53 protein-coding genes (1 of these 53 cut by a window edge) are annotated in these 57,259 nt (G+C 61.0%); 32 read left to right on the top strand and 21 right to left on the bottom strand.

What is annotated here, in order from left to right; genetic code table 11:
• Positions 1-631: amidohydrolase family protein (locus JQM66_RS08785; RefSeq protein WP_235229502.1), on the bottom strand; the 631-nt coding region annotated here is incomplete at its 3' end.
• A 249-nt stretch (positions 632-880) separates the two neighbouring features.
• Here JQM66_RS08785 and JQM66_RS08790 point away from each other — a divergent pair.
• Together JQM66_RS08790 and JQM66_RS08795 are read left to right on the top strand one after the other, a co-directional pair.
• A complete protein-coding gene (locus tag JQM66_RS08790) occupies positions 881-3,061 on the top strand; it encodes a 5'-nucleotidase C-terminal domain-containing protein (RefSeq protein WP_235229503.1) in 2,181 nt (726 codons plus the stop codon).
• A 327-nt stretch (positions 3,062-3,388) separates the two neighbouring features.
• Positions 3,389-4,834 (top strand): sodium-dependent transporter, encoded by a 1,446-nt coding sequence (locus JQM66_RS08795; protein WP_235229504.1) that lies wholly within the window; start codon positions 3,389-3,391, stop codon positions 4,832-4,834.
• Positions 4,835-4,871: 37 nt separating this feature from the next.
• Here JQM66_RS08795 and JQM66_RS08800 read toward each other — a convergent pair whose 3' ends face one another.
• Positions 4,872-5,459 (bottom strand): helix-turn-helix domain-containing protein, encoded by a 588-nt coding sequence (locus JQM66_RS08800; protein WP_235229505.1) that lies wholly within the window; start codon positions 5,457-5,459, stop codon positions 4,872-4,874.
• 290 nt (positions 5,460-5,749) lie between these two features.
• Here JQM66_RS08800 and JQM66_RS08805 point away from each other — a divergent pair, with 290 nt between their 5' ends.
• Together JQM66_RS08805 and JQM66_RS08810 are read left to right on the top strand one after the other, a co-directional pair.
• Positions 5,750-7,987 (top strand): hydratase, encoded by a 2,238-nt coding sequence (locus JQM66_RS08805; RefSeq protein WP_235229506.1) that lies wholly within the window; start codon positions 5,750-5,752, stop codon positions 7,985-7,987.
• Positions 7,988-8,009: 22 nt separating this feature from the next.
• Positions 8,010-9,224, top strand: coding sequence for an NADP-dependent isocitrate dehydrogenase (locus tag JQM66_RS08810; protein ID WP_235229507.1), 1,215 nt, complete (start codon positions 8,010-8,012; stop codon positions 9,222-9,224).
• A 43-nt stretch (positions 9,225-9,267) separates the two neighbouring features.
• On the opposite strand, the gene JQM66_RS08815 is transcribed toward JQM66_RS08810, so the two are convergent.
• From JQM66_RS08815 to JQM66_RS08830, 4 genes are all read right to left on the bottom strand, one after another.
• The gene (locus JQM66_RS08815; protein WP_328284127.1) at positions 9,268-9,897 is read right to left on the bottom strand and encodes a class I SAM-dependent methyltransferase; all 630 of its coding nucleotides are present in this window, start codon (positions 9,895-9,897) and stop codon (positions 9,268-9,270) included.
• Positions 9,898-9,993: 96 nt separating this feature from the next.
• Complete coding sequence (locus JQM66_RS08820) at positions 9,994-10,176, bottom strand: hypothetical protein (RefSeq protein WP_235229508.1); 183 nt, start codon at positions 10,174-10,176, stop codon at positions 9,994-9,996.
• A gap of 179 nt (positions 10,177-10,355) precedes the next feature.
• Positions 10,356-11,480: a DUF2812 domain-containing protein gene (locus JQM66_RS08825; RefSeq protein WP_235229509.1), complete on the bottom strand. Its 1,125-nt coding sequence runs from the start codon at positions 11,478-11,480 to the stop codon at positions 10,356-10,358.
• Complete coding sequence (locus JQM66_RS08830) at positions 11,477-11,794, bottom strand: PadR family transcriptional regulator (RefSeq protein WP_235229510.1); 318 nt, start codon at positions 11,792-11,794, stop codon at positions 11,477-11,479. The genes JQM66_RS08825 and JQM66_RS08830 overlap by 4 nt, the downstream gene beginning before the upstream one ends.
• A gap of 177 nt (positions 11,795-11,971) precedes the next feature.
• Here JQM66_RS08830 and JQM66_RS08835 point away from each other — a divergent pair, with 177 nt between their 5' ends.
• The 3 genes from JQM66_RS08835 (at position 11,972) to gdhA (ending at position 15,211) form a co-directional block, all read left to right on the top strand.
• Positions 11,972-12,754 carry a cell wall hydrolase gene (locus JQM66_RS08835; RefSeq protein ID WP_235229511.1) on the top strand — a complete coding sequence of 261 codons (783 nt, stop codon included), beginning with the start codon at positions 11,972-11,974 and terminating at the stop codon, positions 12,752-12,754.
• 88 nt (positions 12,755-12,842) lie between these two features.
• Positions 12,843-13,637, top strand: coding sequence for a TIGR04255 family protein (locus tag JQM66_RS08840; RefSeq protein WP_235229512.1), 795 nt, complete (start codon positions 12,843-12,845; stop codon positions 13,635-13,637).
• A gap of 224 nt (positions 13,638-13,861) precedes the next feature.
• Positions 13,862-15,211: an NADP-specific glutamate dehydrogenase gene (gene gdhA / locus JQM66_RS08845; protein WP_235229513.1), complete on the top strand. Its 1,350-nt coding sequence runs from the start codon at positions 13,862-13,864 to the stop codon at positions 15,209-15,211.
• A 248-nt stretch (positions 15,212-15,459) separates the two neighbouring features.
• Here gdhA and JQM66_RS08850 read toward each other — a convergent pair whose 3' ends face one another.
• The 7 genes from JQM66_RS08850 to JQM66_RS08880 all read right to left on the bottom strand — a co-directional run bounded on the left by JQM66_RS08850 (position 15,460) and on the right by JQM66_RS08880 (position 22,258).
• The gene (locus tag JQM66_RS08850) at positions 15,460-16,296 is read right to left on the bottom strand and encodes a DUF3298 and DUF4163 domain-containing protein (protein ID WP_235229514.1); all 837 of its coding nucleotides are present in this window, start codon (positions 16,294-16,296) and stop codon (positions 15,460-15,462) included.
• Positions 16,296-16,757 (bottom strand): RNA polymerase sigma factor, encoded by a 462-nt coding sequence (locus JQM66_RS08855; protein WP_235229515.1) that lies wholly within the window; start codon positions 16,755-16,757, stop codon positions 16,296-16,298. Before JQM66_RS08855 ends, JQM66_RS08850 begins: the two co-directional genes overlap by 1 nt.
• A 162-nt stretch (positions 16,758-16,919) precedes the next feature.
• Positions 16,920-18,161 (bottom strand): ABC transporter permease, encoded by a 1,242-nt coding sequence (locus JQM66_RS08860; protein WP_235229516.1) that lies wholly within the window; start codon positions 18,159-18,161, stop codon positions 16,920-16,922.
• A complete protein-coding gene (locus tag JQM66_RS08865; protein ID WP_328284128.1) occupies positions 18,158-18,895 on the bottom strand; it encodes an ABC transporter ATP-binding protein in 738 nt (245 codons plus the stop codon). The genes JQM66_RS08860 and JQM66_RS08865 overlap by 4 nt, the downstream gene beginning before the upstream one ends.
• Positions 18,896-18,898: 3 nt before the next feature.
• Positions 18,899-20,482, bottom strand: a complete 1,584-nt coding sequence (locus JQM66_RS08870) for an efflux RND transporter periplasmic adaptor subunit (RefSeq protein ID WP_235229517.1) — start codon at positions 20,480-20,482, stop codon at positions 18,899-18,901.
• A 202-nt stretch (positions 20,483-20,684) separates the two neighbouring features.
• Positions 20,685-21,365 (bottom strand): 3'-5' exonuclease, encoded by a 681-nt coding sequence (locus JQM66_RS08875; protein WP_235229518.1) that lies wholly within the window; start codon positions 21,363-21,365, stop codon positions 20,685-20,687.
• A complete protein-coding gene (locus tag JQM66_RS08880) occupies positions 21,362-22,258 on the bottom strand; it encodes a DNA/RNA non-specific endonuclease (RefSeq protein ID WP_407946015.1) in 897 nt (298 codons plus the stop codon). The genes JQM66_RS08875 and JQM66_RS08880 overlap by 4 nt, the downstream gene beginning before the upstream one ends.
• Before the next feature lie 143 nt (positions 22,259-22,401).
• Between JQM66_RS08880 and pdaA the strand changes: the two genes are divergently transcribed.
• Positions 22,402-23,217, top strand: a complete 816-nt coding sequence (gene pdaA / locus JQM66_RS08885; protein ID WP_235229519.1) for a delta-lactam-biosynthetic de-N-acetylase — start codon at positions 22,402-22,404, stop codon at positions 23,215-23,217.
• A gap of 85 nt (positions 23,218-23,302) precedes the next feature.
• On the top strand, positions 23,303-24,043 hold the full coding sequence (locus JQM66_RS08890) for a TraX family protein (protein ID WP_235229520.1): 741 nt from the start codon (positions 23,303-23,305) through the stop codon (positions 24,041-24,043).
• 49 nt (positions 24,044-24,092) lie between these two features.
• Here the strand turns inward: JQM66_RS08890 and JQM66_RS08895 are convergent, their stop codons facing one another.
• Genes JQM66_RS08895 through JQM66_RS08905 form a run of 3 tightly spaced genes read right to left on the bottom strand, consistent with a single transcriptional unit; the run spans position 24,093 to position 27,622 of the window.
• A complete protein-coding gene (locus JQM66_RS08895; protein ID WP_407946016.1) occupies positions 24,093-26,396 on the bottom strand; it encodes a xanthine dehydrogenase family protein molybdopterin-binding subunit in 2,304 nt (767 codons plus the stop codon).
• Positions 26,393-26,848, bottom strand: a complete 456-nt coding sequence (locus tag JQM66_RS08900) for a (2Fe-2S)-binding protein (RefSeq protein ID WP_235229521.1) — start codon at positions 26,846-26,848, stop codon at positions 26,393-26,395. Before JQM66_RS08900 ends, JQM66_RS08895 begins: the two co-directional genes overlap by 4 nt.
• Positions 26,849-26,851: 3 nt before the next feature.
• Complete coding sequence (locus tag JQM66_RS08905; RefSeq protein WP_235229522.1) at positions 26,852-27,622, bottom strand: FAD binding domain-containing protein; 771 nt, start codon at positions 27,620-27,622, stop codon at positions 26,852-26,854.
• Between the two features lie 327 nt (positions 27,623-27,949).
• Between JQM66_RS08905 and JQM66_RS08910 the strand changes: the two genes are divergently transcribed.
• The 6 genes from JQM66_RS08910 (at position 27,950) to JQM66_RS08935 (ending at position 34,089) form a co-directional block, all read left to right on the top strand.
• Entirely contained in the window at positions 27,950-28,585 is a 636-nt protein-coding gene (locus JQM66_RS08910) for a TrkA C-terminal domain-containing protein (protein ID WP_235229523.1), read from the top strand.
• Entirely contained in the window at positions 28,582-29,694 is a 1,113-nt protein-coding gene (locus tag JQM66_RS08915; protein ID WP_235229524.1) for an ABC transporter ATP-binding protein, read from the top strand. The genes JQM66_RS08910 and JQM66_RS08915 overlap by 4 nt, the downstream gene beginning before the upstream one ends.
• Positions 29,691-30,335: an ABC transporter permease gene (locus JQM66_RS08920; protein ID WP_235229525.1), complete on the top strand. Its 645-nt coding sequence runs from the start codon at positions 29,691-29,693 to the stop codon at positions 30,333-30,335. Before JQM66_RS08915 ends, JQM66_RS08920 begins: the two co-directional genes overlap by 4 nt.
• Positions 30,332-31,852: a glycine betaine ABC transporter substrate-binding protein gene (locus tag JQM66_RS08925; RefSeq protein ID WP_235229526.1), complete on the top strand. Its 1,521-nt coding sequence runs from the start codon at positions 30,332-30,334 to the stop codon at positions 31,850-31,852. The genes JQM66_RS08920 and JQM66_RS08925 overlap by 4 nt, the downstream gene beginning before the upstream one ends.
• Before the next feature lie 114 nt (positions 31,853-31,966).
• Complete coding sequence (locus tag JQM66_RS08930) at positions 31,967-32,527, top strand: RNA polymerase sigma factor (protein ID WP_235229527.1); 561 nt, start codon at positions 31,967-31,969, stop codon at positions 32,525-32,527.
• Positions 32,524-34,089, top strand: a complete 1,566-nt coding sequence (locus JQM66_RS08935) for a hypothetical protein (RefSeq protein ID WP_235229528.1) — start codon at positions 32,524-32,526, stop codon at positions 34,087-34,089. Before JQM66_RS08930 ends, JQM66_RS08935 begins: the two co-directional genes overlap by 4 nt.
• A gap of 13 nt (positions 34,090-34,102) precedes the next feature.
• On the opposite strand, the gene JQM66_RS08940 is transcribed toward JQM66_RS08935, so the two are convergent.
• The gene (locus JQM66_RS08940; RefSeq protein WP_235229529.1) at positions 34,103-34,639 is read right to left on the bottom strand and encodes a phosphatase PAP2 family protein; all 537 of its coding nucleotides are present in this window, start codon (positions 34,637-34,639) and stop codon (positions 34,103-34,105) included.
• A 121-nt stretch (positions 34,640-34,760) separates the two neighbouring features.
• Positions 34,761-35,288, bottom strand: a complete 528-nt coding sequence (locus tag JQM66_RS08945; RefSeq protein WP_268824381.1) for a DUF6179 domain-containing protein — start codon at positions 35,286-35,288, stop codon at positions 34,761-34,763.
• On the opposite strand from JQM66_RS08945, the gene JQM66_RS08950 reads away from it, so the two are divergent.
• Positions 35,259-35,453: a hypothetical protein gene (locus JQM66_RS08950; RefSeq protein WP_235229531.1), complete on the top strand. Its 195-nt coding sequence runs from the start codon at positions 35,259-35,261 to the stop codon at positions 35,451-35,453. The genes JQM66_RS08945 and JQM66_RS08950 overlap by 30 nt on opposite strands.
• A 251-nt stretch (positions 35,454-35,704) precedes the next feature.
• Positions 35,705-36,367 carry a metal-dependent hydrolase gene (locus tag JQM66_RS08955; RefSeq protein ID WP_235229532.1) on the top strand — a complete coding sequence of 221 codons (663 nt, stop codon included), beginning with the start codon at positions 35,705-35,707 and terminating at the stop codon, positions 36,365-36,367.
• An 82-nt stretch (positions 36,368-36,449) separates the two neighbouring features.
• On the opposite strand, the gene JQM66_RS08960 is transcribed toward JQM66_RS08955, so the two are convergent.
• The gene (locus JQM66_RS08960; protein WP_235229533.1) at positions 36,450-37,274 is read right to left on the bottom strand and encodes a papain-like cysteine protease family protein; all 825 of its coding nucleotides are present in this window, start codon (positions 37,272-37,274) and stop codon (positions 36,450-36,452) included.
• A 186-nt stretch (positions 37,275-37,460) separates the two neighbouring features.
• Positions 37,461-37,973 (bottom strand): shikimate kinase, encoded by a 513-nt coding sequence (locus JQM66_RS08965; protein WP_235229534.1) that lies wholly within the window; start codon positions 37,971-37,973, stop codon positions 37,461-37,463.
• 253 nt (positions 37,974-38,226) lie between these two features.
• Here JQM66_RS08965 and JQM66_RS08970 point away from each other — a divergent pair, with 253 nt between their 5' ends.
• The 15 genes from JQM66_RS08970 (at position 38,227) to rbsK (ending at position 56,671) form a co-directional block, all read left to right on the top strand.
• Positions 38,227-38,952 (top strand): GntR family transcriptional regulator, encoded by a 726-nt coding sequence (locus tag JQM66_RS08970; protein ID WP_235229535.1) that lies wholly within the window; start codon positions 38,227-38,229, stop codon positions 38,950-38,952.
• 34 nt (positions 38,953-38,986) lie between these two features.
• The gene (gene purE, locus JQM66_RS08975; RefSeq protein WP_235229536.1) at positions 38,987-39,484 is read left to right on the top strand and encodes a 5-(carboxyamino)imidazole ribonucleotide mutase; all 498 of its coding nucleotides are present in this window, start codon (positions 38,987-38,989) and stop codon (positions 39,482-39,484) included.
• A gap of 55 nt (positions 39,485-39,539) precedes the next feature.
• Entirely contained in the window at positions 39,540-40,220 is a 681-nt protein-coding gene (locus JQM66_RS08980) for a phosphoribosylaminoimidazolesuccinocarboxamide synthase (protein WP_235229537.1), read from the top strand.
• Positions 40,220-41,641, top strand: a complete 1,422-nt coding sequence (locus JQM66_RS08985; protein WP_235229538.1) for an amidophosphoribosyltransferase — start codon at positions 40,220-40,222, stop codon at positions 41,639-41,641. The genes JQM66_RS08980 and JQM66_RS08985 overlap by 1 nt, the downstream gene beginning before the upstream one ends.
• A 44-nt stretch (positions 41,642-41,685) precedes the next feature.
• A complete protein-coding gene (purC, locus tag JQM66_RS08990; RefSeq protein ID WP_235229539.1) occupies positions 41,686-42,405 on the top strand; it encodes a phosphoribosylaminoimidazolesuccinocarboxamide synthase in 720 nt (239 codons plus the stop codon).
• A 34-nt stretch (positions 42,406-42,439) separates the two neighbouring features.
• Complete coding sequence (gene purF / locus JQM66_RS08995; RefSeq protein ID WP_235229564.1) at positions 42,440-43,891, top strand: amidophosphoribosyltransferase; 1,452 nt, start codon at positions 42,440-42,442, stop codon at positions 43,889-43,891.
• Between the two features lies 1 nt (position 43,892).
• On the top strand, positions 43,893-44,918 hold the full coding sequence (gene purM / locus JQM66_RS09000; protein ID WP_235229540.1) for a phosphoribosylformylglycinamidine cyclo-ligase: 1,026 nt from the start codon (positions 43,893-43,895) through the stop codon (positions 44,916-44,918).
• Entirely contained in the window at positions 44,912-45,517 is a 606-nt protein-coding gene (gene purN, locus JQM66_RS09005; protein WP_235229541.1) for a phosphoribosylglycinamide formyltransferase, read from the top strand. The genes purM and purN overlap by 7 nt, the downstream gene beginning before the upstream one ends.
• A gap of 11 nt (positions 45,518-45,528) precedes the next feature.
• The gene (locus JQM66_RS09010; protein ID WP_235229542.1) at positions 45,529-46,707 is read left to right on the top strand and encodes a phosphoribosylaminoimidazolecarboxamide formyltransferase; all 1,179 of its coding nucleotides are present in this window, start codon (positions 45,529-45,531) and stop codon (positions 46,705-46,707) included.
• Between the two features lie 263 nt (positions 46,708-46,970).
• Positions 46,971-48,254: a phosphoribosylamine--glycine ligase gene (gene purD, locus JQM66_RS09015; RefSeq protein WP_235229543.1), complete on the top strand. Its 1,284-nt coding sequence runs from the start codon at positions 46,971-46,973 to the stop codon at positions 48,252-48,254.
• Positions 48,255-51,944 carry a phosphoribosylformylglycinamidine synthase gene (locus JQM66_RS09020; protein WP_235229544.1) on the top strand — a complete coding sequence of 1,230 codons (3,690 nt, stop codon included), beginning with the start codon at positions 48,255-48,257 and terminating at the stop codon, positions 51,942-51,944.
• Positions 51,945-52,002: 58 nt separating this feature from the next.
• On the top strand, positions 52,003-53,514 hold the full coding sequence (locus tag JQM66_RS09025) for an IMP dehydrogenase (RefSeq protein ID WP_235229545.1): 1,512 nt from the start codon (positions 52,003-52,005) through the stop codon (positions 53,512-53,514).
• 330 nt (positions 53,515-53,844) lie between these two features.
• Positions 53,845-54,402, top strand: coding sequence for an RNA polymerase sigma factor (locus JQM66_RS09030; RefSeq protein ID WP_235229546.1), 558 nt, complete (start codon positions 53,845-53,847; stop codon positions 54,400-54,402).
• Positions 54,399-55,436, top strand: coding sequence for a hypothetical protein (locus JQM66_RS09035; protein ID WP_235229547.1), 1,038 nt, complete (start codon positions 54,399-54,401; stop codon positions 55,434-55,436). The genes JQM66_RS09030 and JQM66_RS09035 overlap by 4 nt, the downstream gene beginning before the upstream one ends.
• Before the next feature lie 236 nt (positions 55,437-55,672).
• Positions 55,673-56,671 (top strand): ribokinase, encoded by a 999-nt coding sequence (gene rbsK, locus JQM66_RS09040; protein WP_235229548.1) that lies wholly within the window; start codon positions 55,673-55,675, stop codon positions 56,669-56,671.
• Positions 56,672-56,719: 48 nt separating this feature from the next.
• On the opposite strand, the gene srtB is transcribed toward rbsK, so the two are convergent.
• Positions 56,720-57,259, bottom strand: partial view of a class B sortase gene (gene srtB / locus JQM66_RS09045; protein WP_235229549.1) — the 3' portion only. Its footprint extends 309 nt past the window's final position; the window shows 540 of its 849 coding nt (coding positions 310-849); its start codon lies beyond the right edge, outside the window — the gene reads right to left on this strand; the stop codon is at positions 56,720-56,722.

A 57,259-nucleotide genomic window follows, 5' to 3' on the forward strand; every position in this document is an offset into this window, starting at 1 on the left:
GGGTCAGGGGGTGGCTGGAGGGCGCCGTTTCCCCGGCGGCCTTTTTCTCCGCGATCATGCCGTCAATGACCCCGGCGTTCTCGCAGTGGACGCCGCAGAGACCGCCCAGGCTTTTCAGCTCCTTCAGCGCCCAGTACATGTCCCGGTCGCCGATCATCATAGCCGGATAGGTCATGTACATCTTGAAGGAGGAGACGCCCTGGGCAAATATGTCCTTCAGCTCACCCCGGATGGACTCATTCCAGTCGTCGATGGTCATGTGGAAGCCATAGTCGCAGAAGGTTTTGCCGTCGGCCTTCTGGTGCCACAGCTGCAGGCCATAGTGCAGGCTTTCTCCCTTGTTGGGGCAGGCAAAGTCAATGACGGTGGTGGTGCCGCCCCGGAGCGCCGCCCGGCTGCCGGTGTAAAAATCGTCCGCCGTGGTGGTGTTGCACACATCCAGGTCAAAGTGGGTGTGGGCGTCAATGAATCCGGGGAACAGCAGACAGCCGGTCACGTCCACCACCTGGGTATCCGGGTCCGCCTCCAGCTTCCGGCCAACGCGGACGATCTTCTCGTTTTCAATCAGCAGGTCGGCCCGCTTCATCCCGGTACCGGAGACCACCGTGCCGCCTTTCAGCAGTTTTTTCATCGTACACCCTCCATTTCTGCGGCCCGTGGCCGCCTGACTGCGATGTTTGGTTTTTATAAGTATATCACGATTGCCTTCGCATTTCCAGTGAAGACGGTGAAAAACCGGGACACTTGATCACAGAACTGCAAAATGTATAGAAAATATTTGTAAAATCCAGCAAAATGGGACTGCTCATTTCTGAAAGATGTGGTATAATGTCCACAACAGGCGGCTCCTGTGAGCCCGAATTTTGAAGGAGGTAGAAGAATGAAGATGAAGAAGCTGCTGTCTCTGCTGCTGGCCCTGGTCATGATGTTTTCCCTGACCGTCACCGCCGGTGCTGTGGAGACCGACGACAATGACCTGACAGGCGCCATCGTGATCCTGCACACCAATGACGTCCACGGTGCCATTTCGGAGTATGCCAAGGTGGCCGCTCTGAAAGACACCTATGAGAAGATGGGCGCCTATGTCCTGCTGATGGACGTCGGCGACTTCATCCAGGGCGACCCCGTGGTCAGCATCTCCCAGGGTGCCACCGCCGTGGAACTGATGAATCTGGCCGGGTATGACGTGGTCACCACCGGCAACCATGAGTTCGACTATGGCTATGCCAACCTGGCCAAGCTGGCCGGTGAGGCCAAGTTCCCCGTTGTGGCTGCCAATGTGCTGTACAAGGGCAAGACCGCCTTTGAGGACAATGTGACCTTCACCAGCCCCAGCGGCGTGAAGATCGGCGTCTTCGGCCTGGCCACCCCCGAGACTGCCACCAAAGCCAATCCCGCCAAGATCAAGGACGTGAAGTTCCTGGGCGGCCAGTCCATGTTCGACTGTGCTCAGGCGCAGGTGGATTCCCTGAAGGCCGACGGCTGCGATATCATCGTCTGTCTGGGCCACCTGGGCATCGATGCCGAGTCCACTGGAAACCGCTCCGTTGACCTACTGGAGGAAGTGGAGGGCATTGATATCTTCATCGACGGCCACTCCCACTCCGACCTGGATGCCATCATGAAAGCAACTGACGACACCGGCATGGTGGGCGATACCCTGCTGACCTCCACCGGCACCAAGCTGAACAACGTGGGCGTGGTGGTCATCGCCGATGACGGTGCCATGACCATGCAGTTCGCCACCAAGGACCTGATCGTCACCCCCGACAAGGCCATCGCTGACCGCGCCGCTGCCATCCAGAAGGAGATCGACGACGACTATGGCAATGTGTTTGCCAAGACCGAGGTGGATCTGAACGGCGCGAAGGCCCAGGTCCGCACCGACGAGACCAACCTGGGCGATCTGATCACCGACGCCCTGGTCTGGGGCGCTAAGGATGCCGGCATCAAGGTGGACGCGGCCGTCACCAACGGCGGCGGTATCCGTGCTTCCATCGCCAAGGGCGACATCACCAAGAAGGACATCAACACCGTTCTGCCCTTCGGCAACACCCTGAGCATCGTGAAGCTCACCGGCGCGGAGCTGCTGGAAGCCCTGGAGGCCTCCACCTACTGCACGCCTGAGAGCATTGGCGGCTTCCCCCATGTCTCCGGCATCGTGTTCACCCTGGACACCACCAAGGCCTTTGACGCCGGTGACCTCTATCCCGGTTCCACCTATCACGCTCCCAAGAGCGTGGGCCGCGTGACCATCCAGTCCATTGGCGGCCGGGCCTTTGACCCCAAGGCCACCTATACCATCGCCACCAATGACTTCATGGCCGCCGGCGGCGACACCTATTACGCTTTCAATGCGGCTGGTTTTGTGGATACCGGCGTCCCCATGGATGAGGTCGTCATGGACTACATCAAGGAGGAACTGAACGGTAAGGTCACGGCAGCGGATTACGGCACCCCCGCCGGCCGCATCACCATCATTGAGGGTCTGCCTTTCACCGATGTTCCCGCCGGTGCCTCTTATTACGACGCACTGAAATTCGTCTATGAAAACAACATCTTCAAGGGCTTTACCGAGACCACCTTCGGTCCCAACAACACCCTGACCCGGGGCCAGATGGTCACCGTCCTGTGGCGGATGAACGGCTCTCCCGAGCCCAAGGCCGATTGCCCCTTCGGCGATGTGGCCGCCAATTCTCCCTTCCGCAAGGCCATCGCCTGGGCCGCTGAAAACGGCCTGACCAACGGCTATACCCCCACCACCTTCGCACCCAACCAGGCCATCTCCCGTCAGCAGTTCCTGACCATTCTGTACCGCTATGCCAAGTTTATGGGCTACGACGTCTCTGTGGGTGAGAACACCAACATTCTCTCCTATGAGGACGTGGCCCAGGTGAGCGAGGTTTTCATCCCCGCCATGCAGTGGGCCTGCGGCTCCGGCGTGCTGGTGGCCGAGAAGACCCTGACCCCCACCGCTCCCGCCCTGCGCTATCAGGTGGCGGAGTTCCTGGCCAACTTCTGCCAGAAGGTGGTCCCCGCTGCGACCACCAAGGCTGCCTGAGCCTTCGCCGCAGCCCGAAGTGAAATGAAACCCATATGCAGCAGGAGACCCAGAGCTATGCTCCGGGTCTCCTGCTGCGCTGTGTGGTCTTTTCACTCTCATGGGATGCCAAAATGCAATTCAGGTCGTCACTTTCGGCAGTCTCTTGTCGCAGTATCAGTTTTTCTGATACTATTATCGGATATTACTGGATGGAAGTGTGTTTTTTCAAGGAAAACCCGTTGACTTTCTTATCTTTATCCAGTACCATAAAAAAGCCCGAAGCCGAGCGGGCATTGTTTCAGCCGCTTCGGCTTTATCTGTTTAAAGAGAAAAGGAGACCTTCCCATGAAACGCGAAAACTTCCAATCCCGGCTTGGCTTTATCCTGGTGAGCGCCGGCTGCGCCATCGGCATCGGCAATGTCTGGAAATTTCCCTACATCACCGGTGCCAACGGCGGCGGCGTGTTCGTGCTGTGCTATCTGCTGTCCCTGATCCTGATGGGTGTACCCATCCTGACCATGGAGCTGGCCGTGGGCCGGGCCAGCCGCCAGAGCGCCGTGCTGAGCTACAAGGCTCTGGAGCCCCAGGGCAGCAAATGGCACCTCCACGGCTGGTTCTGCGTCATTGGCTGCTACCTGCTGATGATGTACTACACCACTGTGGCCGGATGGATGCTGGGGTACTTCTTCAAGTATCTGGGCGGCTCCTTCTCCGGTCTGGCAGGGGACGCCATCGACGGCGTGTTCGGCGCCATGCTGGGCAATCCCGGCGAAATGACCCTCTGGATGGTACTGGTGGTGCTGGCGGGCTTCCTGGTGGTCAGCTTCGGCCTGCAGAAGGGCCTGGAGCGCATCTCCAAGGTCATGATGCTCTGCCTGCTGGTGCTGATGGTGGTGCTGGCGATCCACAGCCTGACTCTGGAGGGCGGTATGGAAGGTCTGAAGTTCTACCTGCTGCCTGACTTTGGTCGGGCTATGGAGGCGGGCCTTGGCAGTGTCATCACCGCCGCCATGAACCAGGCCTTCTTCACCCTGAGCCTGGGCATCGCCGCCATGGAGATCTTCGGCAGCTACATGACCCGGGACCACACCCTTACCGGAGAGTCCGTCCGCATCTGCTGTCTGGACACCTTCGTGGCCCTGATGAGCGGCCTGATCATCTTCCCCGCCTGCTTCAGCTTCAGCGTCCAGCCCGACGCCGGCCCCTCCCTGATCTTTATGACCCTGCCCAAGGTCTTCGCCAATATGCCCTTAGGCCGCCTGTGGGGTTCCCTGTTCTTCCTGTTCATGACCTTCGCCAGCTTCACCACCGTCATCGCCGTGTTCGAAAACCTGCTGGCCAACTGCATCGACAATTTTGGCTGGACCCGGAAAAAGGCAGCTCTGGTGAACTGCGTGTTCATCCTGATCGCCAGCCTGCCCTGTGTGCTGGGCTACAACCTGTGGAGCGGCTTCCACCCCTTCCTGGGCAAGGACGTGCTGGACAGCGAGGACTTCATCGTCAGCAATCTGCTGCTGCCCATCGGCTCTCTGGTGTATCTGCTGTTCTGCGTCACCAAATGGGGCTGGGGCTTCGACAAGTACCTGGCGGAGGCCAACACCGGCTCCGGCCTGAAGCTGCCGGAGAGCGGTACTGCCAAAAAGGCCCTGCAGGTCTATTTCTCCGTCATTCTGCCTCTCCTGATCCTGGTAATTCTGGTCCAGGGCCTGCCCTCTTTTGGCTGGAAGCTAGGCGTCTGCGCCGCCACGCTGGCATTGCTGGTATTGATGGCCCACCGCAAAAAAGCCTGATGGTTCAAAAAAACGACCGCCGATGGCGGTCGTTTTTTTAGATCTTCACCTCGAACAGCCCGTCCCGGCTGCAGCAGAGATACAGCTTTCCGCCGCCCCGCAGCTGGGGGATACGGAACTCACCGCCCTGCTCCGGGTACAGCCGCACCAGCAGCACCCGCTCCGTGGCCACGTAGGCGGCAAAGCGGAAGTAGTGGTCCTTCTCCATGGGATGGGAGAAGGTGACGTACCAGTCCTCCTCGATCTCCCGCACCGTGGCGGTGTGGGCCTCGTCGGCGGGCCGGGCCTGCAAGGGCTCCAGCTTCCGGCCGCAGCAGTGGATTTCCCCGCCGCCGGTGGCCGTGAGGATGTTGCCGCAGTCCGGGCACACATAAAATTTCAGTCTTCGCATATTTCCAACCTCTGTTTTCTCGGGGGCCAGGTCGCCCATCAGCAGGCGCCTCAGAGCCACACCAAAAATGGAGGAGAGCGCCGGCAGCAAGCTGATATCCGGGCATCCTTTGCCCCGCTCCCATTTGCTGACGGCCTGGGGGCTGACGTGCAGCGCCTCCGCCACCTGATTCTGGGTCATTCCCCGCTCCTTCCGCAGCCGCGCCAGCAGCTCTCCGATCTGTTTGCTGTCCATGTTCTCACCTCGCTTATCAGCATACCCCAAGATTTTCGCTTTGGCAAGCAACGCTCCGTTGAGCTGTTTTTCCGGTCGGTTTCTTATGCAGAACATGAGCATAAACTTGCAAATTCACCCCGTAAACCTGCCTTGCTTTCCCGGGAAAAACTACTTTGTTCTTGTTCACTCCGCCAAAATTGGAAGGCAATCGTTCTTTTCCTGCAAGATTTCTTTCCAATCTTTTGAAACTGTGGTATATTGATGGGCAAGAAAATTCCGGCCCGGCCGGGACCACAGGAGGACTCTCCATGATGACGTTACACGATGAAGGCATTTTTCTGGTGAACGGCGCTCTCAGCGCCCAGGCGCCCGTCTCCCCGGAGGAGGGCCGCCGGCAGACCATGGCCTGGAACATCTTACAGGCCCACAACACCAGCGGCGATCCTGACAATCTGAAGATTCGGTTCGACGCTATGCTGTCCCACGACATCACCTACGTGGGCATCATCCAGCAGGCCCGGGCCTCCGGCATGAAAGAATTCCCCATTCCCTACGCCCTGACCAACTGTCACAACAGTCTCTGCGCCGTGGGCGGTACCATCAATGAGGACGACCATGTGTTCGGCCTGTCCGCCGCCAAGAAGTACGGCGGCATTTACGTCCCCGCCAACCAGAGCGTCATCCACTCCTACGGCCGGGAGCAGATGGCAAAGTGCGGCGCCATGATCCTGGGCTCCGACTCCCACACCCGCTACGGCGCCCTAGGCACCATGGCCGTGGGCGAAGGCGGCCCGGAGCTGGCCAAGCAGCTGTTGAAAAACACCTGGGACGTAAAGTATCCCAAGGTGGTACTGGTGTACCTGACCGGCGCCCCCAGACACGGCATCGGCCCCCACGACGTGGCCATTGCCCTGGTGAAGGCCACCTTTGCCAGCGGCTTCGTCAACAACTGCGTGCTGGAATTCGCCGGCCCCGGCATTGCCAGCCTGCCCATCGACTTCCGCAACGGCATCGACGTGATGACCACCGAGACCACCTGTCTTTCCTCCATCTGGGAGACCGACGGGGTCACCCAGGGCTTCTATCAGGCCCACCAGCGTCCGGAGGATTACCGGGAGCTGCATCCCGGTCAGAACGCTTACTACGACAAGTGCATCGAGCTGGACCTCAGCAAGATTGAATCTATGATTGCCTTGCCCTTCCATCCCTCCAACGCCTGGACCATCCACGAGTTCCTGGAGAATGCGGAGGAGATTCTGGCAAACCTGGAGTCTGACGCGCAGAAGCGCTTCCCCAAGGCCAAGATCAGCCTGATGAACAAAATTCACGACGGCGGCGTCTGGGCAGACCAGGGCGTCATCGCCGGCTGCGCCGGCGGCCTGTTCGACAACATCGACGAGGCGGCGGACATCCTGCGGGGCGGAAGCTGCGGCAACGGCTACTTCACCCTGGACGTGTATCCCACCAGTGTGCCCGTCAGTCTGGAGCTGACGAAAACCGGTGCCACCGCCGCGCTGCTGGAGGCAGGCGCCGTCATCAAGCCCAGCTTCTGCGGCCCCTGCTTCGGTGCGGGAGACGTGCCCTCCCACAACGGTCTGAGCCTGCGGCACACCACCCGCAACTTCCCCAACCGGGAGGGCTCCAAGCCCGGCGAGGGCCAGTTCGCCGGCGTGTGCCTGATGGACGCCCGGTCCATCGCCGCCACGGCCCGGAACGGCGGCAGGATCACCGCCGCCACCGACGTGGACTACACCCCTGTTCACCACGAGTACCACTTCGACAAGGGCGTTTACGACCGCCGCCTGTATTACGGCTTCGGCAAGGCAGACCCCAGCGTGGAGCTGATCATGGGTCCCAACATTACCGACTGGCCCAAGATGCAGCCCTTGGCGGAAAACCTGCTGGTGGAGCTGGCAGCCGTGCTGCACGACCCCGTCACCACCACCGACGAGCTGATTCCCTCCGGTGAGACCTCTTCCTACCGCTCCAATCCCCTGCGGCTGGCGGAGTTCACCCTCTCCCGCCGGGAGCCCGCCTATGTGGGCCGGGCCAAAGCGGTGGCAGAGGTGGAAGCTGTCCGTCTGGCAGGTAAAAAGCCTTTACAGTTAAAATCCATTCTGGACAAGGTGGGCGACGGCGAAGCCCTCATGGAGACTACCCAGTTCGGTTCCTGTGTTTTCGCCAACAAGCCCGGCGACGGCTCTGCCCGGGAGCAGGCGGCCAGCTGCCAGAAGGTGTTGGGCGGCTTTGCCAACATCTGCTATGAATTTGCCACCAAGCGCTACCGCTCCAACTGCATCAACTGGGGTATCCTACCCTTTACCATTGACAAGGAAATTCCCTTTACATATGAGAATGGCGACTGCGTGTTTGTCCCCGGCATCCGCAAGGCCATCGAGGAGGGCATGGAGGATATCCCCGCCAAGGTCATCCGGACCAACGGCACCGTGGAGGACCTGCTGCTCCACGTCCGCGGCCTGACGGCGGACGAGAAGGAGATCATCCTGGACGGATGCCTGATGAATTACTACGCCAAGCGTTCTTAACGGGAAAACTTTGGAGGCTTCTATGGAAAAAATCAAAATGACCACTCCCCTGGTGGAGATGGACGGCGACGAGATGACCCGCATCCTGTGGGCCATGATCAAGGAGACACTGATCCTGCCCTTTGTGGATCTGAAAACAGAATACTACGACCTGGGGCTGCTGCACCGCAACGAAACAAAGGACCAGGTGACCGTGGACGCTGCCAATGCCACCAAGAAATACGGCGTTGCCGTCAAGTGCGCTACCATCACCCCCAACCGTCAACGCATGGAAGAATATCCCCAGCTGACGGAGATGTGGAAGTCCCCCAACGGCACCATCCGCTCTATCCTGGACGGCACCGTGTTCCGCACCCCCATCTGCATCGACGCCGTGAAGCCCGTGGTAAAGAACTGGAAGAAGCCCATCACCATTGCCCGTCACGCCTACGGCGACGTGTACAAGGCCGTGGACATGGAGACCACGGAACCCGGCACCGCCACCTTGACCTTCACCGGAAAGAGCGGCGAGACCAAGACCCTCACCGTCCAGAAAGTGGACGGCCCTGCCGTGTGGCAGGGTGCCCACAACAAGGAAAGCTCCATCCGTTCCTTTGCCAGGGCCTGCTTCCAGTACGCTGTGGACACCAAGCAGGATCTGTGGTTCTCCACCAAGGACACCATCGCCAAGGTCTACGACGGCGCTTTCAAGCGCATCTTTGAAGAGGAGTTTGAAGCCTACAAGGCCAAGTTCAACGAACTGGGCATCACCTACTTCTACACGTTGATCGACGACGCCGTGGCCCGGGTCATCCGCAGCGAGGGCGGCTACATCTGGGCCTGCAAGAACTACGACGGCGACGTCATGAGCGACATGGTGTCCACCGCCTTCGGCAGCCTTGCCATGATGACTTCCGTGCTGGTGGCCCCCGACGGCACCACCGAGTTTGAGGCCGCCCACGGCACCGTCACCCGCCACTACTACAAGTACCTGAAGGGGGAGGAGACCTCCACCAACCCCATGGCCACCATCTTCGCCTGGTCCGGTGCCCTGAAGAAGCGGGGTCAGCTGGACGGTCTGGAGGACCTTGTGAGCTTCGGTGAAAAGCTGGAGGAAGCCTGCTTCGATACCCTGAACGCAGGCATTATGACGAAGGACCTGGTGGGCCTGGTGGAGCCCGGCTTCCAGGCCACCGCTGTCAACAGTCAGGCATTCCTGGACGCTATCGCGAAACAGCTGCAGAAAAAGCTGGCATAAAAGTACCATTCCCCGCACATCAGATGATGTGCGGGGAATTTCTTTATGATCTGACATAATCCATCCGGACCAGCTTTTTCCCATTTGGCAGTGGACATTCTTCTCTATAATTCAGCATATACCCAATGGCAGCCAGATACTCCGTCAAGGCTTCCTCTTCCATTTGATGGTGGATACTACCCAGGCCGTCAAAGGCATGAATATAGGGAGAATCTGATACGAAGCCCTCGTCCGTGTTGATCTGAATGACGCAAGAAACGTACTCGGGAAACACTTTCTGAAGCACCCGTTGGAAGCAGGGATAGCCGATGTACTCCACCAGAAGGTTGGCAATCACCATCTCTGCCGGAGGAAGGTCCGGCTCTGCTGCCGTCAAATCAGCTTCCACCAGCCGCAGTGTCTCTGTCAAATGTGGATATCGGGCGGCACAGGCAGCCAGATACTCCTGATTCAGGTCTACACCATACACTGTCTCCAGTCGCTCCGGGTCCACATGCTCCAGGCCGTTTCCGCCCGCCACCCCCAGCACCATGGCGTTTCTGACGGGATAGCGGGTAAACTGGTCCGCTATGAGCTGGTTCATGGTTTGCAGCTGCCGGACCGAATCCAGCTTCATATGGTTTTCGTAGTCATCCAGTGAGACGGTCTCCCAGGGGTTTCCCATCTGCTTCATCTCCTTCATCCGTTTTCAACTGTCCGCTCTTCAAACTTCAGTATACCAAACCGGCCCCTGCCGCACAGCAAACGCTGCGTGGAGAGGCCGGTTTTCTCAGACGTTCAGTACTTCCGCCGGCCCGCCGCTGTTCAGTTCTTCCAAGCCCACAATGGTTTCCAGGGTGGTCCCCAGCTGGATCAACAGCAGGCCCAGCCGGGAGGCATCCTCCCGGCTCAGTTCCTTTGCCAGTGACAGTGCCAGGGCATGGATGGCTGTGGTCTGTTCCAATGCGTCCATGTGCCCACCTCCCGTTTTCAGTCTATGCGGTAACGGGCCGGGCTGACCATCAGCCGGAGCCAGGCCGGATCAACCCTTCCCCGAGGCCACCAGGACACTCTCCGCAAGCCGCTTCGCCTGGCTGGGCAGAGACATCAAAAACAAAAATAGGCACAATGTCTATCATACAGATTTCTCCTTTACTCCGCCAAACTGTCAGCCACAGCTTCGATGGCGCTGTCCAGGTCCGTCGGAAAATCCACCCACAGGGCGCAGACCACCTTTCCCGACCGGGCCAGGAACAGCTGACAGTCGCCCTCCGCCAATAAGACCGCCTGGTCGAAGGCGTCGTTTTCCACCGTTGTTTCCTCGGCGTCCGGGTGATCCTTTCGGAAGTCCGCTGCCCGCTCCCTGTACAGCGCCTTTGCCAGAGCCTCAAACCGCAGACGGTCAGCGACGTTCCGGACATGCTCGCCCTGTTCGCCCCGGTACTGGATGCTGAAGCGGTCAGGAGCCAGAGGAGTGCTCCGGTAGAGATAGTTGTCAACTTCAAATTCCCAGTAAGCCTTGTCCGTGCCCTCCATCAGCTCCACGGGAGCGGTATAGGGCAGGCTGCCGATATCCGGCTCCCCCTGCAAGAACGGAACCGCGCTGCTGAACCACCACAGGAACCAGAACAGCAACAGCAGCACGATCACCGCCTGCTGCCACCGGCGGTCCCGCTGCCAGCTGCCGGGGTCAGGCACCATGCCCGCCGCCAGCTCACGCCGCATCCGCCGCAGATCCCACAGTCGCCGGAGCATCACGATGCCAAGGAGGACAGCGACCACCAACCAGAGCAGCCAGAACAGGTTTTGACGCAGCAGGACTTCCAGCATCGACCTGCCGGGAGCCAGTACGCTCAGCACCAGGGGCAGCACCGCCAGCAACCCCAGCATCACCCAGGCCATCCGCCAGCTGTGGCGCAGGGGCTTTTCCCAGGCCCAACCATAAGCCACCGGATCCGTGTCCAGCTCCGGGACCGCCGGATCGCCGCAGTAAAACACTTCGCAGTCATAATCGTCATCACCCATGATGACAGCGGTGCAGTCCCAGCCCATTTCCCGCCAGGCCACTCCCCGCTCCCGGCGGGCCTCCGGCGTTTCGGGCCGCTGGGGCCGGAGACGCACCCGGTATGTCCCCGGCTTCACAGCCTTGAAGGTGGCCAGCACCCGGCCGCAGTCTGTCAGCTGCCAGCCATTGGCAGCTTCATCCTCCAACCACTTCTCAATAGCTCCGGGGTTCCACAGTTCCAGGGGCCGCAGGGTCCGCTTCTGCTTTTTCATCGTCCATCCTCCTCCCGGTCGCCGTCGGCGACGCACAGCTTCAATCTGGAAAGCTCCTGACGGAACAGGGCCCGGCCCCGGTCTGTGATGGCGTAGGTCCGCTTGCGGCCCTCCACCGCTGTCTCCCGGATGAGACCCTCTTCCTGGAATTTTCCCAGAATGGTATACAGCGTCCCCGGGCCCAGGGGCACCCGGCCCGCCGTGGTGTCGTCCACGAACTGCACGATCTCCGTGCCGCACCGCTCCTGCCGCAGCAGGCTCAGCAAGACATAAAACATGCTCTCTGTCAGTACCTTCAACGGTTCCTTTGCCATGGCTCGCCCTCCAATATCGTTTTACGATATCATCTATTGTCAGTATAATATCGTTTCACGATATTGTCAATAGGTCTGGTGAATGCTGGCACGGATACCAGGTTTTGAGGGTTGCTTCCTGCCCCTGGTTTTCGGTATGCTTTTCAGGTGAAAACTCCACAGAAAGGAAGAAATCAAATGAAAAAGGAAGCGCTGTGCGGATTATTGGCAGCTGCCGCCCTGGCCCTCCCGGCCCAGGCGGCCCGGACCGTGCCGGTGCAGGTGGACGGCACCCGTCTGGCCGGGTCCTCCTATCTGGAGGACGGCGTTACATACACGCCCCTGCGGTATCTCCTGGACGCCATGGGCGGCTGGACGGTCTCCTGGGACAGTCAGGCACAGGCGGCGGTGGCCGTCTCCGGCAAAACCCGTATCGCAGCGGACCCGGCAGAAAACACCGTCACCGTGAACGGCAGAAGCTATTCCGCCCAGGTGACGGTCCGGAACGGGCGGACCTACGTGCCCCTGCGGATGGTAAGCGAGGCCCTGGGCGGCAGCGCGGCGTGGGACCCCTGGATGTCCGGCGCTGCCGTCACCTCCGCCGGAGCGGAGCATGACGCGGCGGACCTGTACTGGCTTTCCCGCATCATCAGCGCCGAAAGTTGCGGCGAGTCTATGGAGGGCCAGATCGCTGTGGGCAATGTGGTGCTGAACCGGGTGGCCAGCCGGGAGTTCCCGGACACCGTCCCCGGTGTCATCTTCGACAAGGTGGACGGCGTCCAGTTTGAGCCGGTGTCCAACGGCACCGTCTACAAGACCCCCACCGCCCAATCGGTGGAGGCCGCCCGGCGGGTACTGGCGGGGGAACAGGTCATTGGGAAGGCCCTGTATTTTTACGCCCCCGCCCTCTCCCAAGGGACGTGGATCAACGCCAACCGGACGTACTACAAGACCATCGGCTGTCATCGGTTTTACCTGTGAGGACGCGGCGGGGCGCCCCTGCTATTTGACATTTTCAGGCCCGACGGCTACAATAGGGACATCAAATCGTTGCAAAGGAGCATGTCCTATGCTGTTTTCTGACCGTCCCAGGACCCATTATGGAAAGGCGCCGGCTCACGAGGTCATCTGTCAGTTGCGCTTCCCCACCATCCTCACCATCAACAACGTGGAGCCCGCCGATTTTCAGGAGGCCATCCGCGATGTCTTCCCCCAGTACGCCCGCCGTCAGGATGTGCCCGCGCCCAAAATCACCGGCGTGGGTGGTCCCAACATGCAGGTAGAACAGCAGGCCCCCATTACCAACTACCACTTTCTCTCCACCGATGGCCGCTGGAAGCTGAACCTCACCAAGGATTTCATTGCTCTTTCCACCTTGGGCTATCCCGGCTGGGAGGACTTTGCCCACCATCTGGACAAGGCCCTGGCGGCCTTTATCCAGATCTACAAGCCCGCCTATTTCCAAAGAGTGGGACTGCGGTATGTAAATTTCTTCTCCCGTGCCCGGCTGGGACTGGAGGAGGTGTCCTGGGCGGAGCTGTTCGCCCCCGCCTACGCCGGCGCTCTGGCGGAGCCGGACCTGCGGGAGGAGGACTGTCTGGCTCTGGGCACGGACCTGCAGCTGAAGCTGGACAACAGCTGCCGCGCCAAGATCCACGCGGGGCTGGCCCGGATCCAGAACAAGGCCCCCAACGCCCCCCAGGACAACGAGCTGAAGTTTGTCCTGGACATGGACCTCTCCATGGGCGGCAATATTCCCTGCACCATGGCGGCCGGGGCTTTGGAGACCCTCCACATTCACGGCGATCGCCTCTTCGAGGGCACCGTCACCGACCGGCTGCGGCAGGCCATGGAGCCCCGTTGAGCGCCCAGAGGTAGTACCTCGATGAAAAACAAAATTCGACACCTTTGTCCTCCCCGGAAAAAGGTGTCGAATTTTTTGTAAAATATGCAGGAAATCGTTTGTTTATTCTTTTTAGATTTTAGGAAATTTCTATCTTGTGGAGTGGTGTGGTTTTCTTATATTCTTAGTAATGCAAAGATGTGAGTTTACCACGTTAAACACCAAAAGAAGAAGGGACGATCAGCATGTTGAAGAGCGAATACCTGCAAAACGTCTATACCCAGGTCGTGACCCGTGACCCCGACCAGAAGGAGTTCCACCAGGCCGTTCTGGAGGTCCTGGAGAGCATCGACCTCATCATCGACCAGCATCCTGAGTATCAGGAGCACGGCATCATCGAGTCCTTCGTGGAGCCCGACCGTATGATCTGCTTCCGGGTGCCCTGGGTGGATGACAACGGCAAGGTCCACGTGAACCGCGGCTACCGTGTCCAGTTCAACTCCGCCATTGGCCCTTACAAAGGCGGCCTGCGGTTCCATCCCACTGTCAACCTGTCCATTCTGAAGTTCCTGGGCTTTGAGCAGATCCTGAAGAACAGCCTGACCGGCCTGCCCATCGGCGGTGCCAAGGGCGGCAGCGACTTTGATCCCAAGAGCAAGAGCGACGCGGAGGTCATGCGCTTCTGCCAGAGCTTTATGACCGAGCTCTATCGTCACATCGGCCAGTTCACCGACGTGCCTGCCGGCGACATCGGCGTGGGCGGCCGTGAGGTCGGCTATCTGTTCGGCCAGTACCGCCGCATCCGCGACCGCTATGAGGGCGGCGTGCTGACCGGCAAGGGCCTGACCTTCGGCGGCTCCCTGGCCCGTACCGAGGCTACCGGCTACGGCCTGTGCTACCTGACCCAGGAAATGCTCAAGTGCATGAAGAACGAGAGCTTTGAGGGCAAGACCGTGGTCATCTCCGGTTCCGGCAACGTGGCTATCTTCGCCACTGAAAAGGCCACCCAGTTGGGCGGCAAGGTCGTGGCTCTCAGCGACTCCAACGGCTATATCCACGATCCCAACGGCCTCAAGCTGGATATCGTGAAGGACATCAAGCTGGGGCACCGTGGCCGCATCAAGGAGTATGTGGACCGTGTCCCCGGCAGCACCTATACCGAGGGCTTCCGCGGTATCTGGAGCATTCCCTGTGACATCGCCCTGCCCTGCGCCACTCAGAACGAGATCGATGCAGAGGCTGCCAAGAGCATTGTCAAGGGCGGCGCCATTGCTGTGGCTGAGGGCGCCAACATGCCCTCCCGTCCCGAGGCCATCCGCATTTTCCAGGATGCGGGTCTGCTATTTGCTCCTGCCAAGGCTGCCAATGCCGGCGGCGTGGCTACCAGCGCTCTGGAGATGAGCCAGAACAGCATGCGCTATGGCTGGACCTTCGAGGAGGTCGACAGCAAGCTGCAGGAGATCATGGTCAACATCTTCCACAATATCTACAACGCCGCTGAAGAGTGCGGCGCTCCCGGTGACCTGGTGGTCGGCGCCAACATCGCCGGCTTCAAGAAGGTCGTTGACGCCATGCTGGCCCAGGGCTTGGTGTAATGATTCCAAGGGATACTTGTCCCTCTTAGACGAAAAGAAAAAAGAGATGCGGAGCTTCGGCTCCGCATCTCTTTTTTCTTTTCCGAATCCCCTCATCAGGGTATTTTTGTCGGGCGCAGAAGGTGAATTGCCCCGCAAAGGGCAAGAGAAGCCCCTCTGGAGGGTGTCTTGACAAAAATGATTTGTATTTCTTCATTCGCCGTCGGCGGATGAAGAAAGTAAGCCAAGTTTTCCCCCAGCCCCCTTCCTTACTGCCCGATGGGGAACTCCACGTACCCCATGGCACCGGGCGCCACAGTGTAGGGCGGGAACACCACCACGGGATCGCCCGCTTCATTCAGATAGAACTGGGTGGTCTCATCCACTGTGGTGAAGCCACCCTGGTCGGCGGCAAAGTACACAGCGGGGTCCTCCGCCGCTGCCATCTGCTCCCTGATGGCGTCGTTGCAGACGGTCACCCAGTCCTTCCCCAGCACATCCGCCAGGGTCAGTTCCTTTTCGGCGGCCAGGTCCAGATTATAGTAGGTCCGCTCCCAGTTAGCCCCGGTGAAGGACACATCGGATTCCACCAGGAAGGAGACCACAGTCTCCGTCTGGGACTTGATGTCATAGGTGACGCTGACAGCAAGGTTGTGCTGCTCCCATTCCTCCTGGGTGCCGCCGGTGGCCAGGAATGCCTCCTTGTACTCCGCCACCAGCTGCTCGCCCTCAGCGGTCTTGGTATCCACCCGCTTCCGGATCTCCTCGTTGACCTGCTGGGCAAAGGCGCCGCCGCCCTGGATAGCAGGCTGCTCCACCTCCACCGTGCGGTCTCCATTCTCGTCGGTGAAGCTGCGGACTGTCAGCACCTGGAACAGTCCACCCAGCACCGGAAAATCGGCGGCGGCCGCCGCCACGGTGGGCGACAGGTTCAGCACGCCAAACATCACCACGAAGCAGGCAGCCACCGTGCCCAGACGGCGGCCCCAGCCCCGGCGGGCCCGGTTGGCTTTTCCCTGCCGGATGCCTGCCCGGACACGGTCCTCCAGCTCCGCAGGGATGGGAGTGGACTCATATTCCTCTTTCGCACGTTTGAACTCGTTCATCATTCTTCTCCTTCCAATTGGATACGCAATTTTTTCAGGCCGGTGTACAAACGGGTCTTCACCGTGCTCAGCGGGCAGTTCACAACTGCACTGATCTCCTGAAGCGACAGCTCCTCGTAAAACCGCAGGCGGATGACGGCGGCGATCTCCGGCGGCAGGGCATCCACCCTGCGGGCCAGGGAGCCGTCCTCCGGCAGCGGGTCCTCATAGCTGCCCGCATCCAGTTCTTCCGGCTTCACCAGGGTCACCCGCTTCCGCTGGCGGAGCAGGTCTGTACACACGTTGACCAGAATGCGGTAAAACCAGGTGCGCATGGCGTCGGCGTCCTTCAGGCTTTCCTGCTTTTCCAGTGCCCTGCAGACAGCGGTCTGTACCGCGTCCAGAGCCTCTTCCCTGCTGTGCAGATAGCTATACGCCAGACGGTAAAACCGCGCCTGGTCTTCCACAAGAAATGTCGTCAATTGTGTTTCACGGATCTTTGACACGTGCATGGTCCTTTCTGTTGGTTCTGTCTGTTAGACGGAGAAGACGGAGAAAAAGTTTGCGCCAATGGAAAAAGTTTTGCAGAGCAGCGTATCTTTCGATACGCGCAAAAAGGAACCGGATGTACCGGTTCCTTTTTATCATTCATAGCGCAGCGCGTCAATAGGATTCAGCTTGGCCGCCTTGTTGGCAGGCAGGTAGCCGAACAGCACGCCGATGCCCACACTGACGCCGAAGCTCACCAGAATGGCCCCAAGGGTCGGCGTGGCGTTGAAGGTAATGCCGCTGGTGCCCAGCTGCTCCAACAGCATCCCGCCCAGCACGGAGCCGATGCCCGTGGCCAGCAGACAGCCCAGCAAAATTCCGATCAGTCCGCCCATGGCGGAGGTGGTCCCGGCCTCAATGAGGAACTGGCTCCGGATATCCCGGCGCTTGGCGCCCAGGGACTTCCGGATGCCGATCTCCCGGGTGCGCTCCGTGACGGATACCAGCATGATATTCATGATGCCGATGCCGCCCACCAGCAGGGAGATCGCGGCGATAGCCACCAGCACCGCCATGGCCACGCCCATCATGGCGTTGATCATATTCACCGACTCCAGCATGGTCTCGATGTAATAGGCGTCCTTATCCTGATAAAAGTTCTGCATCATGTCGGCAATCAGGGCCTTGCCCTGAGACACCGTATCCCGGGAGACGGCCATGACCTGATACAGCGTCACATTGCGGCTGCCGGTGAGCTCCAGGGCGTTTTCATAGGGGATGTACACCACGTCATCGCTGCCGCCCTCGGTCATCTCCTCCCGCTCCCGGGCCAGGACGCCAACCACCGTATAAGGCACGCCGCCGATGGTCAGCTCCTTTCCCAGGGCGTCACCACGGAAGGCCTCCTGCTCCAGCCAGGCGCCGATGACGCACACCTTCTGCCGCCGCGCCACGTCCACATACTGGAGATACCGCCCCCGGGACAGGGTATTGCCGTCCAGGGTGGTACCGGTTTCCGGGCGGTACATGGCCTCGCTGACGCCGTAGATCTTCGTCTTTTCAAATTCCGCGCCGTCCCGGCGGACACCGCTTCCGGCGCCCACCCAGGGGGTGACGCCGTCGAACACGTCGGGATGGGCTTCGATCAGATCATACATCTGCTGCGGGTCCAGGTTCAGCGTGGTGCCGTCGCCCCGGCCCCAGGCATAGGCGTACATCTGGGTGATGCCCACCTTCTCCACCTGCTGCTCCACCATGTCGGTGAGGCCGTTGCCCAGGGAGATGATGACAATGACCGCCGCCACGCCGATAACGATGCCCAGCATGGTGAGGAAAGCCCGCATTTTACTGGTCCGCAGGGATTTCAATGCCAGCTTGAAGGATTGTGAAACATTCATGTGCCGGCCTCCTCTCCCTCATCTCCGGAACGGACCACGGCCCGGGGATCGGCGGCATCTCCGTCGTAGATGACCCGTCCGTCCTGAAGGCGGATGATGCGCTTCGCTTTCCGGGCAATGGAATTGTCATGGGTGATGAGGACCACGGTGTCCCCTTCGGCGTTGAGCTTCTGCAGAAAGTCCAGCACCTCCCGGCCCGTCCGGGAGTCCAGGGCGCCGGTGGGCTCATCCGCCAGAATGACCGAGGGTTTCCCCGCCAGGGCCCGGGCGATGGATACCCGCTGCTGCTGACCGCCGGAGAGCTGGTTGGGCAGATTTTTCTGCTTATCCGCCAGTCCCACCCGCTCCAGGGCCTGGACGGCCCGCTGCCGGCGCTCCTCGGCGGAAACGCCCGCATACAGCAGGGGCAGCTCCACATTCTCCCGCACCGTCAGCTTGGGGATCAGGTTATACTGCTGGAACACAAAGCCCAGCATCTTATTTCGAATCTCTGCCTGCCGGTCGTCCTCCATGGTGGACACATCCACGCCGCCCAGGTGGTACGTCCCGGAGGTGGGTACGTCCAGGCAGCCGATGATGTTCATGGCAGTGGACTTGCCGGAGCCGGACTGGCCCACGATGGCCACGAACTCGCCCCGGTCGATGGCAAAGCTGACGCCGTCCAGGGCGTGGACCTCCTCGCTGCCCATGGGGTAGATCTTATACACGTTGTTCAGTTCGATCAGATGGGCCATGGCTCAGCCCTCCGGGACCGGGGCGGCCTGATACGCCACCCGGTCCTCCTCCGTCAGGCCGGAGGTGATCTGGATGTACCGGTCGTCATTGACGCCCAGGGTGACGCTCCGCTCCTCCAGCAGGGCGGGGTCCGTGACGGTGCCGTCCTCCCCTACTGCCTCCACCGGGGCCACCAGTACCGTACTGCCCCGCTCCACGGCGGCCACGGGCACGGTCAGGGCATGTTCCGCCGTACCGCAGTTGATGGCAGCGGAGACGTTCATGCCGGGCATCAGGCCGCCGTAGTCCCGGACGGCGATGGTGACGGGGTAGGTGGTAAAGCCGTCCTTGGTGGTGCCGTTGACGCTGACCCGCTCCACGGTGCCGGTATAGACCTCTCCCGGCAGAGCGGCGGCGGTGACCTCCACAGTCTGGCCCGCTTTCACCTTGCCGATGTCCAGCTCGTTGACGTTCATCTGCATCTTCAGACAGCTCAGATCATAAATGACGGCCAGGGTGCCACTGGCGGAGCCGTCCACCTTGTCCCCGGCTTTGAAGTTCTTCTCGATGACCGTTCCGGAGATGGGTGCGGTGATCCGGTAATCCTCCAGGCTGCCGCTGGCGGAGGAGGCAGACAGCTTGGCGCTCTCCAGGCTCAGCCGGGCACTTTCGATCTGCTCCCGGATGGCGGAGGAATCCACCGTACAGAGCACCTCCCCTTTCTTGACGGTGCTGCCCATCAGCTTGTCGAAGCCGCTGACGGAGCCGCTGCCCGCAGCGTACACCGTGGCGGAGGCGGGCAGGTTGATGGCGGCGTTGCCGTAGCTGCTATAACTGCCGATGACGGCGGAGGCGGTGTAGGCATCGGACAGGATCCCGGGGTTCTCCACCTTCACCCGGACACTGCTGCCCTCCTTGCCGTTGCTGGTGATGGCGGTGCTGTTGGACACTGCCGTGACGGTGCCGTTCACCGGGCCGTCAAAATTGCCCACGAACACCGTGGCCCGCTGGCCTACATAGAAGGCAGAGGGCTCTACAAAGGGGAACAGGAAGTCGATGGACAGGTCCATGCTGGCGGCGATCTTCGCCAGAGCAGTTCCCGCCGTCACATTGTCGCCGTTGTGGACAAAGACCTCCTGGATGGTGCCGCTGATGGGCGCTGTGGGACGCAGGGCCTCCAGGGCCTGGTCATAGGCCAGCCGGGACTGCTCTACAGACAGCTCCGCCCGGCTGACGGAGGTCTGGGCATCGCTGCTGTCCAGCTCATACAGCAGCGCCCCCATCTCCACCAGGTCATCCTCCTCGAAAGGTGCCGTCAGGATGGCACCGGAGACCAGGGTGTTCACCTGGTAGGAGTCGGCGGGCTCTAACGTGGCGGAGCCGGTGACGCTCACCGACAGGTCCCGGCGGGCGGCTTGCTCCACGGTATAGCCCGTTCCCGCTGCCGCGACGCCCCCCATCAGCCGGGGCAGCACCACCGCCGCCAACAGGACCACAGCCGCAAGTACCGCCGCCAAAACGGCTCTCTTTTTCCCCTTCTTACTCAGCCGGAATTTCTTGAGCTTCCGGGGATTCTCTTGTTCCATCTGCATCAGTTCTTCCTCCATGGCTTCCTTCTCCTCCTGTTTCGTCAACTCCCACTCTCTATAACGGAGCAGGACTTTGCAATTCTTCAACTTCTTTTTGTACTTTTGTACTAGTGTACTAATGTATGATGATATTAGTACAATTATACAGTTTTGTCAAGTACAATTTTTATATATGAAAAGAGAGACGGCAAACGCCGTCTCTCTTTTTGTCTTCTATGCATTATGTCAACTCATACAGCGGCACCGTCCGCTGATAGGACTGTGGCCGGTAAGTCACGGAGGAAATTTTCTGCCCCGACATCCCGTACTTGGGATGGGTGCCGAACAGATCCAGATACCGCTCCAGGTCATCCCGCTCCGCAGCCATGGCCTCCAGCAGTGCCACGGTGGCCCGGGCGTCGTCCACGGCCCGGTGGCTGTTGACCACCCGGTCCCCCAGGCCGTAGGCCTTGATGGCGTTGCAGAGCTTGTGGGGGTAGTCCCGCCGGTCCCGGTACACCGTCAGAGCATCCAGGAACCTGGGCGCCCGCAGCACCTCCACCCGGCCGTAGGGCCGCAGGAACCAGTACAGGAAATTCAGGTCAAACTGGGCGTTGTAGGCCACCAGCAAGGGCCGCTCCGCCCCCTCCAGCAGGCGGCAGAAGGCCTCTGCCGCCTCTTTCTGGTCCACGCCCTCCAACAGAAGCTGCGCATCGGTGATACCCGTCAGCTCCGTGATGAAGGGTGGTATGGTCTGACCCTCCGGGAGCCGGATGAACAGGTCCATGCAGTCCGTCTCCACGCCCTTTTCCAGAGAGACGGCTCCCAACTCGATGATGCGGTCCTTTCCAAATTCGATGCCTGTGGTCTCGGTGTCGAAGACCACTACCCGGTCAAAGTTGTTCCAAATTGCTTCCATCATGGTATGTTCTCCTCCGCAAGGCAGCTCTCCCCGGTGGCGTAGTCGATCTCCACCCCGGGCTGCACGTTGTAGCAGTACACGTTGAAGCAGACGCCGGCGCCGCCGTCCTCCACGGACCAGGCCTCCAGCTGCACTCCACGGGCCACCAGTTCCATTCCACGGAACACAGGGGTCACTCGGTAGAGGACGTGGTTGCCGGTCTCCCGCACGTAGTCCGCCACCCGGTTCTCAAAGGGCAGCATCCCCTCCACATTCAGATAGCGGGTGCCGGTAATCAAGTTCCGCTCATTGGCGTTCTCCCCGGCCAGCTGGTAGCCGATCAGGTGGCAGCGATTGTAGAGGTATTTGCCGTCCACCAGACCGTCATAGCGCACGGTGTGCCAGCCGCTGGGCTTCACCATGCCAATGGCCCCCCGCTCCTCCGTGGGCATCAGGTCCTGCCCAATGCAGGCCTTCGCCGTGCCGCAGCGGCCCAGCAGGTCCAGGGGCGCATAGGTCTCGTAAGACTCCGTCCCGGCTTTCTGTTCCTCTGTAAAAGCGGGCTGGCCGCCATACAGCTCCACATACGGGCTGCCGTCATAGTCCGGAAGCGTGTCCAGGGTTATGACATTCTGCTCCTCCTGATGTTCCTCCTGAACGGACAACTGCTCCCGCAGCTCCGGCGGCATCTTTGCCATCAGGTCCGCCAGCCAATCGGACAGGCGGGACCGGACTTCCGTCAGCTTCTCCGCCGCCAGGTCTCCGGCCACCTCCGTCCGTTCCGTCAGGACTGCGGGCACCGGCAGCTCACAATACCGCCAGAGGATTGCTCCGCCAATACACAGTACCAGCAGCAGCGCCAGAATACCTCCTCCGCGGGAGTGTTTCTTTCGTTTTGTTCTTCGTTTTGCCATGGGTCCCGTTCTTGCGCTCCTTTGTTTCATCCGCTCGGTCGTCTCCGACATTCTAGCAAATTCCGACGTTTTTTTCAACGGCTGCATGAAAAGCCTCCAACCGGGCAAACTGTTGCACAACAATGTGCAACAGGAGGAATCCCATGAATATTTTTTCCCGCCGCTTCCGCGCTTTCGTCATGCTGCTGGCCCCCTGCCTGTTCCTGGCGGGGATGCTGTATCTCCAGGGGCAGACCACACAGCCCGCCTCCGCCCCCGCCGCTATTCCTGCCTCCACCACAGACTGGGGTCTGTCCTTCCAGACAGAAGGCGCCGTCCCCATCGGCAGCGCCACGGCGGAGGACCTGGCGAAATACGATGCCTACTACCTGGGAGACACATCCCAAAAAGTCATCTACCTGACCTTCGACTGCGGCTATGAAAACGGCTATACGGAGCAAATTCTGGACGCGCTGAAAAAGCACAACGCCCCCGCCGCCTTCTTTGTGGTGGGCAACATGATTGAGACCGCCCCGGACATTATCCGCCGCATGGCCGCCGAGGGCCATATCGTGGGCAACCACACCTACCACCACCCCAATATGTCCGCCATCTCTGACCAGGCAGCCTTCCAGAAGGAGCTGGACAGTCTGGCAGCCCTGTACAAGGAGGCCGTAGGTCAGGACCTGCCCATGTACTACCGCCCGCCCCAGGGGAAGTACAGCACGGAGAACCTGAAGCAGGCCCAGGCTCTGGGCTACAAAACGATTTTTTGGAGTCTGGCCTATGTGGACTGGTATGTGGACAAGCAGCCCACGGCGGAACAGGCTTACGCCAAGCTGCTGCCCCGCATCCACGACGGCGCCATCGTGCTGCTGCACTCCACCTCCAGGACCAACGCGGAGATTCTGGATGATCTGCTGACAAAGTGGGAGGACATGGGCTACACCTTCGCCTCTTTGGACCAGCTGCCCTGCTGACGGGCTGTTTGTCATTTTCCTGTAACCCTTTTTCTCTGTCTTTCGTCTATACTGTAATGAAAGAATGTGAAAAAGGAGTACTCCCATGACAGCAGAACTTCGGACCCGCACCTCCTCCGGCTTCCTCAGCGCCTCGGCGCTGCGGGTATTGGCCATGACCTGCATGCTGCTGGACCACATGTGGGCCACCGTGGTCCCCGGCAACTTCTGGATGACCTGTGTGGGCCGTCTGACCTTCCCCCTCTACGCCTTCCAGCTGGCGGAGGGCTTTTTCCACACGGCGGACCGCCGCCGCTACGCCCTGCGGCTGCTGGGTCTGGCTTTTGTATCGGAGGTGCCCTTTGACCTGGTGCAGTTCAGTACCCCCTTCTTCCCCTTCCATCAGAACACGGTGTTCACCCTGCTGCTGGGGCTTTGGGCCATCTCCGGTCTGGACCGGGCCCGGCGTGAGCGGACGCCCCGTCGGATCGTCCTGGGTCTCCTGACCTTGGCAGCCGCCTGCCTGCTGGGAGGCATCGGCTTCGTGGACTACGGCGTCATGGGCGTGCTGACGGTGGTATTGTTCTATCTGCTCCGGAACTTCCCCCTGGCCCGTCTGGCTCAACTGGCGGCCATGGTGCTGCTGAACATCGTGTTTTTCAAAGGCCAGACCATCCCGCTGCTGGGCTTTGACTTCCCCATCCAGGGCTTTGCGGTACTGGCCCTGGTACCTATCTGGCTGTACAGCGGCAAAAAGGGCTTCGGAGGAAAAGGCTTTCAGTGGGCCGCTTACCTCTTCTATCCCATCCATCTGCTGGTGCTGTATCTGCTGTATACGCTGCGGTAAACAAAACTGCCCCGCTTTCCAAAGCGGGGCAGTTTTTCTGCGTATGGACTTATTTCTGCGCCAGCAGGATCTTCTCCGGGGTGATGGGCAGTTCCCGGTGCCACACGCCGGTGGCCCGGAACACCGCGTGGGCGATGGCGGGAGAGGGTGTGTTGATGACGATCTCGCCCACGCTCTTGGCGCCAAAGGGGCCGGTGGGCTCATAGCTGCTCTCGAACTCCACCCGCAGCCGTCCCATGTCCAGACGGGTGGGAATTTTATACTGCATGAGGGAATTCTCCAGGATGGCGCCCCGGTCGTTGTAGGTCACATCCTCGTAGAGGGCCATGCCGATGCCCTGCACCAGGCCGCCCTCCGTCTGGACCCGGACCAGGTTGGGGTTGATGGGGGTGCCGCAGTCCACCACGGCCACATAGTCCAGCACCTCCACAGCGCCGGTCTCCCGGTCCAGCTCGATCTCCACCATGCCCGCCATATAGGGCGGCGGGGACACGGGGCTGGTGTGGGAAACGGTGGCCCGGGCGGCCAGGTCATTGCCGCACTGGGCCTTCCAGCCGATGTCGGCGGCGGTCACGGCGGCGGAGCCATCCAGCTTCCGGACGCCGCCCTCCGCGAATTCCACGTCGGAAATATCGCAATTCAGCATTCCGGCGGCGATCTCGCACATGCGGGCCTTCAGCTTTTCACAGGCCAGCTCCACGGCCTTGCCGGTGATGTAGGTGGTGGAGGAAGCATAGGAACCGGAGTCATAAGGCGAGGTGTCCGTGTCCACGGGAGCCACGGAGACCGCGTCAACATCGCAGTCCATGCTCTCGGCCACCATCTGGGCCAGAATCGTGTCGCAGCCGGTGCCCATGTCGGCGGCGCCGATGGACAGCAGATAGGTGCCGTCGTCCCCCAGGGTCACGGTGGCGGAGCCGGTGTCGATGTTGGGGATGCAGCTGCCCTGCATGGCCATAGCCACGCCGGCGGCGCGGACCTTGCCGTTGCCCATATCCCGGACGGGGAATTTCTCCTCCCAGTTGAAGAGTTCCGCACAGCGAGCCATACAGCGGTCCAGGGCGCAGGCGTTGGCCACCTGGTCGTAATAGGCGGGCATCACCATGCCCTGGCGGACCATGTTCTGCTCCCGCAGGCGGACAGGGTCCATGCCCAGGATATCCGCCAGTTCGTTGACGGCGGACTCCACAGCGAAAATGCCCTGGGTGGCGCCGTAGCCCCGGTAGGCACCGGCGGCCTGCATATTGGTGTACACCACGTCATAGGTGAAACGGTGGGCCTCCAGGTTTTTCGTGTACATGGGGATGGTCTTCTCGGCCGTGAGGCCCACGGTGGTGGGGCCGTGGTCGCCGTAGGCGCCGGTGTTGGACAGGGTATACACGTCCAGGGCCCGGATGGTGCCGTCATTGTCAGCGCCCAGCCGCACATGGACCTCCATCTCATGGCGGGGGCTGCCGGCGGTCTGGCACTCCCGGCGGCTGTATACCAGCCGGGCAGCCTTGCCGGTCTTCCAGGTGACGAAGGCAGGGTACACCTCCGCCACGGCGGTCTGCTTGGCGCCGAAGCCGCCGCCCACCCGGGTCTTTTCCACCCGGATCTTGCTCTTGGGAATGTCCAGCGCCCGGGCCAGGATGCGGCGCAGATGGAAGATGATCTGGGTGGAGGACACCACATGGAGCCGCCCGAAGGTGTCCAGCTCCGTGTAGGTGCGGAAGGTCTCCATCATGGCCTGCTGGCAGGCCTTGGTGTGGTACACATGGTCGATGACCCGGTCGCAGTCCGCAAGGACCGCCTCCACGTCACCCCGGGACTCGCCGCCTGCGGCGCAGAGGTTTCGCCGGTTGTCGGCGCCCACGGGAAGGGGCGCCACCCAGTTGTCCTCGGGGTGCACCAGGACTTGGCCGTCCTTGGCGGCGCGGAAGTCCAGCACCGGCTCCAGCACCTGGTATTTGACCTTAATAAGCTTCAGTGCTCGGTCCACGCAGGCTTCGTCCGCGCCGGCCACGATAGCCACCGGGTCTCCCACATAGCGGACCCGCCGGTCCAGGATCAGCCGGTCATAGGGAGATGGCTCCGGGTAGGTCTGGCCCGCATTGGTGAAACGGTTGTTGGGCACATCCTTGTATGTAAAAATGCACTCGATGCCCGGCACCTTCATGGCCACATCGGTGCGAATATATTCAATGAGGGCATGGGCGTGGGGGCTGCGCAGCAGCTTCACCACCAGGCAGTCCCGGGGCGTCACATCCTCCACGTAGGCGGGCTTGCCCAGCAGCAGCTGCATGGCGTCCTTCTTGCGGACGGGTGTATTCACCGTATGAAAAGTTTTCTGTTCCACGTCGTCTCTCCTCATTTCTTACGGCTGTCCAGATAGGCCCGGATGCCCCGCAGCTGCCCCTCGTAGCCGGAGCAGCGGCACAGGTTTCCCGCCAGAAAGGCCCGGATGTCATCGTCGGTGGGGTCGGGATTCTCCCGCAGCAAAGCGATGGTGTTCATGACGAAGCCGGGGTTGCAGAAGCCGCACTGCTCGGCACCCTGGTCAGCGATAAAGGTGACGAAATCCGCCGCCTCCGCCTGCAGGCCCTCCAGGGTCTGGACGGTGTGGCCGTCCGCCCGGGCCGCCAGGGTGGAGCAGGACAGCACCGGCTTTCCGTCCATCAGCACGGTGCACAGGCCGCAGTTGGCGGTCTCACAGCCCCGCTTGACGCTGACGCAGCCCTGCTGGCGCACAAAGTCCAGCAGCAGGGTATCGGGCCGCACATCGGCGCAGACCACTTTCCCATTGAGTGTCAATCTGATTTCCATGGCTCAATCCTCCTGTTCCAGCAGCGCCGCCATGCCCCGGCGCACCAGCACCCGGCAAATACGGGCGCGGTATTCGGCCCCTGCCCGCAGATTGCTGCCGAAGTGCAGCTCACCGGCCACCACTTCGGCGGCCTCCTCCGGATCATCCGGCAGTCCCTTCAGACAGACCGCCTGAGCGGGCCGGGCGCCCACGGCGCAGGTGATCTCCCCATCCCGCTCACACAGGGCGCAGGTCAGCACAGGGAAATCCGTAGCGCTGTTCCGCTGGGAGAGGTACACGGCTTTCATGGGCTTTCTGGGCACGATCACCCGCACCAGCAGGTCCCGTTCCGTCCTGGGACGGGCCGCGAATTCCTCCACAGTCATGACGCCGCCCCGGTACAGCTCCACCCTGGCACCCATGACCATGAACAACGTCAGCACGTCGGAAAAGCCGAAACGGCCCCAGAGGCTGCCGCCCACCGTGGCCACATTGCGGAACTGCACGCCCACGATGTGCTTCACACAGTCCGCCATGGCCCCGTGGGTCAGGGCGTTCAGGCCCTCATGGGTCTCCAGGTCCCGCAGCGTCACCATGGCGCCGATGCGGTATTCTTGTTTTGTCTCCTCGATCTTGTCCAGCCCCAGGTCCTGCAGGTCGATGGCAGTCGTCACCGCCCGATTCTGCATTTTCAGCCACAGCATGCCGCCCAGGACCACGCTGCCCTTCTTCTGGCACAGCTCCCAGGCCTCCTGCAAGGTCTGTGGCCGCGCATAGGTCTTGATTCTCAGCACGATACTCCCTCCGCATTTTGACATAATACTTCATGATAATCATACCACATTTTTTGAAAATGGGAAGCCTGTTTTCAAATTTTCTTTCAGGCGCAAAAACATTTTGTTAGTTCTGTTTTCCTGACAGTCCCCCCTGCGGCACACGGGCGGATTTCGTGGGATTTTGCCGTCTCTCTTCCTATAAAATGGAGACAGCGGCCCTCTTTCTGTCCGTGTACCGTGGATTTGTTTACAATTTCTTAACTGACACATCTATTTACTTTTTTAAGTTGTCAGTCTATAATGGAAGCTGTTATCACATAGGCAGAAAGAAAGTGGTGGTATTCCATGAAACAGACAGTCGTCCCATCTCAATACCTGCAGATCGCGCTGGACATTGCCCGCCGCATCGCCAAGGGTGAGCTGCCGGAGGGGCAGCGGGTCTACGGCCGCTCCGTCATGGCCTCGGAGTACAACGTGTCCCCGGAGACCATCCGGCGGGCCCTGCGGCTGCTGTCCGACATGAAGGTGGTGGAGGTGAAGCCCCAGAGCGGCGTGGTGGTCCTCTCTGCCGACAGCGCTCGGCGGTACATTGAAAACTTTGAGGAAAGCGCCGACGTGCGCGCCCTGCGGCAGCAGCTGAAAGACTTGATGGCAGAATACGCCGACCTGAGCCGCCGTCTCAGCGATACGGTGGCGGCCCTCATGAAAAGCCGGGAGACCTTCGCTGCCGCCGACGAGCCCTTCCCCAACTATGAGGTTCCCGTCCCCAAGGACTCCCCTCTCATCGGCCGGAGCATCGGGGAACTGAAGTTCTGGCAGTCCACCGGCGGCACCATCGTGGCCATCCGGCGGGGCCAGACTGTCATTCTCTCCCCCGGCCCATACGCCCAGCTGTATGGCGGAGATGTCATCGTTCTGGTTGGAAGCCCCGCCGCCGCGGAGGCCGCCCACCGATTAGTTACGGAAAAGGAGGTTCCATGATCCAGTTTGAACACGTCAGCAAGAGCTACGGCAAGACCCCGGTCCTCAAGGGCCTGAATTTCACCATCCAGGACGGTCAGTTCGTGGTGCTGATCGGTCCCTCCGGCTGCGGCAAAACCACCACCATGAAGATGATCAACCGCCTGCTGGAGCCGGACAGCGGTACCATCTCCATCGACGGCAGGGACATCCACCAGCAGGACAAGGTGGAGCTGCGCCGCCACATCGGCTACGTGATCCAGCAGATCGGCCTGTTCCCCAACATGACCGTGGCCCAGAACATCTGCGTGGTGCCAAAACTGTTGAAATACGACAAGGCCCGGTGCGAGGAGATCGTCCGGGACCTTTTGAAAATGGTGAACATGGAGCAGTACGCCGACAAATACCCCTCGGAGCTGTCCGGCGGACAGCAGCAGCGCATCGGCGTGCTGCGGGCCCTGGCGGCGTCACCTCCCATCGTGCTGATGGACGAACCCTTCAGCGCTCTGGACCCCATGACCCGGGAGACCCTGCAGGACGAGGTAAAAAGCCTTCAGCAGAAGCTGAACAAGACCGTCATCTTCGTCAGCCACGACATGGGCGAGGCATTGAAGCTGGCAGACGTGATCATCTTCATGGCAGAGGGCGAGATCGTGCAGATGGCCTCCCCGGAGGAAATGCTGGAGCACCCCGCCAACGACCTGGTGCGGAACTTCCTGGGCAAGCACGCCCCGGACGCCCCCGCTCCCTCCACTGTGGAGCACTTTATGCGGACAAACCTCATCACCGTCAAGCAAAACCGGGGCGTGCTGGAGTGTGCCGAGCGCATGGCGAGAAGCAGCGTGGATACCCTGCTGGTCACTGACGAGGAGGGCCGCTACGCGGGGACCATCTCCATCGGCGACATCCGCCGCTGGGGTCGGGAACTCAACAGCATTGAGCCCATAGTCCGCCAGACCGCCCGCACCGTCCGGGTGGGAGATGACGCCCGGGAGAGCTTCGACTACCTGCTGGATTCCGGCGCAAATTATGTAGTGGTCCTGGGCGAGGACGACACCATTGCCGGCATCGTCACCAAGACCAGCGTGGCCCGGTCCGTGGCGGAGAACCTGTGGGGGGATGCGCGATGAGAGCTCTCTTCGATACATACGGTGCCATGCTGGCAAGAGCCATCGTCACTCATACGGTGTATGTGCTGGTCTCCGTGTCCATCGGCTTTCTTCTGGGGCTGGTGCTGGGCATCCTGCTCTCCCGGGCTCCGCGGCGGCTGTCCACCGTTCTTCTGCCGGTGGTTTCCATCTTCCAGACCATCCCCGGTCTGGTGTTCATCGGCGTGCTGTTTCTGTGGCTGGGCATGGTGCCTGCCACCGTCATCGCCGCCCTGTCGGTCTACGCCATGTTCCCGGTGCTGAAAAACACCTACACCGGCATTTTAGGCGTGGAACCCAAATTCCTGGAGGCGGCCAAGGGCTGTGGAATGTCCTCCCTTCAAACCCTGTTAAAGGTGGAGCTGCCCCTGGCCATGCCCACCATCATCGCCGGGCTGCGGATGGCGGCGGTCTACACTGTCTCCTGGGCCGTGCTGGCCGCCATGATCGGGCTTGGTGGCCTTGGCGACTTCGTGTACCAGGGGACCGCCTCCAACAACAATACTCTGATCCTCCTGGGGGCCATCCCGGCGGCCATCCTGGCAGTGGCCATCGGCGCTCTCATTGACCTGCTGCAGAAGAAGGTCACCCCCCGGGGCCTGCGGAAGGAAGTGGGCAGATGAGCTGGAGCCTGATTTTTGAGCACCTGTTCATCGTGCTGGCGGCCAGCATCCTGTCCGTCTGCATTGGCCTGCCCCTGGGCATCCTGGCCTACGTGTTCCCCAAGGCCCGGAAGGCCATTTTATGGGTGGTGGACCTGCTGCAGACCATCCCCGCCCTGGCGCTGCTGGGCATCATCATGGTTTTCATCGGTGCCGGAAAGCCCACGGTCATCGCCGGCATCACCCTCTACTCCCTCCTCCCCATCGTGCGGAACACCTGCCTGGGCCTCCAGGAGGTGGACCCCGGCGTCAAAGAGGCCGCCCGGGGCATGGGCATGAGCAAGGCCTACCGGGTGCTGCGGGTGGAGTTCCCTCTGGCCCTGCCCACCGTGTTCACCGGCATCCGCATCGCCGTGGTCAGCGCCATCGGCACGGCGGTCTTTGCCGCCTTCGTGGGCGGCGGCGGCCTGGGCGGCATCATCACCCGGGCCATTCGCATCCAGAACATGGGCCTCCTGCTGGCAGGCACCGGTGCCCTGATGGTCATCGCCGTGGTGCTGGACCTGCTGATGGGCCGGTTTGAGGAGATGGTGCGGAAGAGCCGGGGCGGCTCCCGGAAGCTGTGGCTCCCCGTGGCGGCAGTGCTGCTGGTCTTCGTCCTGCTGCTGCCCTACGGGATGAAATCCACCGGAGAAAATGAGCTGCTTCTCTACGACGGCGACTACTCCGAGACCCAGATCATGCACCACATGGTCAAAATGCTGGTGGAGGACAGGACGGACCTGACGGTCACCATCCAGGACCAGATGTCCCAGGTCAACAACTTCAACGCATTAGTGGGCGACAACCACTCCTGTGACCTGATGATCTCCTACGACGGTACCCTGCTGACCACCTTCCTCCACCTGGACACGGCGGACGTGCCAGAGGGCGTCAGCATCTACGACTACGCCAATCAAGTGGCGGGGGAGCGGCATGGCGTGCGGCTGCTGGAAAAGCTGGGCTTCGACAACACCTACGCCATTGCGGTGCCGCAAAGCATTGCGGAGGAATACGGTCTGGAGACCGTCAGCGACCTGGTGCCCGTGGCGGACCGGCTGGTATTCGGCGCGGAGCATGAGTTCTTCACCCTGGAGGGCAGCATGAAATACGGCCCCTTCACGGACTTCTACGGTCTGAAGTTCAAGAGCACCGCCCCGGTGGACGTGAGCCTGAAATACTCCGCCATCCAGCAGGGCAGCTTCGACGTGACGGAGGTCTACGCCACCGACGGCCTGAACCGAAAGGCGGATCTCAAGGTGCTGGAGGACGACCGCAGCTTCTTCCCGGACTACAACGGCGCCCTCCTGGTGCGGGAGGACACCTTTGAGCGGTTCGCGGACGCGGCGCCCAACCTGGAGGAGGTGCTGAACCTGCTGGCAGGCCAGATCGCCAACGAGGACATGGTGGAGATGACCTACCAGGTGGACGTGCTGGGCCGCACCGTGGACGACGTGGCCCGGGAGTTCCTGGTCTCCAGAGGATTGCTTACAAACTGAATTCCATGTACAATGATTTCCGGGGGAAAATTTCCCCCGGAAATCATTTTTTTCGAAACCAACGCCGGTTTTTTTCGTCTGTATGATCAAGAGTACCTGAAAGGAGGCGTCCCCATGGAGGACAGCGACATCATTGAGCTGTACTGGCAGCGGGACCAGTCCGCCATTGCGGAGACTTCCGAAAAGTACGGCGGGTTCCTGTGGAATATCGCCTGGAACGTGCTGCGCAGCCACGGCGATGCCGAGGAATGCGTCAACGACACCTACCTGCGGACCTGGAACGCCATTCCCCCTGCACGACCCTCCGCCTTCCGGGCCTGGCTGGGGCGCATCACCCGGAACCTGAGCCTGGACCGCTGGAAGCAGTCCAGGGCGGAAAAGCGGGGCGGAGACGGGATGGAGGTCCTGCTGGGAGAGCTGGACCAGTGCGTCCCAGCGCCTCACGGCACAGAACAGGCTCTGGAGGACCGGGAGATTGCCGGGCTCATCAGCGCCTTTCTGCGGACACTGCCCCAGGAACTGCGGATCATGTTTCTGCGTCGGTACTGGTATGGAGAGGACCTGGCGGATATCGCCGTGAAGCTGGGCTGCGGTCAGGGGAAGGTGAAGTCCTCTCTGTTCCGCACCCGGAAAGCCCTGCGGGCGTATCTGGAAAAGGAAGGGGTGTCGTTATGAAAGCGGAACGGCTGTTTCGTGTTCTGGGACTGGTGGACGAGGATCTGATTGAAGAAGCCGCCTCTCCTGCTGTTCGCCAGAGGAAATTCCCGCTGTGGAAAGTTCTGACGGCGGCTGCCTGCCTGACATTGGTGTGCGGTTTCAGTCTCACCTGGCTGGTGACCGGTGGGTTTCAGGGGATGGGTTCCTCTGCGCCAGGAGAAACCAGCGGCAGCGGTATTGTCACAGACAACGAACCTTCGTCTGAGGAGGGCACCACCTTCATGTCCTACGCCGGGCCGGTGTTCCCCCTGACGCTGGCAGAGGAAAACAGTGGCCTGCCGGCGAAGCGGACCACCACCTGGGACTTTGCCCCGGGAACCTACCAGGACGGCACGCCCCGTCAGTGGGGGGCAGCGGTGACAGACCGCTATACGGTAGTTAACATAACTGAATCCGACCAGACTGTGACGGCCCTGTATCCCTTTGCCGGGTCCTTTAGGAACCTGGCATCCCAGCGGCCCACCGTGACGGTGGACGGTGAGGAAGCGGAAGGCCCCCTGTACGCCGGGGCCTACGCCGGCGGGTTCCGGGACGCGGGCGTGGACGACGGCTCCACCTGGAACCTGCAATACCCGGACAGCTGGATGGATTACAAGGCTCTGCTGGATGACGGGAGCTATTTGAATGAAGCGCTGGGAGACGGCCTGGTGCTGGACACCCCGGTGGCGGTGTACGAATTCACGGACTTCACCGCCCCGGCGAACTACGACGCCGCCACCCAGGCCATTGCATTTACCATCGACCAGGAAAAAACCACGGTCCTCACCTACGGCTTCAATGGCGCCAGCTGGGATGAGGACACCGGCTGGCGGCAGTACAGCTACTTCGTGCCCAATGGTATCCGCCGGGACAAGGACCCCAAGCTGTTGGTGGTGTTGGGTGACGATATCAAGGACTACGCCCTGGACGGTTACGAGAACGGCGGCTGTGAAAAGGAGATCGACGGCGTCAGCTGCACCGTCACCCGGTTGCAGATGACCCTGGACCAGGTGCTGGACCTGCTGTGCCGGAACTATCTGGAGACCTATGCTGACTGGCAGTACGGCATGGATACTGACGAGGTGGCAGCAGTCCCTGATGCCCTGTTCCGCCGGGCCGTCAATGAACTGATGGTTCAGTACGGCCCCCTGGCCGGAGACAACACAGCGGACCGGTATGACAGTGGGCGGCTGGATGACATCGTCAGCGAGGCCATGAGCATGGACAGGGTACTCTATCTGGCGGTGTCGGTGAACATCCCGGCAGGCGGGCAAGTCGACATAACATTTACAATGTGGAAGGAGCCAAGCTTTGACTTCGGCTGCTCCGGGTCAGAGAACGTAGGGCTGCAGGGCTATGACTTTGTGACCCAGCTGGGGTCCAACCTGGACTTCACGGGGCAGAGGGCGGCACTGGCAAATGCGGACAACATCCAGATCCAGCGGCAGAACTTTGGTTTTGACCTGGAAAAGGGCGTCACAGAGGTAACGTTAAACCCGGAAATAGCGCACTATTATTTGGAGATAAGACCTAATGAATAAAAAAGCGGGACGCTCAGCGTCCCGCTTTCCTCTTTTCCAGCACGTTTTCCACGATTTTGGCTCCCGCCCAGCCCACGGCGGCACCCAACAGGGCGCCCGCCAGCACGTCGCTGGGCCAGTGGACATACAGGTACAGCCGGGAGAACGCCATCACCACCGCCACCGCCAGAGCGGGCTTCCACAGAGGACTGCCCGCCGTTTTCAGGGCGAACACCGCTGCAAATGAGGCCGCCGTATGTCCCGATGGGAAGGCGGCATCCAGGGGCGGTGGAATCAGCAGCTCCACCACCGGATGGACGGCAAAGGGACGGATGCGGCCCACCAGGGGCTTGAGCAGCATATTACAGCTGACAAGGTCCAGCACCAGTCCGCAGGCCATCGCCGCGCCGTACTTCCGCTGTGTTCGAAGCAGAAGCAGCACCGCCGCCAGGATGATCCACAGTTCCCCGTGATCAGCGGTCCGGCTGATGGCCGGAAGCACAATATCCAGAAAGCCGCAGCGCAGATGCGCCTGTATCCAATCGAGAATCGCCAGTTCAACCGTTTGCATGAAGATCTCCCTCCCCGGGGCGGTTTGTCCGCTATGCTTTATGATATCATAGTCATTCTGCTGCAGCAATATGTGCAGCCCTCATCAGGCGGTCTGTGCCCAATGAAAGTCGGCCCGGCTTTCAGTCCAGAATGGGAAACACCCCCTGCCAACTGTTTCCCGTCTCCAGCACGGCTCCGATTCTGGGCAGCAGCCCCCGGGCACATTCCAGCAGGCAGGCAGTGCCCTGAGGCCCCAGCTCCAGTCGCCGGGCCAAGCGCTCCCCCGCCTGTTCCAGCGTCTGCCGCCGCTTTTCCAAGTCCGGCGTTTCCAGCAAATCCGTCAGATGCGCCCACCCTGCCTGTGTCTGGCTCAGGCCGTCCAGCGGTCCCTCCGTCAGGGTCAGTCCCAGGGCTGCGGCGGCTACCGGCTCATACAGGTTCACCAACAGTTCCCGGTGCTCCTCCGGGCAGACCGCCGCCAGCAGCCGTCGGACCGCCGCCGGGTCAAAGCGGCGGAGGAAGGCGTCCTCCGTCACCAGTTGCTCCAGCCAGGTCCTGAGATACCACACCCCCCGCAGGCCCTCGTCCACCGGGCAACTCAGCTGATAGTCGATATCACAGGGGATGGGTCTTCCTATTTGCGTTATGCCATTATGAACTGTGCGCAGACAGTGATTAACAACGAGCCGACTTTTGCGGCCTACTACGCCAAGAAACGCGCCGAGGGCAAGGAACACCGCGTTGCTCTTACCCATGTTGCTAAAAAACTTTTGCGCGTTATTTATACGCTTCAGACGAGAGAACTGCCCTATAACCCGGATCTCGTTCGCTGACCCATGACCAGCTTATTTTGAAGTCCTCGGAAGAGGGCTTGGTCTTTTGCGCCCTTTTTTGACCAGATGAATTTTTTTCAATTTCCCCTTGACTTCTTATAGTTGGTCACCTCTGTCCACAGCTTACTCTGCAGGCGGAACCAGTACAAGACTTGAAATTTTGTCCGTTTTGTGGTAATATGGCAGTGAAAAAAGATAAAAAAAGTGCAGTGTCGGTACTGCACCGGATGATCGAAACGGGGGTTCAGGTAATGCAACTGCAATTCTTAGGTCACGCCTGTTTTCTGCTGACCGACGGCACCTGCCGGGTGCTGACAGACCCGTTCCTGACGGGAAATCCATTGGCAGCCATATCCGCGGACCAAGTGGCTGCGGACTTTATCTTTGTGACCCACGGCCACAGTGACCATACCGGCGACGCCGTGGCCATCGCCCGGCGCACAGGAGCCACAGTCTGCTGCACCGTGGACCTGGCGGACGGTCTGTTCGGTCCCGCCGGCGTAAAAGTCCAGGTGGGCAACTTGGGCGGCAGGCTTCCAATGCCCTTTGGTTCCGCCAAGTTTTTCCAGGCCATTCATGGCAGCGGCGTACCGGGATGTCTGTCCTGCGGTTTCATTTTTGAGATGGATGGCAGGAAAATCTATCATGCCGGCGACACAGCCCTTATGAGCGATATGGCCCTGCTGGCAGAGGAAAACATTGACGTGGCGCTGCTGCCCATTGGCGATGTGTTTACCATGGGCCCGGAGGACGCCCTGCGGGCCGTGAAGATGATCCGACCCAAGCTGGTGGTGCCCATGCACTATAACACCTTCCCGCCCATCGTCCAGGATGCGGTGGCCTTTGCCAGCGCCGTGCAGGAAGCGGGCTTCCAGGCAAGGGTCCTGCGTCCCGGAGAAATCCTGCAGTTCTGATACATCATTTTATATCCATCGACATACACAGCATCTCAAGCAGAACGGCCCGGAGGATATTCCCTCCGGGCCGCTCTTTTCGTTATTCAGTAGGACTTGCCACCAGGAACAGCATGTCGCTGCCGCCTTCGCTTTCGGGGAAGGCACCGTACATGCTGAAGTTATACATCAGACGCTCTGCCGGGTAGACACCGTAGCCGTCCTGGTTGTGGTCGGTAGTATCGTAGGGGTCTGCCACCAAGAACACATCGTCATTTTCCGCCTCGGTGCCCATGGTGTCATAGCCTACGATGACCTGCCAGTGACCGCCCCAGTCGTTCCAGCAGATCATCACCGGCTTGCCCTCCGCCAGCCAGTTCCGGATGTCCTCCATCCAGATGCCATCCGGGCAATCCTGCATGGTCACAATATCAAAACCGCCTACGCCTTCAAAAATGTCCACGGCCTGGTTCAGCGTGGTGCCGGGATAACCCTCCAGCTCCGTGCCGTCCAAAGAGTGCCGCAGTGCCGCCAGGCTCTCCTCATTCCAATCTCCCAGCTTGCCGTACCACTCCAGCACCATCAGGGCGGAGGTCACGCCGCAGGCCCACTCGCTGGTCTGCTGCTGGGTCTTGAAATTGTGAAGCACCGTCAGGGTGTCCGTGGACTCCAGGTTGTATACGTCGGGGTGGGCGAAATAGGGGGAAGCCGCATGGTCTCCCGTCCGCTCTACAGAGTCCGCGCCGTCCTCAGGAGACAGATCGATGGCGTAAGGGATCTTCATCTCATCGCTGAAATTCTCAGCATTCGCAGTGGGGTTTTCGCTTTTCGTGCTCTCGGCGTTGTCAGCCGGTGTGTCAGTGGCGCACCCGGACATAAGTCCAAGCATCAGCAGAACGGTGAGCGCCAGGGTGACTGTTTTTTTCATTGTCGATCTCCTTTTCGGGGGTCCTCCCCCCTGTCCGATTTTCCATGGTCTCATGGAATGGAAGCATTATAAAGGAAGTTGGTACAATATGACAATGTAAAATCCCTCCCGATTTTCCGGGTCCATCCCATGAAAAATCGTGATATTTGTAAAAAGACAGCGCAGGTACTTTTCCTGCGCTGTCTTCTATAATTGAATACCCACGGTGCGCATGATGGCCTCCACCTGTTGGGCCGTGTCGTCCTCACCGTCGCGGCTGGCCACGATCAGATCCGCGTATCTGGCATACAGCGGCTCCCGCTCCCTGTAGATCTCCCGGATGGTCATGCCCGAGGGCGCCGCGATGCCCCGGTCCACCAGGTCCTCCGGCATCCGGTCACTGATCTGGGAGAGCGGGGTCTCCAGCCACACCACCACGCCGTCCTTCCGCAGATTCGCCATGGCCCGCTCTGACAAAACCATGCTGCCGCCGGTGGCGATGACCGTGCTGCCGCAGGAGATGGAGGCACCCACCTCTTCCTCGATCTTCAAAAAGGCGTCCAGGCCCTCCGTCCGCAAAATCTCCGGCAGAGTCTTTCCGGCGGCCTCCACGATCAGGTCGTCCGCGTCCACAAAGGTGCAGCCCAGCCGCTCCGCCAGGGCCCGGCCCACCACGCTCTTTCCCGTGCCGGGCATACCGATCAATATGATGTTCTTCATAAGGTCTTCCAATCTATCCATGGTGTTCTTGCCGTTTTGGCATGAACTCATTATAGCATTGTGCGGACATTCGTCCACCGTAAAATTACACAAAGAACCGCTGGAAATTTCCCTTTTTCCGCTCCTACAAAGGCATACGGAAAAAGGTCGTCACAAACTGTCAGATTTGTCAATTGCGGCGGCAGAATAAATCTTATACAATAGGTACGACCTTTAATGGTACTACTTTTAACGCAAGCATGAGGTGACCGGTATGAGCAGTCAGCCGACCCAGTCCAAAACTATCCGCGCCCAGCTGTTGACCGCCATGAAGGAGGGCGAATACGCCGCCTGCGAGCGTCTTCCCCGGGAAAGTGTTCTGGCCGAAAAACTGGGCATCAGCCGCACGCAGCTGCGGGATATCCTGGCCTCCCTGGAGCGGGAGGGCTTTATCACCCGCCGCCACGGCGTGGGCACCATCATCAACCGCCACGTCCTGAACGCCCATACCCGCATGGACATTGAGGTGGAGTTTCTGGATATGATCCGCCAGAGCGGCTTCACCCCGGCGGTGGCCTCCGTCCAGGTGTCCGAGGGCATTGCCGACGCCGCCATCGCTGCCAAGCTGCACATGGAGGAAGGTGCCCCCATTCTCCGGGTGTCCCGGCTCTGCACCGCCGACGGAAAGCCCGCTATCTACTGCGAGGATGTGCTGAACAAGGCCCTGGCCAAGGACGATTACACCATCAAGGACCTGAAGCTGCCCATCTTCCATTTCCTGCAGCAGTTCTGCGGCGTGTATCCCTATCTGGATCTGACGGATCTGAAGCCCGTGGTGGCCGACGCCGCCCTGGCCGAGATCCTGCAGGTGCCGGTGGGTTCCCCCATCCTGCACATGGATGAGGTGGACTTCGACATCGACGGCAATCCCGTGTTCTGTTCCAGCGAATATTTCGCGGATGGCTTCTTCCGCCACACGGTCCTGCGGAAAAAGCTCTGATCGTACAAAAATTCACATAAAAAGGAGCGTCACCATGAAAAAAGTTGCCGTTATCATGGGCAGTGATTCTGACTGGCCCGTGGTCAAGGGCGCCTGCCAGCAGCTGGCCGCCTTCGGCATTCCCTATGAGGCCCACATTCTCAGCGCCCACCGCACGCCTGCGGAAGCGGCGGACTTTGCGAAAAACGCCCGTGCCAACGGCTTCGGCGTACTGATCTGCGCCGCCGGCATGGCAGCCCATCTGGCCGGTGCCTTTGCCGGTAACTCCACCCTCCCCGTCATCGGCATTCCCATGAAGGGCGGCGCCATGGACGGGCTGGACGCTCTGCTGGCCACCGTCCAGATGCCCGGCGGCATCCCCGTGGCGACAGTTGCCATTAACGGCGCCAAGAACGCCGCCGTGCTGGCCGCCCAGATCCTGGCCGTCAGCGACGACGCTTTGGCCGCCAGACTGGATGCCGCCCGCGCGGACATGGCGAAGCAGATCGCCGACAAGGAAGCAAAGCTCCAGGCAGAACTGACTACCCTGTAATCCCGTTTTACAATCCCCCCATAATTCCAACAAATTATTTCGGAGGTAGCTTATCATGAATCTCGTGTATACTGGCAAGACCAAAAACGTCTATGCCCTGGACAACGGCAATTACCTGCTGAAGTTCAAGGACGACTGCACCGGCAAGGACGGCGTGTTCGATCCCGGTGAGAACTCCGTGGGCCTGACCATCGACGGCGTGGGTGATGTGAACCTGCGCATGTCCATCTACTTCTTCGAGAAGATCAACGCAGCCGGCATCCGCACCCACTATGTCAGCGCCAACCTGGATGACACCACCATGGAAGTCCTGCCCGCAAAGGTCTTCGGCAAGGGTCTGGAGGTCATCTGCCGCCACAAGGCCGTGGGCAGCTTCCTGCGCCGCTACAAGGACTATGTGGAGGAGGGCGCTGATCTGCCCGCCTATGTGGAGACCACCTTCAAGAACGACGAACTGGGCGATCCCCTGGTCACCAAGGACGGTCTGGTGGTGCTGGGCGTCATGACTGAGAAGCAGTATGACGACATGAAGGAAATGACCCAGAAGATCACCCAGATCGTGGCCGATGACCTGAAGGAAAAAGGCCTGGTGCTGTACGACATCAAGTTTGAGTACGGCTACGACGCCGACGGCAATGTCATGCTGATCGACGAGATCGCTTCCGGCAACATGCGTGTGTATAAGGATGGTCAGTACATCGATCCCATGACCCTCTCCGAGCTGTTCTTTGCGTAATGGGCGGGTTCTTTGGAGCAATCTCCAAGAGGGATTGCGTGCTTGATATTTTCTTCGGTGTGGACTATCACTCCCACCTGGGCACCCGCCGGGGCGGTATGGCCATCTATGACAAGGCCAACGGCTTCCAGCGCCAGATCCACAACATCGAGAATACCCCCTTCCGCACAAAGTTCGAAGCGGATCTGCACGATTTTCATGGCTGCAGCGGTATCGGCTGCATTTCCGATACAGACCCCCAGCCTCTGCTGGTCCGGTCCCATCTGGGGCTGTACGCCATCTCCACCGTGGGCATCATCAACAACGCCGAGCAGCTGGTGGAGACCTACTTCTCCGATCACGGCCATCAGTTCATGGCCATGAGCAGCGGCAAGGTCAATGCTTCTGAGTTGACCGCCGCCCTCATCAACCAGAAAGACTCCCTGGTGGAGGGTATCCGCCACGCCCAGGAGGTCATCGACGGCTCCGTCACCATTCTGCTGCTGACCCCGGACAGCATCATCGCTGCCAGGGACCGGCTGGGCCGTCTGCCGGTGCTGATCGGCAAGAACGACGATGGCTGCTGCGTCTCCTTCGAGTCCTTCGCCTATCACAAGCTGGGCTATCAGGATGCCTACGAGCTGGGACCCCGGGAGATCGTCCGCATTACGGCGGATGGATATGAGACGCTGTCCCCTGCCGGGAAGGACATGAAGATCTGTGCCTTCCTGTGGACCTATTACGGCTATCCCAACTCCAACTACGAGGGCGTCAACGTGGAGGTCATGCGCTACCGCAACGGCGAGATCATGGCCCGGGATGAGGTCGCTCAGGGCCATCTGCCCAAGGTGGACTACGTGGCCGGCGTACCGGACTCCGGCCTGCCCCATGCCATTGGCTTCGCCAACCGCAGCGGCAAGCCCTTTGCCCGCCCCTTCGTGAAGTACACCCCCACCTGGCCCCGGTCCTTCATGCCTGCCAATCAGGAAGTCCGCAACCAGGTGGCCAAGATGAAGCAGATCCCCGTGCCCGAGCTGATCGAAGGCAAGAAGCTGCTGTTCGTGGACGACTCCATCGTCCGTGGCACCCAACTGCGGGAGACTGTGGAATTCCTGTATGAGAGCGGCGCCGAGGAGGTCCACATGCGCTCCGCCTGCCCGCCCATCATGTACAGCTGCAAATACCTGAACTTCTCCCGTGGCAATTCCGATATGGACCTGCTGGCCCGCCGGAAGATCCAGGACCTGGAGGGCGACGAAGGCCAGCAGCATCTGGAGGAGTATGCCGACGCCTCCACCGAGCGGGGCAAATGCCTGCTGCGCTCCATCTGTGAGGAGATGGGCTTCGACTCCCTGGGCTATCAGTCCCTGGACGGCCTGCTGGAGGCCATCGGCATCGACCGCGATAAGATTTGTACCTACTGCTGGACCGGAAAGGAATAATCCTATTCCCTCAAAATTTCATATTTTATTAAGAAGGCGATTTCATGAAAAAGTTAGAGCAGATTTACGAAGGCAAGGCCAAGAAGGTCTATGCTACCGACGACCCTGAACTGGTCATTGTGGACTACAAGGACGACGCCACCGCTCTGGACGGTCTGAAAAAGGGCACCATCGTGGGCAAGGGCGTCATCAACAACCAGATGACCAACCGCCTGATGGCAAAAATGGAGAAGGCCGGTATCCCCACCCACTTTGTCAAGGAACTCTCTGAGCGGGAGACCCTGGTGAAGAAGGTCTCCATCGTACCCCTGGAGGTCATTATCCGCAACATCTCCGCTGGTCACTTTGCCTCCCGCTACGGCGTGGAGGAGGGCATCGTGTTCGAGCAGCCCACCATTGAGTTCTCCTATAAGAACGACGATCTTCACGATCCCCTGCTGAACGAGTATCATGCTATCGCCCTGAAGCTGGCTACCCGGGAGGAGATCGACCTCATCAAGAAGTATTCCTTCACCGTCAACGACGCCCTGAAGGCCTTCTGGAGTGAGTGCGGCGTCACCCTGGTGGATTTCAAGCTGGAGTTCGGCAAGACTGCTGACGGCACCATTGTCCTGGCCGACGAGATCAGCCCCGACACCTGCCGCCTGTGGGACAGCAAGACCCACGAAAAGCTGGACAAGGACCGCTTCCGCCGGGACATGGGCGGCGTGGAGGACGCCTATGCCGAGATCATGAAGCGTCTCCTGGACCACGATGCGAACTGAATATACCACCCCGGCGGAGCATCTCAACGGAGAGATGCTTCCGGCCGGTATCACCGAACGCCACATCCATGAGGAATGCGGCGTCTTCGGCGTGTTTTCCCAAACTACCGCTGATGTGGCATCCCTGGCCTATTACGCCCTGTACGCCTTACAGCACCGGGGCCAGGAGAGCGCCGGTATCGTGGTGAACGATGACGGTCTCTTCACCTCCTGGCGGGACGTGGGCCTGGTCAGCGAGGTATTCCCCCAGGAGCGGCTCAAATCCCTGGGCACCGGCAACATCGCCGTGGGCCATGTGCGCTACGGCACCACCGGCAGCGACAACAAGCGGAACGTCCAGCCCATTTTAGTGAATCACTACAAGGGCCGCATGGCCCTGGCCCACAACGGCAACTTGACCAACTCCCAGGAGCTGCGCTCCGAGCTGGAAAGCAAGGGCTCCATTTTCCACACCACCACGGATTCCGAGGTCATCGCCTACATCATCGTCCAGGAGCGGCTGAAGGCCCCCTCCATCGAGGCCGCTGTCTCCGCCGCTATGGACCGGATCGTTGGCGCCTACTCTCTGGTGATCTCCTCCCCCACCAAGCTCATCGCTGTCCGGGACCCCAACGGCTTCCGGCCTCTGTGCATGGGGCGTCTGAAGGACGGCAGCGTGGTGTTCGCCTCCGAGTCCTGCGGGCTGGACGCCATTGGCGCCCGGTTCGAGCGGGACATTCTCCCCGGCGAAATCGTGGTGGTGGACAGGGACGGCATCAAGTCCGACACCTCCCACTGCGGCAAGGCACCCAAGAAGCTGTGCGTCTTTGAATTCATCTACTTCGCCCGTCCTGACTCCGTCATCGACGGCAGCAGCGTCCACATCGCCCGGCAACGGGCAGGCGCCTTTCTGGCCCTGGAGCACCCCGTCCAGGCGGACATCGTCATCGGCGTGCCGGACTCCGGTCTGGACGCCGCCATGGGCTATGCCAAACAGTCCGGCATTCCCTACGGCATGGGCTTTATCAAGAACAAGTACATCGGCCGTACCTTCATCTCTCCCACCCAGGACATGCGGGAGAACGAGGTCAACATCAAGCTGAACCCCATCCGGTCTATGGTGGAGGGCAAGCGGGTCGTCCTGATCGATGACTCCATCGTCCGGGGCACCACCTGCCGCCGCACCATCGACCTGCTGCGCAAGGCGGGTGCCAAGGAGATCCACATGCGGGTCAGCGCCCCGCCCTTCGTATCCGAGTGCTATTACGGCACCGACATCGACGACAAGAACAAGCTCATCGCCAACCACCACACTGTGGAGGAGATCGCCGAGATCATCGGCGTGGACTCCCTGGGCTATCTCAGCCTGGACGATGTGGTGAAGCTGGCGGACAACACCCATGGTGGCTTCTGCACCGCCTGCTTCGGCGGCGGATATCCAACTCCCATTCCACAAGACAGCGGCAAGGACCGCTTTGAATGTAAGATCAGTGAAAGGAAAGCGTGACATGCGTAGTTTTTCTGACAGCTACCGGGAAGCCGGCGTCAACATTGAGGCCGGTTATGAGGGCGTAAAGCTCATGAGCGCCCACGTCAAGCGCACCCACATCCCCGGCGTGGTCTCCGATATCGGAGGCTTCGGCGGACTGTTCGCGCCCAATATGGCCGGTATGGCCGAGCCCGTTCTGGTGTCCGGCACCGACGGCGTGGGCACCAAGCTGCGTCTGGCCCAGCTGCTGGACAAGCACGACACCATCGGCATCGACTGCGTGGCCATGTGCGTCAACGACATCATCTGCTGCGGCGCAAAGCCCCTGTTCTTCCTGGACTACATTGCCATCGGCAAGAATGAGCCTGAGAAGGTGGCTACCATTGTCTCCGGCGTGGCCGAGGGCTGCGTCCAGTCCGGCTGCGCCCTCATCGGCGGCGAGACCGCCGAGCATCCCGGCATGATGGCCGCCGACGATTATGACCTGGCCGGCTTCTCCGTGGGTATCGTGGACAAGCCCAAGGTCATCGACAGCAGCCGCATGGCCCCCGGCGACGTGATCCTGGCCCTGCCCTCCAGCGGCATCCACTCCAACGGCTACTCCCTGGTCCGCAAGGTCTTTGACGTGGAGCACGCCGATCTGAACCTGTACTCCGCTGAGCTGGGCCGCACCCTGGGCGAGGCCCTGCTGGAACCCACTGTCATCTACGTCAAGCCCGTCCTCCGCTGCATTGAAGCCGCGGACGTGAAGGGCATCAGCCACATCACCGGCGGCGGCTTCTTCGAAAACATCCCCCGCTGCCTGCCCGACGGCCTGACCGCCAAAATCGACAAGGCCGCCGTTCAGACGCCCGCCATCTTCCACCTGCTGCAGAAGCAGGGCAGCATCTCCGAGCACGACATGTTCAACACCTACAACATGGGCGTGGGCATGACTGTGATCGTCTCCAAGGAGACTGCTGATGCCGCTATCGCCGCCCTGGACTGCGGCGCCTATGTGATCGGCGAGGTCGTCTCCGGCGAGGAGCGGGTGACGCTATGCTGAAAAAAGCCCGCATCGCCGTGTTTGTCTCCGGCGGCGGCACCAATCTGGAGGCGTTACTGAAGGCACAGGAAGCCGGAAAAATCCCCCACGGGGAGATCGTCCTGGTCTGTGCCAGCAACGAGACCGCGTATGCGCTGACCCGGGCAGCCAACCATGGTGTGCCCGGCGTCGCCGTCCCTAAGAAGCAAATGACCCAGGAGGCCTTCGAGGCCGCTTTGAACGAAAAGCTGACGGAATACCGGGTGGATGTCATCATCCTGGCCGGGTTCCTGTCCATTCTGTCCGCTGATTTTGTGAAGCAGTGGCCCGACCGTATCCTCAACGTCCATCCCTCTCTGATCCCCTCCTTCTGCGGCAAGGGGATGTACGGGCTGAAGGTCCACGAAGCAGCTCTTGCTAAGGGCGTGAAGGTCACCGGCGCCACAGTCCATCTGGTAAACGAGATTCCCGACGGCGGCCGCATCCTTCTGCAGAAGGCCGTGGAGATCCTTCCCGATGATACAGCGGAAGTCCTCCAGCGCCGGGTGATGGAGCAGGCGGAATGGGTCCTGCTCCCCCAGGCAGCAGAGATGCTGTGCAAACAAATTACTGAGAATTGAGGTGCGTTTCCATGAACGAACTGGAACTGAAATACGGCTGCAACCCCAACCAGAAGCCCTCCCGCATCTTCATGAAGGACGGCTCTGACCTACCCATCACGGTCCTGAACGGCAAGCCCGGCTACATCAACTTCCTGGACGCCTTCAACTCCTGGCAGCTGGTGCGGGAGCTGAAGGCCGCCACCGGCCTGCCCTCCGCCGCTTCCTTCAAGCACGTCTCCCCCGCCGGCGCCGCCGTGGGTCTGCCCCTCAGCGACGTGGACAAGAAAATTTACTTTGTAGACGAGGATGCGGAACTGTCCCCCATTGCCTGCGCCTACATTCGGGCCCGTGGCGCCGACCGGCTGTGCTCCTACGGCGACTGGGCGGCCCTGTCCGATGTGTGCGACGCCGCCACCGCCAACTACCTGAAAGCCGAGGTGTCCGACGGCGTCATCGCCCCCGGCTACACCGACGAGGCCCTGAAGATCCTGCGGGCCAAGAAGAAGGGCGGCTACAACGTTGTTCAGATCGACCCCGATTACATCCCCGCTCCCCAGGAGTACAAGGACGTGTTCGGCATCACCTTCCAGCAGGGCCGCAACAACTTTAAGATTGACGAGGAACTGCTGGGCAACATTGTGACTGAGAATCATGATCTCCCCGAAGCCGCCAAGATCGACATGATCGTCTCCCTCATCACTCTGAAATACACCCAGTCCAACTCCGTCTGCTATGTGAAGGACGGTCAGGCCATCGGCGTTGGCGCCGGCCAGCAGAGCCGTATCCACTGCACCCGCCTGGCGGGCCAGAAGGCGGACAACTGGTATCTGCGGCAGCATCCCAAGGTACTGGGCCTGCAGTTCGTGGACAACATCCGCCGCCCCGACCGGGACAACGCCATTGACATCTACACCTCCGACGAGTACGAGGACATTCTGGCCGACGGCGTGTGGCAGAACACCTTCAAGGTCAAGCCCGAAGTCCTGACCGCTGAGGAAAAGAAGGCCTGGATCGCTACCCAGTCCGGCGTGACTGTTGGCTCCGACGCTTTCTTCCCCTTCGGTGACAACGTGGAGCGTGCCCGGAAGTCCGGCGTGCAGTACATCGCCGAGCCCGGTGGTTCCATCCGGGACGACCATGTGATCGCCACCGCCAACAAGTACGGCATCACCATGTGCTTCACCGGCATGCGGCTATTTCATCATTAAAGAGGGGACTTCGTCCCCCCTTTCCCCACAAGGGGGACGCCGCATCCGTAAAGCAGCATAGCTGCTAACGGCTGCGCAGTAGATTCCCCCCACCAGTGACGTCGGTCACTGGTGAACGCCGCCCAAGGCGGCTGAGTCAAAGTATTTTTGTCAGGCACAGAAGGTGAATTGCCCTGCAGGGGCAAGAGAAACCCCTCTGGAGGGTGTCCTGACAAAAATGATTTAAATTCATTTGCCTCCGGCAAATTTTTAGGAGGGCTTCCATGAATCTTCTGGTCGTCGGCGGCGGTGGCCGCGAGCACGCCATTATCAAAAAGCTGAAAGAAAATCCCAGCGTGGAGACCATCTACGCCCTGCCCGGCAACGGCGGCATCGCCCAGGACGCCGTGTGCGTCCCCGAGATCGGTGCCAAGGACATCCCCGCCATCGTGGATTTCGCCAAGTCCCACGCCATCGACTTTGCCGTGGTGGCCCCGGACGATCCTCTGGCCCTGGGCTGTGTGGACCGGCTCCACGAGGCGGGCATCCCCTGCTTTGGCCCGGATGCCAAGGCCGCCCGCATTGAGGCCAGCAAGGTGTTCTCCAAAAACCTGATGAAAAAGTACGGTATCCCCACCGCCAACTACGAGGTCTTTGACGACCCCGCCAAGGCGCTGGAATACCTGAAGGGCGCCTCCTTCCCCATCGTCATCAAGGCCGACGGCCTGGCCCTGGGCAAGGGCGTGCTGATCCCCCAGAGCCTCGCCGAAGCGGAGGATGCCGTCAAGACCATCATGGAGGACAAGGCTTTCGGCGACTCTGGCAATGAGATCGTCATTGAGGAGTTCCTCACCGGTCCGGAAGTCAGCGTGCTGGCTTTCACTGACGGCACTGCCATCCGGCCCATGGTGTCCTCCATGGACCACAAGCGGGCCGGGGACGGCGACACCGGCCTCAACACCGGCGGCATGGGCACCATCGCCCCCAACCCCTGCTATACCAAAGCCGTGGCCGACGTGTGCATGGAGACCATCTTCCTGCCCACCCTGGCGGCCATGCGGGCCGAGGGCTGTCCCTTCAAGGGTTGCCTGTACTTCGGCCTGATGATCACCCCCAAGGGCCCCAAGGTCATTGAGTACAACTGCCGCTTCGGCGACCCCGAGACCCAGGTGGTGCTGCCCCTGCTGAAAACCGACCTGCTGACCGTCATGCAGGCTGTGGAAAACGAAACTCTGGCCGACCTGAACGTGGAATGGTCTGACGGCGCCGCCGCCTGCGTCATCCTGGCCTCCGGGGGCTATCCCAGCCACTACGAAAAAGGCAAGGTCATGACTTTGCCCAAAACCACTCCCGCCAACGTCACCATCTACCACGCCGGCGACAAGCTGGACGGTGAGGGCCGCCTGGTCACCAGCGGCGGCCGGGTACTGGGTGTCACCGCTGCCGGCCCCACCTTGAAGGAGGCCCTGGCGGACGCCTATACTGCCGCCGAAACGGTAGAATTTGAAGGTAAGTACATGCGTCACGACATCGGCCGCCGTGCTCTGGCGGCAATGGAGGAACTGTAAATGGTACGTCGCGTTTATGTAGAGAAAAAGCCGACCCTGCGGCAGGAGGCCGCGGGGCTGATGAACGAGCTCCGGTCTCTGCTGGGCATTTCCGCCCTGTCGGGCCTGCGCCTCATCAACCGCTACGACGTGGAGGGCCTGGACGAGGCCACCTTCCAGCGGGCGGTCCAAACCGTCTTTTCCGAGCCCCAGGTGGACCACGCCACCGCCGCTCTGCCCACCGGGGACTATACCGCCTTCGCCGTAGAGTACCTGCCCGGTCAGTTTGACCAGCGGGCCGACTCCGCCAGCCAGTGCATCCAGCTCATGACCCAGGGGGACCGCCCCGCTGTCCGCACCGCCAGGGTCTATCTGCTCTCCGGCGAGCTGACCCCTGCCGACGTGGACAAGATCAAGCACTATGTCATCAACCCCGTGGAGGCCCGGGAGGCTGGTCTGGAGACTGTGGAGACCCTCCAGATGGAATACGAGGTCCCCACCTCCGTGGAGACCATCACCGGCTTTACTTCCATGGACGAGGCCGCGCTGAGCGCCCTGCTGGACAAGCTGGGCCTTGCCATGGACCTGGACGACCTGAAGTTCCTGCAGGGCTATTTCCGGGATGACGAGCACCGAGACCCCACCATCACCGAGGTCCGGGTGGTGGACACCTACTGGTCCGACCATTGCCGCCACACCACCTTCTCCACCCACATCGACAAGGTTGAGATTCTGGACGATGCCACCCGCGCCGCCTATGAGCGGTATCTGGCCGCCCGGGTGGAGGTCTACGGTGAGGAGAAGGCCGCTGTCCGGCCCCAGACCCTGATGGACATGGCCACCATCGGCGCCAAGACCCTGAAAAAGCGGGGGCTGCTCGCAAACATCGACCAGAGCGAGGAAATCAACGCCTGCTCCATCCACATCACCGCCACGGTGGACGGTGAGGAGCAGGACTGGCTGCTGATGTTCAAGAACGAGACCCACAATCACCCCACGGAGATCGAGCCCTTCGGCGGTGCCGCCACCTGCATCGGCGGCTGCATCCGGGACCCCCTGTCCGGCCGTGCCTACGTCTATCAGGCCATGCGGCTCACCGGCTGCGGCGATCCCCGCACCCCTGTTTCTGAGACCATTCCCGGCAAGCTGCCCCAGCGGAAGCTGGCCCAGACGGCAGCCGCCGGTTACTCCTCCTACGGCAATCAGATCGGCCTTGCCACCGGCCAGGTGTCCGAGGTCTATCACCCCGGCTACGTTGCCAAGCACTTGGAAGTCGGTGCTGTCGTCGGCGCCGCGCCCTCCGAAAACGTGGTCCGGGAGCGTCCCGCCCCCGGCGATGTGGTGATCCTGCTGGGCGGCCGTACCGGCCGTGACGGCATCGGCGGCGCCACCGGCTCCTCCAAGAGCCACAACCGCAAGTCCCTGACCACCATGGCCTCCGAGGTCCAGAAGGGCAACGCCCCTGAGGAGCGGAAGATCCAGCGGCTGTTCCGGGACGGCAAGGTCACCCGCCTGATCAAGCGCTGCAACGACTTCGGCGCAGGCGGCGTCTCTGTCGCCATCGGCGAGCTGGCCGATGGCCTGGAGATCAGCCTGGACGCCGTGCGGAAGAAGTACGAGGGTCTGGACGGCACCGAGCTTGCCATCTCCGAATCCCAGGAGCGGATGGCCGTGGTGGTGGCTCCCGAAAACGCCGCCGCTTTCATCGCCGCCGCCGAGGCAGAGAATCTGGAGGCCTATCAGGTGGCCGTGGTCACCAAGAGCCCCCGCATGGTCATGAAGTGGAACGGCGCTACCATCGTGGACCTGAGCCGCGCCTTCCTGGATACCAACGGCGCCGCCAAGCATACCACGGTCCGGGTGGAAGCCAAAGACCGGGCGGATCTGGGCCGCAATGAAGCCAAGAGCCTGCGGGACATCGCCGCCAGCCTGAAGTCCGCCTCCCGCCGGGGCCTGGGCGAGCGGTTCGACGCCACCATCGGCGCAGGCAGTGTGCTGATGCCCTTCGGCGGCAAGACGCAGCGGACCCCCGCCCAGGCCATGGCCGCCCTGCTGCCGGTGCTGCCGGGTCAGGATACGGAGGACTGCTCCGTCATGGCCTGGGGCTTCGATCCCGAGGAAATGACCGTGGACCCCTATACCGGCGCCTACCATTCCGTCATCACCTCTGTTGCCAAGCTGGTGGCTGCCGGCTGCGATTATCACACCGCTTACCTGACTTTCCAGGAGTATTTTGAAAAGCTCCGGGAGGAGCCTGCGCGCTGGGGCAAGCCCTTCTCCGCTCTGCTGGGCGCTCTGGACGCTCAGCTGGATTTGAACATCGCCGCCATCGGCGGCAAGGACTCCATGTCCGGCTCCTTCCTGGATATGGACGTGCCCCCCACCCTGATCTCCTTCGCCATCGCTCCCTCCAAGGCGGGCAAGGTCCTGTCCGGCGAGTTCAAGGAAGCGGGCCATCCCGTGTACGTGTTCCTGTGCGACGGCACCGCCGACGGCCAGCAGGCCGCCTGGGAGGGCTTCCACGCCCTCTCCGAAGCCGGTAAGGTCCGGGCCGCCTGGGCTGTGGAAAACAGTCTGGCGGAGGCCGTCATGAACATGTCCTTCGGCAACGGCGTGGGCTTCACCGCCGACGCTACTGGGGACATCTGGTACTCCAACGCCATGCCCGGCGCCATCGTGGCGGAGCTGACGGAGGAGTTCTCCGCCGAATACGCCGCCCGTCTGGGCGTCACCACGGCGGAGCCCCTAGTCTCCATCGGCCCTGACAGCGCCCCCATTAACGAGCTGCTGGCCCTGAACGAGGGCGTGCTGGAAGATATCTATCCCAACCGTACTTCTGCGGACAACAGCCCCGTGCCCGTGATGGAGGCCCCTGCCTTCAATCGCGCCGCCCCCAAGGTGGGCATTGCCAAGCCCAAGGTACTGATCCCCGTGTTCCCCGGCACCAACTGCGAATACGACAGTGCCCGGGCCGTGGCTCACGCCGGTCTGGAGCCGGAGATCCTGGTGCTGAACAACCAGTCCGCCCAGGGCGTCGCTGACTCCGCTGCCCGCTTTGCCAAGGCGGCCAAGGAGAGCCAGATCATCTTCGTTCCCGGCGGCTTCTCCGGCGGCGACGAACCCGACGGCTCCGGCAAGTTCATTACCGCATTCTTCCGCAGCCCCGCCGTCAAGGACGCCACCATGGAGCTGCTGAAAAACCGGGACGGCCTGATGCTGGGCATCTGCAACGGCTTCCAGGCCCTGATCAAGCTGGGTCTGGTGCCCTACGGCGAGATCATCGACACCGATGAGACCTGCCCCACTCTGAGCTACAATGTCATCGGCCGCCACCAGTCCAAGATCGTCCGCACCCGCATCGCCTCCAACCGCTCTCCCTGGCTGTCCCGGGTGAACGTGGGCGACGTGATCAGCGTACCCATCTCCCACGGCGAGGGCCGCTTCCTGTGCGACCAGGAGCTGCTGGCGAAGCTGGCGGAGAACGGACAGATCGCCACCCAGTACGTAGACCTGGCAGGCGTGCCCACCATGGATGTGGACTTCAACCCCAACGGCTCCGTGTGGGCTATCGAAGGCATCACCTCTCCCGACGGCCGGGTGCTGGGCAAGATGGGCCACTCCGAGCGCATCGGCCCCGCCCTGTACCGCAACGTCCCCGGCAACTACGACCTGCATCTGTTCGATTCCGCCAGGGATTATTTCAACATTTAAGTTGCGTTTTTTCTCATTTGTGGTAAGATAATACAAATCTTTGAAGCGAGGTGGCCACATGGCTTACTATTTTACGGAACCTTCCCATACCTTCAGCGAGTACCTGCTGGTACCCGGCTACTCTGATGAAAACTGCATCCCCGCCAACGTCTCTCTCAAGACCCCGGTGGTCAAGTTCAAGAAGGGCGAGGAGTGCCCCCTGACCATGAACGTCCCCATGGTCTCCGCCGTCATGCAGTCCGTCTCCGGCGAGAAGATGGGCATTGCTCTGGCGAAAGAGGGCGGCATCGCCTTCATCTATGTCTCCCAGCCCATTGACCAGCAGGCCGAGATGGTCCGCAAGGTCAAGAACTACAAGGCCGGCTTCGTGTTCAGCGACTCCAATCTGCGGATCACCGACACCCTGGCGGACGTTCTGGCTCTGAAAGAGCGCACCGGCCACTCCACCATGGCCGTCACCGAGGACGGCACCGGCACCGGCAAGCTGCTGGGCCTGGTGACCAGCCGTGACTACCGGGTCAGCCGCATGGACCCCGCCACGCCCGTGGCCGAGTTCATGACCCCCGTGGAAAAGATCATCTCCGCTCCCGAGGGCACCAGTCTGAAAACCGCCAACGACATCATCTGGGACCACAAGCTGAACGCCCTGCCCATCGTCTCCAAGGACGGCCATCTGGTCTCCTTCGTGTTCCGCAAGGACTATGATTCCCACAAGGGCAACCCCCTGGAGCTGCTGGACAGCCAGAAGCGCTATGTGGTGGGCGCCGGTATCAACACCCGTGACTATGCCGAGCGTGTCCCCGCCCTGGTGGAAGCCGGCGTGGACGTGCTGGTCATGGACTCCTCCGAGGGCTACTCCGTGTGGCAGAAGCGCTGCCTGGAGTGGATCCGGGAGCACTACGGCGACACCGTGAAGGTGGGCGCCGGCAACGTGGTGGACGGCGAGGGCTTCCGTTTCCTGGCGGACGCCGGCGCGGACTTCGTGAAGATCGGCATCGGCGGCGGCTCCATCTGCATCACCCGCGAGACCAAGGGCATTGGCCGCGGTCAGGCCACCTCCGTCATCGACGTGGCCGCCGAGCGCGACAAGTATTTTGAGGAGACCGGTGTGTATGTGCCTATCTGCGCCGACGGCGGCATCGTGCAGGACTACCACATCACTCTGGCCCTTGCCATGGGCGCCGACTTCTGCATGCTGGGCCGCTACTTCTCCCGGTTCGACGAATCCCCCTCCGCCAAGGTCCTGATCGGCGGCAGCTATATGAAGGAATACTGGGGCGAGGGCAGCGCCCGTGCCCGCAACTGGCAGCGCTATGACCTGGGCGGTGCGGCGAAGCTGAGCTTTGAGGAAGGCGTGGACTCCTACGTGCCCTACGCCGGTTCCCTGTCCGACGGCATGGCCACCACCCTGGCCAAGGTCCGCTCCACCATGTGCAACTGCGGCGCGCTGACCATCCCCGAGCTGCGGGAGAAGGCCAAGCTGACCCTGGTGTCCTCCGTCTCCATCGTGGAAGGCGGCGCACACGATGTGCTGTTGAAGGATACCACCAATTCCGGCAACCGGGGCTGATTTTCAGCCATACGCCTGTCTGCCGCCTTCCACATCGCGCGTCAACGCGTCCAAGTGTTTTGCCTCCGGCAAAACCTTGAAATGGACGGGCTCGGCCCGGCCATTTGAGTCCCATGCGGGGTCCCCATGTGTCCCCGACACATGGGGTGCGGCGGCGCACACGACGTACCGCTGAAGGATACCACCAATTCCGGCAACCGAAGCTAAGAAACCTGCTGATTTGGAGCGGCCCCTGGCCGCTCCAAATTTTTTCTATGAATCCCCGTAACCTTCCCTGCGTTTTCCTGACCAGATAGGTGAAAGCCTCTTTCACGGAAGGAGTGAAGTGACTTGGAAGATCAGCAGATCGTGAACCTCTACTGGCAGCGCAGCTCCAACGCCATCTCGGAATCCAGTGCCAAATACGGCGGCTACTGCCATGCCATCGCATACCGCATTCTGGGCAGCTATCAAGACGCCGAGGAATGTGTCAACGACACCTGGGTCGGCGCCTGGAACGCCATGCCTGTCCACCGTCCCGCCTGTCTGACGGCATTTCTGGGCAAAATCACCCGCCGGGCGGCCTGCAACCACCTGGACGCTCTCCGGGCGGAAAAGCGGGGTAGTGGAGAGCTGCCGCTGGTGCTGGAGGAACTGGCAGACTGCGTGCCCGCCGCTTCCGACCCGGTAAAGACGGCGGAGGATGCGGAGCTGGCCCGGGCGATCAACGATTTTCTCCACCAGCTGCCGGAGCGGACCTGTAACGTGTTTTTGCGGCGGTACTGGTACGCGGAGCCGCTGGCGGAGATCGCCGTCCGGTACGGCATGAGCGAGGGCGCCGTGAAGGCCAGCCTGTTCCGGACCCGCCAAAAACTCAGGCGCTGTTTGGAAGCGGAGGGATTGCTATGACAACCGAAGAACGACTGTTCCGCGCCATCGGGGAAGCGGATGAATCTCTTCTGGAGCGCAGTGAACACTCCCGCAAAAAGCGGAGATACCTCCCCGTGGGGCTGGCCGCGGCGGCATGTTTGACGCTGGCGTTGAACGGCTATCTCTATCTGCGTTCCCCGGCTGACACCCCCGCGTCTCCTCCTGACAGCGAGGTATCCTCGGAAGCCCCAGGCACCTCCGACGTATTGGATACGCCCCTCCAGACGCTGCGGCTCTCCGGCGGCGAGGTAGGGACCTTCTATCTCCACCAGCTGTGCGCTGACACTGCATCGGAGCACTCCGGCTTCATCCTCTATGTAGACGGGGAGAGCTACCGGCAGGTCACAAAGGACGGCGTTTACACTGTTGAGCCCCTGGTGAACATGGGGAACCTGCCCACCTGCAGCCTGGAGATCTCCCACCAGGCGGATATCACTCTGCCAGACGCCGCCCTGCTGGCAGCAGAGACCCTGGCGGAGACCTATACCGCCGTCTCGGAGCCCCGGGAGACCTCCGCAGAGAACCGTCTGCTGGTCACTGCCAGCAATGGAACCACCTGGGACGCGGAGCAGGCAGATGTCTATCTGGTGGACGACCGGCAGGGCGGCGTGTTCATTTTGGTCTCCCGCTATTTCCTGGAGGCCGCCGAGGGCCACGGCGCCCGCTTCTCCGACATGATCGCCACCTTTGAGGTGGTATCCTCCAAAGAGATTGCTCCCACCTGGCTGGCGGAACTGCGGGCTGCGGGCGACCGCCTGATCCCCGCCCTTTTTTCCGATGACCTGTCCGGCGTGGCGGACCTGCTGGCAGAGGACGCCGTCATTGACGTCCATCTGGAGAAAGGCCGCAGCATTTCCGCCATCGACTACACCACCGACAGCGACGAAAACCCTGCCCAGGCAATCATTTCCGTTCAAAGTCGGCAGTTGGAGGACTCCTGTGACTATCTGACCATTGAACTGGCATATGAAAACGGCCAATGGCTGGTGACATGGGCGGGACTTGAGAAATAACAGGACTCAGACAGCGGCCTCCGTCTTAAGGCGGAGGCCACTGTCTCTCCCTGCTGCGGACAGATGTTTTTTATGTCAGCGCCTTTTTCCGCATGTATCAAATCCTGCCATGATTCCCACTTCTTCTCTCGATTTAATCGTTTATCTTTTAACTTTCCCAAAAAGGCTTGTATTTCCGATAGAAAGTCTTATAATGGAGGAAAACGTTTACACATATAACAGGAGCTTACAAGATCATGCAAAGAAAACCCCGCATTTTTGTAGTCGGCAGCTTTGTGATGGATGTGATCGCCACCACGGAGCGTGTCCCTCCTTCCGGCCAGACGGTCTATGGCAAGGAATTCCACATGGCCCCCGGCGGCAAGGGCGCCAATCAGGCCCTGCAGTGTGCCCGTCTGGGCGCGGACGTTACCATGATGGGCTGTGTGGGCGACGATCTCTTCGGCGAGATGCTGCTGGAAACGCCCCGGGCCGCAGGCGTGGATATCAGCCGGGTGGTCGTGCACAAGGGCGTGACCTCCGGCGTAGGCCATGTGACCCTGGAGGTCACGGAGCACACTGCCCAGAACCGTATCGTGGTGATCCCCGGCGCCAACCGGACCCTGACCGTGGACGAGGTGGCTTGGGTAAAGGAGGAGATTGGTACATACGATATGGTGCTGCTGCAGCTGGAAGTCCCTCTGGAGGTCAACCGGGCAGTAGCCCGCTGGGCCAAGGAGGCCGGTGTGCCGGTCATGCTGAATCCCGCTCCCGCCACGGAGCTGGACGACGAGCTGCTGAGCCTGGTGACCTATCTGACCCCCAACGAGCAGGAGGCCTCCATGGAGACCCACCTCCCCCTGGGCACCGACGAGCAGGGCCTGAAAAAGGACGATCTCCAGAAGATCGCCGCCGCCCTCTGGAGCAAGGGCGTGGAGAACGTCATCATCACCCTGGGCGGCAGCGGCTCCGCCGTGGTGGGTGCCGACAGCATCCGGTATATTCCCTGCGTCCGGATGCCCCATGTGGCGGACCCCACCGCCGCCGGAGACTCCTTCGTGGGCGCACTGTCCGTTGGCCTGTCTGTGGGCCTAACGCAGGAACAGGCTTTGGCCTTCGCCAGCCACACGGCCGCCATTACTGTCTCCCGGATGGGCGCCATGCCTTCTCTCCCCACGCTGGAGGAAGTCCTGGCTCTGATGCGGGAACGGGATTATCAAGGCTTTGACCTGTCCTTGCTGGATGTCCTCAAATAAACAAAAGACGGCGTATCGCACATGCGATACGCCGTTTTTTTCACGCAGTCAGTCGGGTTCCTCCACCAGCACTGCCTGGACCACCCAGCGGGTCTCATGGCCCCGTCCGGTACAGGTGGAAAGGGTCAGAATGCGGTCCTCCACCGTAGGGACGATCCCGGTACTGATGACCGACTTTTCCACGCAGAAGTCCAAAAAGGCCTGCTTCTGTGTGTCTCCCCCAAAGCCCAGGCGGTAGGTATCCTCCGTCACGCCCGCCTCGTAGGCTGAAAAGATCTCGTAGGTATACATCCCCGCTTTATTCATAATGTAGACCCGGGGATGCTCCACCCAATAGGACTGCTGGTCGTAATATTTCAGAGACGCGAACATACTGCCGTTCCGCATCCGGTGCCCGTAGACAATGGTATTAAAATCGCCGAGGCTGCTGCTGTTCTGACACTCCAGGAAAATGGAGCCAACCGAGCTGGAGGTCTTTTTCCAGGTATGGTTCAGATAGTACGCATTGTCACTTCCCTGCACCAGAGGATAGGAGATCCTGGTGTACGGGATCAGGATCCAACCCAGCACATCGCTGTTGACCTCCTG

It is taken from the genome of Oscillibacter valericigenes, from assembly GCF_021531915.1.
GTDB lineage: Bacteria > Bacillota > Clostridia > Oscillospirales > Oscillospiraceae > Oscillibacter > Oscillibacter valericigenes_A.

Excerpts from the sequence above, each read along its gene's own strand:
- JQM66_RS08790 (WP_235229503.1), top strand. The coding sequence starts at position 881 with ATGAAGATGAAGAAGCTGCTGTCTCTGCTGCTGGCCCTGGTCATGATG.
- JQM66_RS08795 (WP_235229504.1), top strand. The coding sequence starts at position 3,389 with ATGAAACGCGAAAACTTCCAATCCCGGCTTGGCTTTATCCTGGTGAGC.
- JQM66_RS08800 (WP_235229505.1), bottom strand. The coding sequence starts at position 5,459 with ATGGACAGCAAACAGATCGGAGAGCTGCTGGCGCGGCTGCGGAAGGAG.
- JQM66_RS08805 (WP_235229506.1), top strand. The coding sequence starts at position 5,750 with ATGATGACGTTACACGATGAAGGCATTTTTCTGGTGAACGGCGCTCTC.
- JQM66_RS08810 (WP_235229507.1), top strand. The coding sequence starts at position 8,010 with ATGGAAAAAATCAAAATGACCACTCCCCTGGTGGAGATGGACGGCGAC.
- JQM66_RS08815 (WP_328284127.1), bottom strand. The coding sequence starts at position 9,897 with ATGAAGCAGATGGGAAACCCCTGGGAGACCGTCTCACTGGATGACTAC.
- JQM66_RS08820 (WP_235229508.1), bottom strand. The coding sequence starts at position 10,176 with ATGGACGCATTGGAACAGACCACAGCCATCCATGCCCTGGCACTGTCA.
- JQM66_RS08825 (WP_235229509.1), bottom strand. The coding sequence starts at position 11,480 with ATGAAAAAGCAGAAGCGGACCCTGCGGCCCCTGGAACTGTGGAACCCC.
- JQM66_RS08830 (WP_235229510.1), bottom strand. The coding sequence starts at position 11,794 with ATGGCAAAGGAACCGTTGAAGGTACTGACAGAGAGCATGTTTTATGTC.
- JQM66_RS08835 (WP_235229511.1), top strand. The coding sequence starts at position 11,972 with ATGAAAAAGGAAGCGCTGTGCGGATTATTGGCAGCTGCCGCCCTGGCC.
- JQM66_RS08840 (WP_235229512.1), top strand. The coding sequence starts at position 12,843 with ATGCTGTTTTCTGACCGTCCCAGGACCCATTATGGAAAGGCGCCGGCT.
- gdhA (WP_235229513.1), top strand. The coding sequence starts at position 13,862 with ATGTTGAAGAGCGAATACCTGCAAAACGTCTATACCCAGGTCGTGACC.
- JQM66_RS08850 (WP_235229514.1), bottom strand. The coding sequence starts at position 16,296 with ATGAACGAGTTCAAACGTGCGAAAGAGGAATATGAGTCCACTCCCATC.
- JQM66_RS08860 (WP_235229516.1), bottom strand. The coding sequence starts at position 18,161 with ATGAATGTTTCACAATCCTTCAAGCTGGCATTGAAATCCCTGCGGACC.
- JQM66_RS08865 (WP_328284128.1), bottom strand. The coding sequence starts at position 18,895 with ATGGCCCATCTGATCGAACTGAACAACGTGTATAAGATCTACCCCATG.
- JQM66_RS08870 (WP_235229517.1), bottom strand. The coding sequence starts at position 20,482 with ATGGAGGAAGAACTGATGCAGATGGAACAAGAGAATCCCCGGAAGCTC.
- JQM66_RS08875 (WP_235229518.1), bottom strand. The coding sequence starts at position 21,365 with ATGATGGAAGCAATTTGGAACAACTTTGACCGGGTAGTGGTCTTCGAC.
- JQM66_RS08880 (WP_407946015.1), bottom strand. The coding sequence starts at position 22,258 with ATGGCAAAACGAAGAACAAAACGAAAGAAACACTCCCGCGGAGGAGGT.
- pdaA (WP_235229519.1), top strand. The coding sequence starts at position 22,402 with ATGAATATTTTTTCCCGCCGCTTCCGCGCTTTCGTCATGCTGCTGGCC.
- JQM66_RS08890 (WP_235229520.1), top strand. The coding sequence starts at position 23,303 with ATGACAGCAGAACTTCGGACCCGCACCTCCTCCGGCTTCCTCAGCGCC.
- JQM66_RS08895 (WP_407946016.1), bottom strand. The coding sequence starts at position 26,396 with ATGAGGAGAGACGACGTGGAACAGAAAACTTTTCATACGGTGAATACA.
- JQM66_RS08900 (WP_235229521.1), bottom strand. The coding sequence starts at position 26,848 with ATGGAAATCAGATTGACACTCAATGGGAAAGTGGTCTGCGCCGATGTG.
- JQM66_RS08910 (WP_235229523.1), top strand. The coding sequence starts at position 27,950 with ATGAAACAGACAGTCGTCCCATCTCAATACCTGCAGATCGCGCTGGAC.
- JQM66_RS08915 (WP_235229524.1), top strand. The coding sequence starts at position 28,582 with ATGATCCAGTTTGAACACGTCAGCAAGAGCTACGGCAAGACCCCGGTC.
- JQM66_RS08920 (WP_235229525.1), top strand. The coding sequence starts at position 29,691 with ATGAGAGCTCTCTTCGATACATACGGTGCCATGCTGGCAAGAGCCATC.
- JQM66_RS08925 (WP_235229526.1), top strand. The coding sequence starts at position 30,332 with ATGAGCTGGAGCCTGATTTTTGAGCACCTGTTCATCGTGCTGGCGGCC.
- JQM66_RS08930 (WP_235229527.1), top strand. The coding sequence starts at position 31,967 with ATGGAGGACAGCGACATCATTGAGCTGTACTGGCAGCGGGACCAGTCC.
- JQM66_RS08935 (WP_235229528.1), top strand. The coding sequence starts at position 32,524 with ATGAAAGCGGAACGGCTGTTTCGTGTTCTGGGACTGGTGGACGAGGAT.
- JQM66_RS08940 (WP_235229529.1), bottom strand. The coding sequence starts at position 34,639 with ATGCAAACGGTTGAACTGGCGATTCTCGATTGGATACAGGCGCATCTG.
- JQM66_RS08955 (WP_235229532.1), top strand. The coding sequence starts at position 35,705 with ATGCAACTGCAATTCTTAGGTCACGCCTGTTTTCTGCTGACCGACGGC.
- JQM66_RS08960 (WP_235229533.1), bottom strand. The coding sequence starts at position 37,274 with ATGAAAAAAACAGTCACCCTGGCGCTCACCGTTCTGCTGATGCTTGGA.
- JQM66_RS08965 (WP_235229534.1), bottom strand. The coding sequence starts at position 37,973 with ATGAAGAACATCATATTGATCGGTATGCCCGGCACGGGAAAGAGCGTG.
- JQM66_RS08970 (WP_235229535.1), top strand. The coding sequence starts at position 38,227 with ATGAGCAGTCAGCCGACCCAGTCCAAAACTATCCGCGCCCAGCTGTTG.
- purE (WP_235229536.1), top strand. The coding sequence starts at position 38,987 with ATGAAAAAAGTTGCCGTTATCATGGGCAGTGATTCTGACTGGCCCGTG.
- JQM66_RS08980 (WP_235229537.1), top strand. The coding sequence starts at position 39,540 with ATGAATCTCGTGTATACTGGCAAGACCAAAAACGTCTATGCCCTGGAC.
- JQM66_RS08985 (WP_235229538.1), top strand. The coding sequence starts at position 40,220 with ATGGGCGGGTTCTTTGGAGCAATCTCCAAGAGGGATTGCGTGCTTGAT.
- purC (WP_235229539.1), top strand. The coding sequence starts at position 41,686 with ATGAAAAAGTTAGAGCAGATTTACGAAGGCAAGGCCAAGAAGGTCTAT.
- purF (WP_235229564.1), top strand. The coding sequence starts at position 42,440 with ATGCTTCCGGCCGGTATCACCGAACGCCACATCCATGAGGAATGCGGC.
- purM (WP_235229540.1), top strand. The coding sequence starts at position 43,893 with ATGCGTAGTTTTTCTGACAGCTACCGGGAAGCCGGCGTCAACATTGAG.
- purN (WP_235229541.1), top strand. The coding sequence starts at position 44,912 with ATGCTGAAAAAAGCCCGCATCGCCGTGTTTGTCTCCGGCGGCGGCACC.
- JQM66_RS09010 (WP_235229542.1), top strand. The coding sequence starts at position 45,529 with ATGAACGAACTGGAACTGAAATACGGCTGCAACCCCAACCAGAAGCCC.
- purD (WP_235229543.1), top strand. The coding sequence starts at position 46,971 with ATGAATCTTCTGGTCGTCGGCGGCGGTGGCCGCGAGCACGCCATTATC.
- JQM66_RS09020 (WP_235229544.1), top strand. The coding sequence starts at position 48,255 with ATGGTACGTCGCGTTTATGTAGAGAAAAAGCCGACCCTGCGGCAGGAG.
- JQM66_RS09025 (WP_235229545.1), top strand. The coding sequence starts at position 52,003 with ATGGCTTACTATTTTACGGAACCTTCCCATACCTTCAGCGAGTACCTG.
- JQM66_RS09035 (WP_235229547.1), top strand. The coding sequence starts at position 54,399 with ATGACAACCGAAGAACGACTGTTCCGCGCCATCGGGGAAGCGGATGAA.
- rbsK (WP_235229548.1), top strand. The coding sequence starts at position 55,673 with ATGCAAAGAAAACCCCGCATTTTTGTAGTCGGCAGCTTTGTGATGGAT.